51 protein-coding genes (1 of these 51 only partly in view) are annotated in these 56378 nt (G+C 63.3%); 23 read left to right on the top strand and 28 right to left on the bottom strand.

Annotated features, from left to right (window positions below):
• Positions 1 to 236 precede the first annotated feature (236 nt).
• The 6 genes from J2Z17_RS02905 to iolG all read right to left on the bottom strand — a co-directional run bounded on the left by J2Z17_RS02905 (position 237) and on the right by iolG (position 4825).
• Entirely contained in the window at positions 237 to 1028 is a 792-nt protein-coding gene (locus J2Z17_RS02905) for a sulfite exporter TauE/SafE family protein (RefSeq protein WP_209942016.1), read from the bottom strand.
• A gap of 36 nt (positions 1029 to 1064) precedes the next feature.
• Positions 1065 to 1526: a YeeE/YedE family protein gene (locus J2Z17_RS02900; protein ID WP_209942014.1), complete on the bottom strand. Its 462-nt coding sequence runs from the start codon at positions 1524 to 1526 to the stop codon at positions 1065 to 1067.
• A gap of 3 nt (positions 1527 to 1529) precedes the next feature.
• The gene (locus J2Z17_RS02895; RefSeq protein ID WP_209942012.1) at positions 1530 to 1949 is read right to left on the bottom strand and encodes a YeeE/YedE family protein; all 420 of its coding nucleotides are present in this window, start codon (positions 1947 to 1949) and stop codon (positions 1530 to 1532) included.
• Position 1950: 1 nt separating this feature from the next.
• The gene (locus tag J2Z17_RS02890) at positions 1951 to 2889 is read right to left on the bottom strand and encodes an MBL fold metallo-hydrolase (protein WP_209942010.1); all 939 of its coding nucleotides are present in this window, start codon (positions 2887 to 2889) and stop codon (positions 1951 to 1953) included.
• Positions 2890 to 3068: 179 nt separating this feature from the next.
• Positions 3069 to 3680 (bottom strand): DsbA family protein, encoded by a 612-nt coding sequence (locus J2Z17_RS02885; protein ID WP_209942008.1) that lies wholly within the window; start codon positions 3678 to 3680, stop codon positions 3069 to 3071.
• 152 nt (positions 3681 to 3832) lie between these two features.
• Entirely contained in the window at positions 3833 to 4825 is a 993-nt protein-coding gene (iolG, locus tag J2Z17_RS02880) for an inositol 2-dehydrogenase (RefSeq protein ID WP_209942007.1), read from the bottom strand.
• 163 nt (positions 4826 to 4988) lie between these two features.
• Here iolG and J2Z17_RS02875 point away from each other — a divergent pair, with 163 nt between their 5' ends.
• The 5 genes from J2Z17_RS02875 to iolB all read left to right on the top strand — a co-directional run bounded on the left by J2Z17_RS02875 (position 4989) and on the right by iolB (position 11402).
• Positions 4989 to 5822, top strand: a complete 834-nt coding sequence (locus tag J2Z17_RS02875; protein WP_377299957.1) for a MurR/RpiR family transcriptional regulator — start codon at positions 4989 to 4991, stop codon at positions 5820 to 5822.
• A gap of 114 nt (positions 5823 to 5936) precedes the next feature.
• Positions 5937 to 7853 carry a bifunctional 5-dehydro-2-deoxygluconokinase/5-dehydro-2-deoxyphosphogluconate aldolase gene (locus tag J2Z17_RS02870; protein WP_209942005.1) on the top strand — a complete coding sequence of 639 codons (1917 nt, stop codon included), beginning with the start codon at positions 5937 to 5939 and terminating at the stop codon, positions 7851 to 7853.
• Complete coding sequence (gene iolD, locus J2Z17_RS02865) at positions 7850 to 9673, top strand: 3D-(3,5/4)-trihydroxycyclohexane-1,2-dione acylhydrolase (decyclizing) (protein ID WP_209942004.1); 1824 nt, start codon at positions 7850 to 7852, stop codon at positions 9671 to 9673. Before J2Z17_RS02870 ends, iolD begins: the two co-directional genes overlap by 4 nt.
• A gap of 2 nt (positions 9674 to 9675) precedes the next feature.
• Positions 9676 to 10575, top strand: coding sequence for a myo-inosose-2 dehydratase (gene iolE, locus J2Z17_RS02860; protein WP_209942003.1), 900 nt, complete (start codon positions 9676 to 9678; stop codon positions 10573 to 10575).
• 20 nt (positions 10576 to 10595) lie between these two features.
• Positions 10596 to 11402 carry a 5-deoxy-glucuronate isomerase gene (iolB, locus tag J2Z17_RS02855; RefSeq protein ID WP_209942002.1) on the top strand — a complete coding sequence of 269 codons (807 nt, stop codon included), beginning with the start codon at positions 10596 to 10598 and terminating at the stop codon, positions 11400 to 11402.
• Positions 11403 to 11491: 89 nt separating this feature from the next.
• On the opposite strand, the gene J2Z17_RS02850 is transcribed toward iolB, so the two are convergent.
• From J2Z17_RS02850 to J2Z17_RS02805, 10 genes are all read right to left on the bottom strand, one after another.
• Entirely contained in the window at positions 11492 to 12298 is an 807-nt protein-coding gene (locus J2Z17_RS02850; protein WP_209942001.1) for an inositol monophosphatase family protein, read from the bottom strand.
• A gap of 6 nt (positions 12299 to 12304) precedes the next feature.
• The gene (locus J2Z17_RS02845) at positions 12305 to 13345 is read right to left on the bottom strand and encodes a LacI family DNA-binding transcriptional regulator (protein WP_209941999.1); all 1041 of its coding nucleotides are present in this window, start codon (positions 13343 to 13345) and stop codon (positions 12305 to 12307) included.
• 16 nt (positions 13346 to 13361) lie between these two features.
• Positions 13362 to 14819, bottom strand: coding sequence for a glycerophosphodiester phosphodiesterase (locus J2Z17_RS02840; RefSeq protein WP_209941998.1), 1458 nt, complete (start codon positions 14817 to 14819; stop codon positions 13362 to 13364).
• Between the two features lie 13 nt (positions 14820 to 14832).
• The gene (locus J2Z17_RS02835; RefSeq protein ID WP_209941996.1) at positions 14833 to 15891 is read right to left on the bottom strand and encodes an ABC transporter ATP-binding protein; all 1059 of its coding nucleotides are present in this window, start codon (positions 15889 to 15891) and stop codon (positions 14833 to 14835) included.
• Positions 15891 to 16715: a carbohydrate ABC transporter permease gene (locus J2Z17_RS02830; RefSeq protein WP_209941994.1), complete on the bottom strand. Its 825-nt coding sequence runs from the start codon at positions 16713 to 16715 to the stop codon at positions 15891 to 15893. The genes J2Z17_RS02835 and J2Z17_RS02830 overlap by 1 nt, the downstream gene beginning before the upstream one ends.
• Positions 16716 to 16723: 8 nt before the next feature.
• The gene (locus J2Z17_RS02825) at positions 16724 to 18034 is read right to left on the bottom strand and encodes a carbohydrate ABC transporter permease (protein ID WP_209941992.1); all 1311 of its coding nucleotides are present in this window, start codon (positions 18032 to 18034) and stop codon (positions 16724 to 16726) included.
• Between the two features lie 75 nt (positions 18035 to 18109).
• Entirely contained in the window at positions 18110 to 19465 is a 1356-nt protein-coding gene (locus J2Z17_RS02820) for an ABC transporter substrate-binding protein (protein WP_209942217.1), read from the bottom strand.
• 238 nt (positions 19466 to 19703) lie between these two features.
• Positions 19704 to 20927 (bottom strand): c-type cytochrome, encoded by a 1224-nt coding sequence (locus J2Z17_RS02815; protein WP_209941990.1) that lies wholly within the window; start codon positions 20925 to 20927, stop codon positions 19704 to 19706.
• On the bottom strand, positions 20924 to 22690 hold the full coding sequence (locus tag J2Z17_RS02810) for a GMC family oxidoreductase (protein ID WP_209941988.1): 1767 nt from the start codon (positions 22688 to 22690) through the stop codon (positions 20924 to 20926). Before J2Z17_RS02810 ends, J2Z17_RS02815 begins: the two co-directional genes overlap by 4 nt.
• A gap of 10 nt (positions 22691 to 22700) precedes the next feature.
• The gene (locus tag J2Z17_RS02805) at positions 22701 to 23456 is read right to left on the bottom strand and encodes a gluconate 2-dehydrogenase subunit 3 family protein (protein ID WP_209941986.1); all 756 of its coding nucleotides are present in this window, start codon (positions 23454 to 23456) and stop codon (positions 22701 to 22703) included.
• A 363-nt stretch (positions 23457 to 23819) separates the two neighbouring features.
• On the opposite strand from J2Z17_RS02805, the gene J2Z17_RS02800 reads away from it, so the two are divergent.
• The 7 genes from J2Z17_RS02800 (at position 23820) to J2Z17_RS02770 (ending at position 31362) form a co-directional block, all read left to right on the top strand.
• Positions 23820 to 24887: a LacI family DNA-binding transcriptional regulator gene (locus J2Z17_RS02800; RefSeq protein WP_209941984.1), complete on the top strand. Its 1068-nt coding sequence runs from the start codon at positions 23820 to 23822 to the stop codon at positions 24885 to 24887.
• Positions 24884 to 25906 carry an ABC transporter substrate-binding protein gene (locus J2Z17_RS02795; RefSeq protein ID WP_209941982.1) on the top strand — a complete coding sequence of 341 codons (1023 nt, stop codon included), beginning with the start codon at positions 24884 to 24886 and terminating at the stop codon, positions 25904 to 25906. Before J2Z17_RS02800 ends, J2Z17_RS02795 begins: the two co-directional genes overlap by 4 nt.
• A 118-nt stretch (positions 25907 to 26024) precedes the next feature.
• Positions 26025 to 26852 (top strand): ABC transporter permease, encoded by an 828-nt coding sequence (locus tag J2Z17_RS02790; protein ID WP_209941980.1) that lies wholly within the window; start codon positions 26025 to 26027, stop codon positions 26850 to 26852.
• Complete coding sequence (locus J2Z17_RS02785; protein ID WP_209941978.1) at positions 26849 to 27628, top strand: ABC transporter permease; 780 nt, start codon at positions 26849 to 26851, stop codon at positions 27626 to 27628. The genes J2Z17_RS02790 and J2Z17_RS02785 overlap by 4 nt, the downstream gene beginning before the upstream one ends.
• Positions 27621 to 28646 carry an ABC transporter ATP-binding protein gene (locus J2Z17_RS02780; protein WP_209941975.1) on the top strand — a complete coding sequence of 342 codons (1026 nt, stop codon included), beginning with the start codon at positions 27621 to 27623 and terminating at the stop codon, positions 28644 to 28646. Before J2Z17_RS02785 ends, J2Z17_RS02780 begins: the two co-directional genes overlap by 8 nt.
• A 5-nt stretch (positions 28647 to 28651) precedes the next feature.
• On the top strand, positions 28652 to 29575 hold the full coding sequence (locus J2Z17_RS02775; protein WP_209941973.1) for a nucleoside hydrolase: 924 nt from the start codon (positions 28652 to 28654) through the stop codon (positions 29573 to 29575).
• Entirely contained in the window at positions 29572 to 31362 is a 1791-nt protein-coding gene (locus J2Z17_RS02770; protein WP_209941971.1) for an adenine deaminase, read from the top strand. Before J2Z17_RS02775 ends, J2Z17_RS02770 begins: the two co-directional genes overlap by 4 nt.
• A gap of 26 nt (positions 31363 to 31388) precedes the next feature.
• On the opposite strand, the gene J2Z17_RS02765 is transcribed toward J2Z17_RS02770, so the two are convergent.
• Together J2Z17_RS02765 and J2Z17_RS02760 are read right to left on the bottom strand one after the other, a co-directional pair.
• On the bottom strand, positions 31389 to 32561 hold the full coding sequence (locus tag J2Z17_RS02765) for a M20 aminoacylase family protein (protein ID WP_209941969.1): 1173 nt from the start codon (positions 32559 to 32561) through the stop codon (positions 31389 to 31391).
• A gap of 127 nt (positions 32562 to 32688) precedes the next feature.
• Positions 32689 to 32862 (bottom strand): DUF1328 domain-containing protein, encoded by a 174-nt coding sequence (locus J2Z17_RS02760; RefSeq protein WP_209941967.1) that lies wholly within the window; start codon positions 32860 to 32862, stop codon positions 32689 to 32691.
• Positions 32863 to 33022: 160 nt separating this feature from the next.
• On the opposite strand from J2Z17_RS02760, the gene J2Z17_RS02755 reads away from it, so the two are divergent.
• Entirely contained in the window at positions 33023 to 33298 is a 276-nt protein-coding gene (locus tag J2Z17_RS02755) for a hypothetical protein (protein WP_209941965.1), read from the top strand.
• 55 nt (positions 33299 to 33353) lie between these two features.
• Here the strand turns inward: J2Z17_RS02755 and J2Z17_RS02750 are convergent, their stop codons facing one another.
• Complete coding sequence (locus J2Z17_RS02750) at positions 33354 to 34979, bottom strand: AfsR/SARP family transcriptional regulator (RefSeq protein WP_209941963.1); 1626 nt, start codon at positions 34977 to 34979, stop codon at positions 33354 to 33356.
• A gap of 167 nt (positions 34980 to 35146) precedes the next feature.
• Between J2Z17_RS02750 and J2Z17_RS02745 the strand changes: the two genes are divergently transcribed.
• A complete protein-coding gene (locus tag J2Z17_RS02745) occupies positions 35147 to 36265 on the top strand; it encodes a phosphatase PAP2 family protein (protein ID WP_209941961.1) in 1119 nt (372 codons plus the stop codon).
• 81 nt (positions 36266 to 36346) lie between these two features.
• Here J2Z17_RS02745 and J2Z17_RS02740 read toward each other — a convergent pair whose 3' ends face one another.
• Positions 36347 to 38485 carry a S8/S53 family peptidase gene (locus J2Z17_RS02740; RefSeq protein ID WP_209941959.1) on the bottom strand — a complete coding sequence of 713 codons (2139 nt, stop codon included), beginning with the start codon at positions 38483 to 38485 and terminating at the stop codon, positions 36347 to 36349.
• A gap of 516 nt (positions 38486 to 39001) precedes the next feature.
• On the opposite strand from J2Z17_RS02740, the gene J2Z17_RS02735 reads away from it, so the two are divergent.
• A complete protein-coding gene (locus tag J2Z17_RS02735; RefSeq protein ID WP_209941957.1) occupies positions 39002 to 39382 on the top strand; it encodes a hypothetical protein in 381 nt (126 codons plus the stop codon).
• 6 nt (positions 39383 to 39388) lie between these two features.
• Here J2Z17_RS02735 and J2Z17_RS02730 read toward each other — a convergent pair whose 3' ends face one another.
• Positions 39389 to 40639 (bottom strand): D-amino acid dehydrogenase, encoded by a 1251-nt coding sequence (locus tag J2Z17_RS02730; protein WP_209941955.1) that lies wholly within the window; start codon positions 40637 to 40639, stop codon positions 39389 to 39391.
• A gap of 287 nt (positions 40640 to 40926) precedes the next feature.
• Here J2Z17_RS02730 and J2Z17_RS02725 point away from each other — a divergent pair, with 287 nt between their 5' ends.
• Entirely contained in the window at positions 40927 to 41391 is a 465-nt protein-coding gene (locus J2Z17_RS02725) for an Lrp/AsnC family transcriptional regulator (RefSeq protein WP_209941953.1), read from the top strand.
• A gap of 99 nt (positions 41392 to 41490) precedes the next feature.
• Here J2Z17_RS02725 and J2Z17_RS02720 read toward each other — a convergent pair whose 3' ends face one another.
• A complete protein-coding gene (locus J2Z17_RS02720; protein ID WP_245223812.1) occupies positions 41491 to 43773 on the bottom strand; it encodes an FdhF/YdeP family oxidoreductase in 2283 nt (760 codons plus the stop codon).
• 237 nt (positions 43774 to 44010) lie between these two features.
• On the opposite strand from J2Z17_RS02720, the gene J2Z17_RS02715 reads away from it, so the two are divergent.
• The gene (locus J2Z17_RS02715) at positions 44011 to 44343 is read left to right on the top strand and encodes a hypothetical protein (RefSeq protein WP_209941949.1); all 333 of its coding nucleotides are present in this window, start codon (positions 44011 to 44013) and stop codon (positions 44341 to 44343) included.
• A 54-nt stretch (positions 44344 to 44397) separates the two neighbouring features.
• On the opposite strand, the gene J2Z17_RS02710 is transcribed toward J2Z17_RS02715, so the two are convergent.
• Positions 44398 to 45417 carry a DNA topoisomerase IB gene (locus J2Z17_RS02710; protein ID WP_377299956.1) on the bottom strand — a complete coding sequence of 340 codons (1020 nt, stop codon included), beginning with the start codon at positions 45415 to 45417 and terminating at the stop codon, positions 44398 to 44400.
• A 391-nt stretch (positions 45418 to 45808) separates the two neighbouring features.
• Here J2Z17_RS02710 and J2Z17_RS02705 point away from each other — a divergent pair, with 391 nt between their 5' ends.
• Positions 45809 to 47329, top strand: a complete 1521-nt coding sequence (locus J2Z17_RS02705) for an aldehyde dehydrogenase (NADP(+)) (protein ID WP_209941945.1) — start codon at positions 45809 to 45811, stop codon at positions 47327 to 47329.
• A gap of 90 nt (positions 47330 to 47419) precedes the next feature.
• Here the strand turns inward: J2Z17_RS02705 and J2Z17_RS02700 are convergent, their stop codons facing one another.
• The 4 genes from J2Z17_RS02700 to J2Z17_RS02685 form a co-directional block, all read right to left on the bottom strand.
• Positions 47420 to 48724, bottom strand: coding sequence for a TRAP transporter large permease (locus tag J2Z17_RS02700; RefSeq protein ID WP_209941943.1), 1305 nt, complete (start codon positions 48722 to 48724; stop codon positions 47420 to 47422).
• Entirely contained in the window at positions 48721 to 49224 is a 504-nt protein-coding gene (locus tag J2Z17_RS02695; protein ID WP_209941941.1) for a TRAP transporter small permease, read from the bottom strand. The genes J2Z17_RS02700 and J2Z17_RS02695 overlap by 4 nt, the downstream gene beginning before the upstream one ends.
• Positions 49221 to 50213: a TRAP transporter substrate-binding protein gene (locus J2Z17_RS02690; RefSeq protein WP_209941939.1), complete on the bottom strand. Its 993-nt coding sequence runs from the start codon at positions 50211 to 50213 to the stop codon at positions 49221 to 49223. The genes J2Z17_RS02695 and J2Z17_RS02690 overlap by 4 nt, the downstream gene beginning before the upstream one ends.
• A 344-nt stretch (positions 50214 to 50557) precedes the next feature.
• Positions 50558 to 51724 carry a LysR substrate-binding domain-containing protein gene (locus J2Z17_RS02685; protein ID WP_209941937.1) on the bottom strand — a complete coding sequence of 389 codons (1167 nt, stop codon included), beginning with the start codon at positions 51722 to 51724 and terminating at the stop codon, positions 50558 to 50560.
• A gap of 272 nt (positions 51725 to 51996) precedes the next feature.
• Between J2Z17_RS02685 and J2Z17_RS02680 the strand changes: the two genes are divergently transcribed.
• From J2Z17_RS02680 to J2Z17_RS02665, 4 genes are read left to right on the top strand one after another with little or no spacing between them, the layout of a single operon-like run.
• Positions 51997 to 52728, top strand: coding sequence for a PIG-L deacetylase family protein (locus J2Z17_RS02680; RefSeq protein ID WP_209941934.1), 732 nt, complete (start codon positions 51997 to 51999; stop codon positions 52726 to 52728).
• Between the two features lie 27 nt (positions 52729 to 52755).
• Entirely contained in the window at positions 52756 to 53718 is a 963-nt protein-coding gene (locus J2Z17_RS02675; protein ID WP_209941932.1) for a VOC family protein, read from the top strand.
• A 1-nt stretch (position 53719) separates the two neighbouring features.
• The gene (locus J2Z17_RS02670; RefSeq protein ID WP_209941930.1) at positions 53720 to 54391 is read left to right on the top strand and encodes a 4-carboxy-4-hydroxy-2-oxoadipate aldolase/oxaloacetate decarboxylase; all 672 of its coding nucleotides are present in this window, start codon (positions 53720 to 53722) and stop codon (positions 54389 to 54391) included.
• Entirely contained in the window at positions 54384 to 55439 is a 1056-nt protein-coding gene (locus J2Z17_RS02665) for a 4-oxalomesaconate tautomerase (protein WP_209941929.1), read from the top strand. The genes J2Z17_RS02670 and J2Z17_RS02665 overlap by 8 nt, the downstream gene beginning before the upstream one ends.
• A 78-nt stretch (positions 55440 to 55517) precedes the next feature.
• On the opposite strand, the gene J2Z17_RS02660 is transcribed toward J2Z17_RS02665, so the two are convergent.
• A complete protein-coding gene (locus J2Z17_RS02660) occupies positions 55518 to 55985 on the bottom strand; it encodes an Lrp/AsnC family transcriptional regulator (RefSeq protein ID WP_209941928.1) in 468 nt (155 codons plus the stop codon).
• Between the two features lie 257 nt (positions 55986 to 56242).
• On the opposite strand from J2Z17_RS02660, the gene putA reads away from it, so the two are divergent.
• Positions 56243 to 56378: the 5' portion of a trifunctional transcriptional regulator/proline dehydrogenase/L-glutamate gamma-semialdehyde dehydrogenase gene (putA, locus tag J2Z17_RS02655; RefSeq protein WP_377299955.1), read on the top strand. 3545 nt of this gene lie beyond the right edge of the window; 136 of the gene's 3681 nt are visible here — the first part of the coding sequence; the start codon lies at positions 56243 to 56245; its stop codon lies off the right edge, out of view.

Below are 56378 nucleotides of genomic sequence, written 5' to 3'. Positions count from 1 at the left end.
GTCGCGGCGGGGCAACCCTCCGGCACCGCCGCGTTGTTCAGACCAGCATGACCCCAAGGCTCGCTTGCAGGTTTTGCCCATTCTATGTTTCGGGCACCCGCTGCCGCACATGCCCGCCCGCCGGGACCACGCGTTTTTCTAAATGAGATGCATAAACCTTATGCGTGCTGCCGTCAACTTTAAGCAACCATGCGCTGCAGCTGTGTGATCATCTTATCGCTGAGGCGTCGCGCGCCTCAGCCGCTCAACACGGCCGGCAGGCTGCGATAGATCATGTAGCCGGCCACAATGAGAATCATGATGGAAAACAGAATGTTCAACAGGCCCTTGCGGGCCGACAGGTGGCCGGCGAGGCGTGCTCCTCCCAGACTTCCGGCGGCACCGCCGGCGATGAAGATTGCGGCAAGCAGCCAGTCCACATAACCGGACAGGGCATAGGTGGAAGCGGTGGTGAGGCCGAAGGCTGCGACTGCCACCAGTGACGAGCCGACCGCGTTGAGGATCGGCATGCCGGTCGCGGCGATCAGGCCGGGGACGATGAGAAACCCGCCGCCGATACCGAAGAAGCCGGACAACATGCCGGTCAGCCCGCCGAAACCGAGAACCTTCGGTGCATTGGTCCGCGAGCATTGCGCGCCGGGATTGCCCGTGATCTTGCGCTTGCGGAACATCGCCAACCCGACCACCACCATCAGGAAAGCAAACAGCAGCAACAGCCGCTGACCGTCGATCATCTTGCCGACGGTCGAGCCGATCACGGCACCTGCAATTCCGGCCAGGCTATACATCCCGGCGCAGCGCCATTTCACATTGCCGAGCCGCGCATGGCCGACCAGACTGGTCAAGGCATTGGCAGCCACGGCGAAGGCGCTTGTGCCGATCGCCAGATGCGGATTGGGCACGCCGACCACATAGACCATCAGCGGCACGGCAAGGATCGAGCCGCCACCGCCAAACAGGCCGAGGGTCAAGCCGACCAGGCCGCCGGACAGGGCGCCCAGCGCATATTCAAGCGGATCGAGCAGCATGGGATTGCACCTTCTGGCATGGTACGGCGGGACAGTTCAGGTCTGCTGCGATACCGGCGCGCGTGATGCCGTTCCGGCGCTGGAGCCGAATGGCGACAGGCGATACGCAACCATGCCGGCCAGCATGGCGGCGACGAACACCGCAATCTGCCAGCGTCCGGTGACGAGTGCCGCAAAGGCCGGGCCGGGGCAGAGGCCGACAAGACCCCAACCCAGTCCGAACAGCCCCGCGCCGACAACCAGATTGCGGTCGATGCGGCGATTGTCGGGGACCTGGAAACTTGCTTCGAACACCGGCGTCTCGCGCCGGTTGCGGATCAGATAGGCAAGGGAGGACGGGATCAGTGCGCCGCCCATGACGAAGGCGAGCGAAGGGTCCCAAAGGCCTGTCACATCCAGGAAGCCAAGTACGCGTGCCGGGTCGCTCATGCCGGAGACGACCAGGCCGGCACCGAATAGCAGGCCGCAAAGGATGGAGACGATGATCTGGCGATTCATGGTTCAGATGCCTCCGACAAGATGGCGGGTGACGAAAACGGTAAGGGCGGCCACTCCCATGAAGGTGGCGGTCGCCACCATCGAACGGGGCGAAAGCCGCGCAAGGCCGCAAACGCCGTGGCCGCTGGTGCAGCCCGAGCCGAGCCGCGTGCCGAACCCGGTGAGCAGCCCCCCGACCACCAGCAGCGGCAGGGAGGAGGTGATGGTGAGGTTGACGTGCCCCAGTGCCAGATAGGCGAGTGCCGCGCCCGCCAGGATCCCGGCAAGGAAACCGGTGCCGAGACGGCTGATGCCGGCCCCCGTCAGTCCGAGGGCCGATGCCGCAAGGCCCGAGATCCCGGCGATGCGACCGTTCAACAGCAGATAAAGGCCGGCACCGGCACCGATCATGAGCCCGCCGAGAAGCGGAGAGAGATAGGTCATGTTACACCTTGTTGATCGGGATTTTCAGATACTGGACGCCGTTGTCTTCCGCCGGCGGCAGCTTGCCGCCGCGCATGTTCACCTGGACCGAAGGCAGGATCAGCTTTGGCATGGACAGGGTGGCGTCGCGCTCGTTGCGCATCGTGACGAACTCGTCCTCGCTGACGCCCTCGTGCACATGGACATTCTCGGTGCGCTCGGTGCCGACCGTTGTCTCCCACGCGTAGTCGTCGCGGCCGGGCGCCTTGTAGTCGTGGCACATGAACATCCGGGCAGCATCGGGCAGGGCGGTCAACCGCTTGATCGAGCGATAGAGTTGCCGCGCGTCGCCGCCTGGAAAGTCGCAGCGTGCCGTGCCGTAGTCGGGCATGAACAGGGTGTCGCCGGGAAAGACCGCGTCGCCGATGACATAGGCAAGGCAGGCCGGTGTGTGGCCCGGCACATGCAGGACGGTTGCCTCCAGCTCGCCGATCTTGAAGCGATCGCCGTCCTGGAAGAGTTGGTCGAACTGGCTGCCGTCGCGGGCGAATTCGGTGCCGGCATTGAACAGCTTGCCGAATACGTCCTGGACCCGGATGATTTCGCGACCGATCGCAAGCGCCCCGCCCAGTTCCGCCTGCAACAACGGGGCTGCCGACAGGTGGTCGGCATGGGCATGGGTTTCCAGCAGCCACTGGACCTCCAGCCCTTCCGCCCCGACATAGTCGATCAGCGCGCGGGCCGAGACGTTCATCGTCCGACCGGACGCGGCGTCGTAATCGAGCACGCTATCGATGATGGCCGCGGCCCTGGAGCGCGGATCGCGCACCACATGGCTGACGGTGAACGTCTGCTTGTCGAAAAAGGATGTGACGACCGGCCGGCGGGCCGGGTCGGCAAGCGCCGCGTTGATTATGTCGGTGGCATGCCGTTGTGCGTCATCGATGATGGTATCGGACATGATGGCCTCCTGAGATGATATACATATATATGAATAAATATATGTATGCAAGAGGGCGCGTTCAATCGTCGGCCCGCTCCCTGTGGAGTTGCCGGCAAAACGAGGTGGAACGCCGTGCAGAGCCCCGGCGCGAATGCTATCCGCGCCGGGGCGAGAGCCCGGTCAATGAATGGAAATGTTCAGCCGCGAGCCCTGGCGATCGCGGACTTCAGTTCCGCGACGTCCATGGCGCCGGGGTAGAGTTTCGTGCCGATGACGAAAGAGGGGGTGCCGCGAAAATCGAGGCCGACGGCCTGGCGATAGTTCCGGTCGAGCAGGCGGCCGATCTTCTTGCTGTTCTTGTTGACGGCGGCGGTGACCGCCTGCATGTCGACGCCGGCGCGGACCAGCAGCCGCTGCGTTTCCTGCGGGGTCAATTGGCCGCGGGCGCGCATCAGGGCTTCCTGCGCTTCGCGGTATTTGCCGATTTCGGCCGCGCCAAGGACGGCCTGCGCCGCATAGACGGAATTCGCCCCGAACACCGGCCAGTCCTTCATCAGCAGCCGCACATTGCCGTCCGATTCCACGACCTTCATCACGTCGGGATGGGTCTGCTTGCAATAGCCGCACTGGTAGTCGAAATATTCGACCATGGTCACGTCGCCATCCGGATTGCCGAGCACCGGCATGTCCTTGTCGGAAAACACCTCTTCCGGCGAAGGCTGGTCGGCCGCGTTGGCGAGACCGGGGCCGATGAGAGATGTAAGCGCCACTCCCGCGCCGGCCGTCATCAGCGTTCTGCGTGTGATCATGTCGAAACCTTTCTGCGCCTGCGCGATCGTCTAGATCTTTTGCCGACGCTTCTAGGCATGTTGATGGCTCCGGTCGAGTAACCTTTCGGTCATGAAGGCCGGTGGTGCCGATGGATCGGCGCTGGAACAGCGGGGCATCCTTGCCGCGGCTCTCAGTCGACCCGAACCGCGGTCCCGCTCTTGACCGAGCGTAGCGCCGCATCGGCAAGCCTCAACGCGATCAGCCCGTCTTCGGCGCCGGGAGATGGGGCCTTTCCCTGTTCCAGGGCATCGATGAAGGCCGCAATCTCGGCCGCATAGGCCTGCATATAGCGGGTCATGAAGAAGTCGTGCAGCGGCGGGCGGCTATAGCCGGCGCGGGTCGCGACCTCGATCGAGACGGGCCGCTGGTTTTCCGCCGCCACCGAACCGAGCGTGCCGTGCACCTCTATCCGCTGGTCATAGCCGTAGGTTGCCCGGCGGGAATTGGAAATCGTCGCATGGCGCCCGCTTTCCGTCATCAGGATGACGCTGGCACTGTCGAAATCGCCGGCCTCGCCGATCGCGGTGTCGACAAGCACGGAAGCGGTGGCGATCACCTGGACGATCTCCTCGCCGAGCAGAAACCGGGCCATGTCGAAGTCGTGGATGGTCATGTCGCGGAATAGGCCGCCGGAGACTTTGATATAGTCGACAGGCGGCGGTCCCGGATCGCGGCTGATGATGGTGACCATTTCCACATCCCCGATCGTGCCCTTGTCGATCTCGGCGCGTAGCGCCTGGAAATGCGGATCGAAGCGGCGATTGAAGCCGAGCATGACCTTGGCGCCGGTCTGCCTGACCACCTCGAGGCAGGCCTTTGCGCGCTCGACGTCGAGATCGATCGGCTTTTCGCAGAAGATCGCCTTGCCGGCCTTTGCAAAGCGTTCGATGAGATCGGCATGAGTATTGGTCGGCGTGCAGATGACCACGGCGTCGACGCCGGCATCGGCAAGTACCGCATCCATCGTTGTGACAGGGCATCCGGCAACCGTGGCGATCGCCTCGGCGGCGGTCGGCGAAGCATCGACCACCGCAACCAGTTCGGCGCGGGGGTCGGTCGCGATCGCACGCGCATGCACCTTGCCGATACGCCCCGCGCCCAGAAGCGCCAGTTTCGTCACCATGGTCGATCCCTCCCAGAACAGACGTGCTGCCTTTCCGATACGCGTGCCCGGACCTGCGTGACGCCTCCCGACGTCGGGGCTTTCGCACTCGCGCATTTGGAAAATATGTTCTATTTTGCTAGAGAGCGAAGGGATGACTGTCAAGCGGGAAAAGTCGACGGATATGAAGGAAACTCCGATGCAAAGATCCGGTGGGCCGACGACGATCGCCGAATTCGATGCGCGCCTGCTGGCGGTCGCACCGGACTTGCCCAAACGTCTCAGGCAATGTGCCGATCACGTAATGGCCAACCGCGAGCGGATTGCCGTTTCCACCGTTGCGGAGTTGGCGCAGGGTGCCGGCGTCCAGCCCTCGGCAATCATCCGGTTTTGCCAGATCCTCGGATTTTCCGGCTATTCCGACATGCAGAAACTGTTTCGCGATGCGGTCGTCGGATGGCCGGACTACGCCACGCGGCTCGATCGGCTGCGGGGCAAGGGCAGTGACGCCGGCCTGCTGGCCGAATTCGTCGAGGCCGGTCGCCATTCGCTTGAAGGCCTGTTGACCACGGTCGATCAGCAAGAACTTGAAAAGGCGACGGAAATTCTGGCCGACGCGAAACTCATTCATGTCATCGGCTTGCGGCGCTCCTTTCCGGTTGCAAGCTATATCGCCTATGCGCTGGAGAAGATGGCGGTGCCGGCCATGCTGCATTCAGTGACGGGCGGTCTCGACAGTTTTCAGGCGATCCGCCCGGGCGACGCGCTGCTGGCCATCACCTTCGCGCCGTATTCGCAGGAGACGCTGGATTGTGTGGCGCTCGCCCGCAGCCGCGAGGTGCCCGTCGTGGCCCTCAGTGATACGGCCGTCAGTCCGTTGCGCAGGCCGGATGTCACGCTTCTCGCCGTCTCGGAGGTGGATTTCGGCGCCTTCCGGTCGCTGTCGGCGACGCTCTGCCTGGCGATTGCGCTTTCGGTGGCGGTGGGCACCCGCCATCAGGCGGAAGGTTTGCATTGAACTCGGCAAAAATAGAATTTATAGTCCAAAAATGCGACACGGCGTCGGGAGGTCGAATTGCCGAGGAGGGTCGCCAGGCGGCGTTGATGTCGCCGGACAGCGGAGGAGGCAGTCTTGACGTCACTCGATCTGATCACGATCGGACGATCATCCGTCGATCTTTACGGCGCCCAGGTCGGTGGCCGGCTGGAGGACATGGCATCCTTCAATAAGTATATCGGCGGATCGCCCACCAATATCGCTGCCGGTGCCGCCCGGCTTGGCCTGAAAAGCGGGCTCATCACCCGCGTCGGTGCCGAGCATATGGGCCGGTTTATCCGCGAACAATTGCTGCGGGAGGGGGTAGACGTGCGCGGCGTGGCGACCGATCCGGAACGGCTGACGGCGCTCGTGCTGCTCGGTATCCGCGACGAAAGCCAGTTTCCGCTGATCTTCTACCGCGAGAATTGCGCCGACATGGCGCTTTGTGAAGACGATATCGACCCTTTGCTGATCGCCGACACCGGCTGCGTCTGCGTCACCGGTACGCATCTGTCGCATCCGCGCACGGAAGCGGCCGTCCTGAAGGCTTTGAGGCTCGCCCGTTCGAACGGGGCGAAGACCGCGCTCGACATCGACTATCGTCCGAACCTCTGGGGCCTGGCCGGTCACGAGGCCGGTGAGAGCCGGTTCATCGAATCCCGGGCGGTCACCGCCAAGCTGCAATCGACGCTCCCCTTGTTCGACCTGATCGTCGGCACGGAGGAGGAATTCCACATTGCCGGCGGCACGACGGACACCTTGGAAGCGCTTAGGGCTGTGCGCGCGGTCTGCGCCGCGGCGCTGGTGTGCAAGCGCGGACCGATGGGGGCCGTCGTGTTCGAGGGTCCGATCCCCGACAGTCTTGATGAAGGGCAGGCGGGCGAAGGTTTCCCGATCGAGGTGTTCAACGTGCTTGGCGCCGGCGATGGCTTCATGGCTGGCCTGCTGAAAGGCTGGCTGACCGATGCGGACTGGCCGACCGCGCTCAAATACGCCAATGCCTGCGGTGCCTTTGCCGTGTCGCGCCATGGATGCACGCCCGCCTATCCGAGCTGGGAGGAGCTGCAATATTTCTTCCGCACCGGCATTCGCGACAAGGCCCTGCGCAAGGACCAGGCGCTGGAACAGATCCATTGGTCGACCAATCGCAAGGGGGCGTGGCCGGTCATGCGGGTCTTCGCCTTCGATCACCGTATCCAGTTGGAGCAGATGGCGGACGACGCCGGCGTGTCGCCTGAAAAGATTGCCGCCTTCAAACAGCTTTGCCTGAAGGCGGCGCAGTCGGTGGCAGACGGCAAGCCCGGCTACGGCATCCTGTGCGATGGCCGGCTCGGCCGGGAGGCGCTGCATGCGGCCAGCGGGTCCGGGCTCTGGATCGGCCGTCCGGCGGAATGGCCGGGATCGCGGCCGCTGAGCTTCGAGCCGGAACTCGGGCTCGACTGCGGCGGGCTTGCGGAATGGCCGGTCGAAAATGTGGTGAAGGTGCTCTGCTTCTATCACCCGGACGATCCGCCGGAGATGCGCGACCAGCAGGAGATTGCGGTCAAGCGGCTCTATGAGGCGGCGCGGCGCAACCGGCTGGAATTCCTGCTGGAGGTCATCCCTTCCAAGGTCGGTCGTATCGACGACCATACCGTCGCGCGGATCATCGATCACTTCTATGCGATCGGCATCCATCCCGACTGGTGGAAGCTCGAGCCGATGAGGACGCTCGATGCCTGGTCCAATGCCTGTGCCGCGGTCGAGCGCAACGATCCATATTGCCGTGGTATCGTCGTGCTGGGGCTCGACGCGCCGGAACGCGAGCTGGCGGAGAGCTTCGCACTCGCTGCCCGGTTCGATCTGGTCAAAGGCTTTGCCGTCGGGCGCACGATCTTCGGCGATGCGGCGCGCAGCTGGCTTGCGGGCTATCTGACGGATTCCCAGGCGATCGCCGACATGGCAGATCGCTACCGCAGCCTCTGCCGCGTCTGGGACACCGCCAGGGCCAACAGGGGAGAGGCGGCATGAAGACGATCCGATTGACCGCGGCGCAGGCGATGATGCGCTATCTCGCAAATCAGCACAACGAGTACGGCGAGACCTGTATCGCCGGCGTCTGGGCCATCTTCGGCCACGGCAATGTGGCCGGCATCGGCGAGGCGCTATATGGCGTGCGCGACGTGCTGCCGACTTATCGTGGCCAGAACGAGCAGTCGATGGCGCATGCAGCGATTGCCTATGCCAAGCAGCTTCGCCGCCGTCGGGCAATGGCGGTAACATCGTCGATCGGGCCGGGGGCGACCAATATGGTGACGGCTGCGGCCCTTGCCCATGTCAACCGTCTGCCCGTGCTGCTGATCCCCGGCGATGTGTTTGCCGGGCGTGGACCGGACCCCGTGTTGCAGCAGGTCGAAGATTTTTCCGACGGCACGGTGTCTGCCAATGACTGTTTCAGGCCCGTCAGCCGTTATTTCGACCGGATCACGCGGCCGGAACAAGTGCTGACGGCCTTGCCGCGCGCATTGCGCACCCTGACCGATCCTGCCGATTGCGGCCCGGTGACGCTCGCCTTCTGCCAGGATGTGCAAGCCGAGGCCTATGATTATCCGGAGAGCTTCTTCGAGCAACGCGTCTGGCATCAGCGCCGGCCGGAACCCGATGCCGGCGAAATCGCCCGTGCCGTGGAGGCGCTGCTTGCAGCCACGCGCCCGGTGATCGTGGCGGGTGGCGGCGTACACTTCTCCGGCGCGACGGACACCCTGACAGCGTTTGCCGAGAAGCACTGCATTCCCGTCATCGAAACCCAGGCCGGCAAGTCGGCCCTGTCGTGGGATCACGACCTCAATTTCGGGCCCGTCGGCGTCACCGGCGCAAGTTCGGCCAATGCGATTGCCGAGAATGCCGATCTGGTGCTCGGCGTCGGCACGCGCTTTCAGGATTTCACCACCGGCTCCTGGGCGCTTTTCAAGAACCCGAGGCGCCGCATCCTGTCGCTCAACGTGCAAGCCTATGACAGTGCGAAGCATGACGCACTGCCGCTGACGGCCGATGCGAAGGTCGGTCTCGAGCGGCTGTCGCAGGCGCTGGGAAACCAGCGTTTTGAAGCACCGGACGCGGAGCTGAAATCGGCCTGGTTTGCAAGCGCGGACGCGTTGACCGCGCCGCCCGAAGACGCAAACACGCTGCCGACCGACATGCAGGTGATCGGTGCCGTGCAGCGGGCTGCCACCGACGACACCGTCGTCATGTGCGCGGCCGGCACCATGCCGGGCGAGTTGCACCAGTTGTGGAAGGCCGGTCGGCCGCTCTCCTATCATATGGAATACGGCTTCTCCTGCATGGGGTATGAAGTCGCCGGCGGCCTGGGCATCAAGCTTGCCGAGCCCGAGCGCGACGTCATCGTGATGGTTGGCGACGGCTCCTACATGATGATGAATTCGGAACTGGCAACGGCGGTCGCCATGGGCGTCAAGATCACCCTGGTGATCACCGACAACCGCGGCTATGGCTGCATCAACCGGCTGCAGATGGCAACCGGCGGGGCCGAGTTCAACAATCTCTACGCCCATACCAACCTTGCCCATCCCGCTGCGATCGACTTTGCCGCCCACGCGGCGGCCATGGGCGCGAAGGCGTGCAAGGTCGCCTCGATCGCCGAGCTGGAAGACGCCCTCGCCGAAGCCAGGCATGCGACCGTGGCAAGCGTGATCGTCATCGACACCGATCCCTATCCGACCCCGGACAGCGGCGGTTACTGGTGGGATGTCGCCGTGCCCGAGGTGTCTGCGCGCGGTGAAGTCAATGCGGCCCGCGAAGCCTATGAAAAGGCACTGAAGGAAAGACGCTGACGATGATCCTCTACGGCACCAATCCGATCGCCTGGTCGAATGATGACGACCGCTCGCTGGGCGCGCATATCGGCCTCGACCAATGCCTGGACGAGGCAGCCGGGATCGGCTTCGACGGCATCGAGAAGGGGCACAAGTTTCCGCAGGATCCGGCCGGCCTGAAGGCGGTGCTGGAACCGCGCGGGCTGCGCTATGTGTCCGGCTGGCATTCCTTGAACCTGCTGACGAATTCGCTTGAGTCGGAAAAGGCGGCCATGCAGCCGGCGCTGGACCTGCTGAAGGCCATGGGGTCCAGCGTGATCATCGTCTGCGAGACGTCGAACGCCGTCCACGGCCATGACCACGCCGCACTGGCCAGCCGGCCGCATCTGCCGCAAGCCGACTGGCCGGCCTTCGGCGCAGGCGTCGAGGCGCTGGCCGAACATGCCGCACGGCAAGGCATCGCGCTGGTCTATCACCATCACATGGGCACGATCGTCGAAAGTGAAGACGAGATCGAACAGCTGATGGCGCATACGGGGCCGCATGCGAAACTGTTGCTCGATACCGGCCATTGCCTGTTCGGCGGGGGCGATCCCGCCCGCGTCGCGCGCCAATATATGCATCGTGTCGGTCATATCCACGCCAAGAATGTCCGCCCTGTGATCGCCGACCAGGTGCGGGGCGAAAACCTCTCCTTTCTCGAGGGCGTGCGACGCGGCGTCTTTACCGTGCCGGGCGACCAAGAGGGCGGCGTGGACTTTGCGCCGGTGCTGGCAATTGCGGCACAGCATGGCTACCAGGGCTGGCTGGTGATAGAGGCCGAGCAGGACCCGGACAGGCGCAATCCCTTTCAATATCAAAGCCTCGGCCTTGCCTCGCTGAAGGCGATGGCCAGAACCGCCGGGCTCGACACGCAATAGAAGACGCAGGAGACACGACAATGGCCGACCTTCTTCGCAAGCCGACCGGCATGTCCGGCAAGGTCCATGCCATCACGCCCGCCAGTGCCGGCTGGGGCTATGTCGGTTTCGGGCTTTATCGGCTGAAGCCGGGCGAGGCCGCCCAAGAGATGACCGGCGAGACGGAGGTGATCCTGGTGCTGGTCGAAGGCAAGGCCAACATATCCGCGGGCGAGAAGGCGTTCGGCGAACTTGGCGAACGGATGAGCGTCTTCGAGCGCCTGCCGCCGCATTGCGTCTACATTCCGGCCGGGGCCGAGTGGTCGGCGGTAGCGACCACGGATTGCACGCTCGCCGTCTGCACGGCGCCAGCCTTGCCGGGCCGCGAGGCGCAGGTGATCGGGCCTGAAGGCCTTGCGCTGACGCAACGGGGCCGGGGCACCAATACGCGCTACATCTTCCCGATCGCGATGGAAGAGCGGGATGTCGCCGACAGCCTGCTGGTGACCGAGGTCTTCACGCCGTCCGGCCACTGGTCTTCCTATCCGCCGCACAGGCATGACGAGGACCGGTTTCCGGACATGACCTATCTGGAAGAGACCTATTATCATCGCCTCAATCCCGCTCAGGGCTTCGGCGTGCAGCGGGTGTTTACCGAAGACGGCTCGCTGGACGAAACCATGGCGGTCTCGGACGGCGATGTCGTGCTGGTGCCAAGGGGCCACCATCCCTGCGGCGCCCCCTATGGCTACGAGATGTACTATCTCAACGTCATGGCCGGCCCTATGCGTAAATGGCGGTTCGAAAACCACCCCGACCATGACTGGATTGCCAAACGCGACGTCTGAGGCGGCGCGCTGGATTGCCGGCACCGTGCCCGCTATCGCCGATCAAGCCGGCCGATGACCTCCGTGTTTTGCGAGGTGCATGCTTGCCTTCAGGTGCCGCGCAACGTCAGGGCCTTGAACTGGTCATGCACCTGCGGCGCCGCTGCAAAGGCGGGCCCGGAGGCCATGATGTCCCGGCCAGAGAGGAAGTCGTCGGCCAGGCCGCCGGCCTCCCGGACGATCAGCAGGCCGGCCAGGCAATCCCACGACGACAGCCGCGGCTCGTAATAGCCGAGATAGTGACCCGCCGCGACATGCGCGAGCGTCAGGGCGGCTGAGCCATTGCGCATGAAGATGCCGCCGGCGGCCAGGATACCCTCGATCAGCTGGCCGATATGATGGCTCTGTTCGGGCTTGCTGGCGCCGACAACCAGAAAGCCACCATCGAACGGGGTCTGACTGTCGACCGCGATTGGGCGTCCATTGCGTTCGGCGCCGTGCCCGGTCGCTGCCGAAAACAGATCGTCGGCGCAGGGATCGTAGACGAGGCCTGCCACCGGCACGCCTTCCTTGAGGATGGCAATGGCCACGCACCAGGATTTCAGGCCGTGCAGAAAGACCGCGGTGCCGTCGATCGGGTCGATCGTCCAGGTATAGTCCGTCTCGGTGGCATCCGCGCCACGTTCTTCTCCGATCAGGCCGTCGAGCGGGAAGGAGGCGATAATCTCCCTGCGGATGAAATCCTCGACATCACGGTCGGCGACGCTGACGACATCCTGGCGGCCGGATTTCGTCTCGATCTCCAGTTCGTCGTAGCGGTCGAAATAGTCCTTGGCCATCACGCCGGCCTGGCGAATGATGCGCTTGGCGGTTGCGAACCTGGCGGTGGTGCCGGGCTCGATGTCCTGATCCTGCATGTCTGATTACTTTCCGAAAATCTGTGATGGGTGTCCGGTGGAGCCGCGCAGCATGAGTTGCACGTCGATAATAGCGGCGCTCCTGGTTGAAGCCGGGGTTTCGATTCGCGCCAGCAGCGATCGGACGGCGGCGGCGGCGAGATCTGCCGGATCCTGGCGGATGGTGGTGAGGTCATAGCTCAGCCAGGCGGATTCGGCGATGTCATCGCAGGCGATCACCTTCAGGTCTTCGGGCACGCGCAGCTTTGCAAAGCGGCGCAGGTGGTCGAGCAGGCCGAGCGCCATATAGTCGTTGGCGCAGAACATGCCCTCGGCGATCCGTCCGGCCTCGAGATAGGCGATTGCCGCCTCGCGACCGCCGTCATAATCCTGCACCGCGCCCTGAAACGTCCCGACGATTTCCAGGCCGAGTTCGGCGCAGCGGCCGGCAAAGCTCACCAGCCTCTGCTCGATCGTGTGGGACGGGCGCCTCTGGCTGGCGATCGCAACGGTGCGGCACCCGATTTCTCTCAATGTCTCTGCCGCCAGCCGTCCGGCCTTTTTCGCATCCATCGAGACATTGTCGGCATGCGGCCCGATCTCGGGCTTGTTGATCAGCGTCAGCGGCACATGATAGGCGGCGCATTCCTCGGCGATCTCGGCCGGCGACGCGTCACCGGTGACGATCGCGCCGCAGACATTGTAATGCATCATCATGTCGATCAGGTGCCTTGTGTCGCCGCCGGCACCGGTCGGCAGCACGAAGGGGCGGTAGTGCTCCTCGATCAGCCGCCGCGCGATCTGGTCCATCATCGCTGCGCGGAACGGATTGTCGAGTTCGGAGACGACGAGGCCGATCAGGTTGGTGCGCTGCCGCGACAGGCTGCGGGCGAGGAAATTCACCCGGTAGCCAAGGCTGCGGGCCGCGTCGATCACCTTGTCGCGGGTGGCCGGCGCCACGCTGGCGCCCTCGGTAAAGGTGCGCGAAACGGCAGAGCGCGACACACCGGCAAGGGCTGCAACATCATCGGCGGTCGGTACGCGATGGGATCTGTCCTGTTTCGACATCCGGTCTGTCGTCCGATCAAGCCGCTTGGCGTTGGGCGCGTCTCAAGGCTGCCAGCAGCAGATCCGCCCGGTCAAGATTGATCATCACCGGCGCAATGGCAATGATCCTGTCGAAGACTTCGGGGTCATCCCCGAAATATTGCATCATCGGTTTCAGCCCGCGCGCCAGGCAGTCGGGGGCGTGCGCGATATAGTCGTCGATCGTCATCTCGATGATTGACGGCTTCAACGATGGGTCTGCATCGCCCGGCGTTGCCACGGCACGATAGCCGGCCTTGATACTGGCGCGCTGCGACACGGTTCTCATGCCCGATTGCAGGTTCGCATCGCCCGACCAGAAGAAGCAGTCGTCGAGGAAATCCATGTCGTCTACGAGTTCGACGAGCCTGCGCGGCGCGACGGACTTGTTCTCGATATAGAGCTTGCGCCCATAGGACTGGGCAAGGGCAATCATCTCGCTAAGCGTGGGAATGCGCTCGTTCTTGAAATGCGGCGAAAACCATGAGCCCGCATCGAGTGTCTTCAGTTGCGCGAGCGTCCTGTCGGTCACGGCACCTGTGCCATTCGTGGTGCGTTCCAGCGTCGCGTCGTGGATCACCACCAGCGCGCCATCGGCGGTCTCGCGGACATCGAGTTCCACATAGGGTGCGCCCTGCTCGAAGCTCAGCCTTGCGGCGGCCAGCGTATTTTCCGGCGCAAAGTGATTGGCGCCGCGATGGCAGACGAGCCCTATGCCCCGCATGTCGAGACTGTCCGTGCCGGCCATCATCTCGGGATTGTTGGTGCAGATGCCGAGCACCGGCAGTGCCCGAATATCGGAAAGCACACTTCTGCGCTCCTCGTGCCACAGAACGACCCCGAGGCCGCGCTTCTCGGCGTCGGCAAGCAGTTCATCTGTTGCCAGATCCTGCGGACGCTCCCCGCCACGTTCCCAGCAGAGGTGGATGATGTCGGCATCGGATTGTTCGGCGAGTTGGAACGGGTTGGCGTCGAGGGGCACCAGAACGGCCAGCGGATAGGGGCAGTCGACGGCTTTCAGGGCGGCAATCTCTGCATGCTTGAAACTGCCCAATGCTGCCCGCTCGAGCCGCATTTCGTGCAACAGGGCGGCGGCGATCACACCGGACCCGTCGGCCTTGAGCTCGACATAGAGGCTCTGGCCGAGCGCCTTTGCGAGCGCCACGGTCTCGGCAAGGCTCGGAATGTCGGGCGCCAGCGCCTTCATCTCGGGCAAGGTCAGGTCGGCAATGTCGCGGTCGATGCCGACAGCGCGGCCGAGGCCCGCATCATGCGAGACAACCGGAACGCCGTCTTGCGTCAGCTGCACGTCGATCTCCCACATGTCGGCGCCCAGCAGGGCTGCTGTGCGGAAGGCCGCAAGGGTGTTTTCGGCGGCGTGGGCGCTGGCGCCGCGATGGGCGATCGTCAGCGGGCGGTGGTCGGGCCGATGCGGCCAGGCAATCGAATTGCGCATTGTCGTCAGATCCTCAAAGGGCTTTCCCATCGGCGCCGAAGGCGAGCAAACGGTCGCGGTCGATCGACCAGGTCACCGCGTCGCCAAGCCGGATGTCGTCGCGCGCCGGCTGGATCGAGCGCAGGGCCGTGCCCTTGGCGATCTCGATGTCGAACAGCGTTTCGCGTCCCTGCGGTTCGACGAAGACGACCTTGCCGGTGATCTCGGCATCGCCGCCGGCGCCTATATGCTCCGGGCGGATGCCGAGGCTGATCGGCTGTCCCTCTGGCAGGCCTTCGAGCCGCGAGGGCAGGGGAAGTCTAAGCCCACGCTCGGTCTGCAATGTCCTGCCGCCGCCCACCCTGCCGTCGACGAAGACGATCGGCGGATTGCCGAGAAAGCCCGCGACGAAGCGGGTCTCCGGTGCCCGGTACATGTCGGTCGGCGTTGCCACCTGCAGGATCTCACCCCTGCTCATGATGGCGATCCGGTCGCACATCGACATCGCCTCGACCTGGTCGTGGGTGACGAGCACCGCAGTGATACCGGTCTCCAGCTGGATGCGGCGGATTTCCGAGCGCATCTCCAGCCGCAGCTTGGCGTCGAGATTGGCAAGCGGCTCGTCGAGCAGCAGCACATCGGGCTTGCGCACCAGCGCGCGGGCAAGCGCCACCCGTTGTTGCTGGCCGCCGGAGAGCTGGGCCGGCCGGCGCGCCAGCAGTTCCTCGATATGGGTCATTTCGGCGATCTCGCGCACCTGGCGGTCGATCTCCGTCTTGCCGGTGCGTTTGATCGTCAGCGGAAAGGCGATATTATCGTAGACGCTCATATGCGGATAGAGCGCATAGTTCTGGAAAACGACGCCGACATTGCGCTTCTGGCTCGGCAGGTGGCTGACATCGCGGTCGCCGAACAGGATCTGCCCGCCATTGATCCGGTGAATGCCGCATATGGCAAACAGCGTCGTCGACTTGCCGCAGCCCGAGGGCCCGAGCAGGGCCAGCATCTCGCCGTCCTCAATGGTGAGGTTCATGCGATCGATGACGGTATGGCCGTCGAAACTCTTGGTGAAATCCTTGAGTGCGATTTGCATCAGCCTTTCGTGCCTCCGCCGAAAATGGTCATCAGCCGGTCGCGGAAGATCGCGTAGAGCGCCAGGATGGGCAGGGTGTAGAACAGCCCGACCGACTTGAAGAGATTGAAGTTGTAGGTGGTTGAATCGGGATCCGAGACGGTGTTGAGATACATCGACAGGACTTCGAAATTCGAGGACGGCGCGAGGATGCGCGGCAGCATGTATTCGCCCCAGGCATCGATTGCGGCAAACAGCGCCAGGGCGAAGAGACCGGGCTTGACCTGCGGCAGGATCAGCCGGCGCCAGACCGTGAAACGGCTCGCCCCGTCCTGCACGCCGGCCATCTCGATCTCCCAGGGCACGGTGTCGTAGAAGCCCTTCATGATCCAGATGCCGAAGGGCAGCATCAGCCCCGCCTTTACCAGAACGACGCCGGTGAGCGTGTTGTAGAGGCCGATGAACTGCAGCACGAGAAACACGCCGATGATCAGCGTCACCAGTGGAAAGGCATGCATGACGAGCACGCCGGCCAGGAAAAATCGGCGGAAGGGCATGTTCAGCCGCGACAGCGCATAGCCGGCGGTCGAGGCGATGCAGAGCACGATCGCGACGATGCTGGCGGTAAAAAGGATCGTCGTCAGGGTCGGGCCCCAGATGTCGCCGGTGGCGCCGGGATCGTAGAGAAAGCGCCAATGCGACAGGGTGAACGCGTTCGGGATCGCCGAGCCGGGCGGCGAATTGGTCACCGTGTCGATCAGCAGGAAGGCATACATGATGATGATCGGCGCACTCATGATGAGCAGCAACAGGATCAAGGGCAATCTGGAGAAGTTGCGGGTCATGACGGGGCTCAAAACTCGATCTTCGGTCGGCTGAGCAACTCGTCAAAGCGGAACAGCCTGAGGTAGACGATCGACAGCGTCACGCCGACGATCACAAGGACCAGCGCCATGGCGGCTCCCAGCCCGTATTGCAGGTTGCCGGTGTAGTTGTTGAGCGCCGTGTTGAAGGCCTCCAGCGCCCAGACCATGGTGGTGCGCCCGGGTCCGCCATTGGTGGTGAGCCAGATCTGTTCGTAGGACGAGAGCAGCGACAGCGTCTGGTAGCTGGTGACGAACAGGATCGGCCAGCGCAGATGCGGCAGGATGATGTAGCGGATCTGCTGCCAGCGGCTGGCGCCGTCGACTTCGCTGGCCCAGAGCTGTTGCACCGGAATGGCCTTCAGGGCCCCGGAAAACAGGATCATCGAGAAGGCGGCGCCGATAAAGCCGTTGATCAGGATGACAACCGTCCAGGCCGTCGGCACCGACCCCTTCATGTAGTTGAAGGCAGGCAGGCCCAGCGCCTTGGCGGCCGTGTAGACGAAACCGCCATCCCAGGTGAACCACTTCCACATGACCGCGTAGAGCACGATCGGTGTCAGCCGCGGCAGCAGCCAAAGCATGCTGAAGGCTGTTGCCACGCTCGTTGGCAGGTAGAAGGTGGTGATGGCGAGGAAGAGACCGATAAAGACGGTGAAGGACAGGGTGGTTGCGACGTAGAAGATCGTGTTGAGGACGATCCGCCAGGTATCCGGGTTGGCAAACAGCTGGCCGAAATTGGCCGTGGTCCAGCGCCAGCCGGTGTAGCTTGCCTGGACAATCTGATCGACCGTTTCGGCCGGCACCGAGGGCAGGAAGGTGTCGATGGCGTTGCGCGCCTCGGCCGCTGTTGCAAACCGCGCATTGAGGATCGACAGCTCGAACTGGCCGGCGGCAAGCTTGAGGTCGCGGATGGCACGTGGACGGTGGCGCAGCCCCTTCAGTTCGCGCTCAAAGCTGCGGGCATCGTCGAAGGTCCTGCCCGAGAACTGCTTTTCGATTTCCGCCAGAAATTGCGGGTCGGTACCGGCAGCCTTCGCCCTGGCAAGCGTCTCCGGATCGACGCTGAAGCTGGTCTTCGACAGGGCGTCGGCGATCTTCGGCGGGACGCCCTCATCCTTCAGATGGGTCAGCAGATTGCCGGTGATCACATAGGCGCCGCCGCTGATACCGGTCGAGGTGCTCATATTGGTAAAGGCGAAGATCGCCGTCAGCACGACGGGCGTCAAAAAGAAGGCGATCAGCACGACAAGGGCCGGGCTGAGAAAGGCAAAGCCGATCAGATAGGATCGCATGCGCATCGGAATGTCTCGACATTGGCACTGGAAGAAGCGCCGGGCGGAACGATCGTCCCACCCGGTGTCTGAAGCCTGAAATCAGCGAATGACGACCTTGTCGCCGAGCGTCGTCCTGACTTCGGTCTCGACCCCGTCGACGGCATCGGCGACGGAAGACGACTTGGTCCAGGAAGCCTCGAGCCCCTTGTACATCGCCTTCCAGACGACGCCGAAATCGGGATCGTTGGGGATCGAATTGGCGTGCGGCAGGAATTCCTCCGTCGCGATCGTCGTCCAGCGGTCATTGGCATAGAGCGGAACGCCGGCTTCGGCTTCGCCGATTGCCAGGTGGCCAGACTTTACGGCGTGCAGTGCGTTGATGCGCGGCTCGGAAGCAATCGAGATCAGTTCAGCTGCGATTGTCGCATCGTCGTCACTGCCTGTGGTGGACAGCAGGTAGACCAGCGGATGGGTGATCGTATTGGCGCGACCGCGCGCGTTGCCGGCCGGGATCAGGGTCGGCTCGATCTGGCCGAAGAAATCCTTCAGGCCCCATTTGGTTTCCCACTCGGCCTTATGCCAGGTGCCACCATGCCAGGCGCCGGCCTTGTCGTGGGCGACGGCGTCATGCCAGCTGTCCCAGGCGGTTCCGAGATAGGTCGAGGGCACGACACCCTTGTCGACCGCATCGACGAAGAACTGGTACATGTCGGTCAAGGCCTGCTTGTCGAGCAGCAGCTTGCCGGTCTCCTTGTCGGTCATCTCGCCGCCGAAGCTCTGGTAGAACTGCCAGTAATCGGTGCCGTTGACCGGACGCGGCATGAAGCCCATGCCGTTTTCGACAACGCCCTTGTCCTGCATCTTCTTCACGTCGTCGAGCATCGAATACAGCGTGTATTCGCCGCTTTCGACCTTTTCCGGCAGGGCTTCGATCTGTTCGTCGGTATAGCCGATCGCTTTCAGATGCGGCTTGGAGAAGTAGAAGGGACGGGCCTCGGCATCTTCCGGAATGCCCCAGAGCTTGCCATCGAAGGTCGCGACATCCAGCAGGTTAGAATAGATCTGGTTGAGCGGCCAGGCATCGAGGTCGACATAGTCCTCGATCGGACGCAGCAGGCCGGACTTCGACCACGGGCCGATGTCTTCATGGCCCGAGACGATGATGTTCGGCGCGGTGTTGGATTCGGCTGCAAGCGTCACCGCCTGCTTGAAGTCGTCCCAGCCGGTCCATGTCTGCCCTTCGACATTGACCTTCAGGTCGTCACCGCGCACCGCCGCTTCGCGGCTGAGGATATCGGCCGCCATCTTGATGGCGTCGATGCGGTACATGGAGGATTCGCTGGTGCCGCCGGCCCAGACCTTGACGGTTACGTCCCTGGCGAAGGCGCTGCAGGCGGTGCCCGCCAGCAATACGACGGTAAATGCAATCGAAACGGAATTTTTGAGGATGGTCATCATCAGCCCTCTAGAAATGGGTCGTCAGGAGTGTTGCACGCGCGTGCAATCTCTCTAGCCGGAGCAGATGACAGGCAGATGTCAGTCCCGGCAAACGATGCCACAGAGGACCGTTGCGGCAGCAATCCCTGGACGTGCCGAGGGTGGCGTCAGACGCAAACGGGGGCGGAAATCCGCCCCCATTGAAGGTCGAAGATATCTGCCGGAGACCATAGGCGTTCCGGCAGCGCGTGTTGTCTCAGTCCGGCTGGCGCACGTCAGCAACAGTGCTCACATCGACGGCCGGTGCGGCATTACCCCAGCTGTTGCGGATATAGGTGAGCACGTTTGCCACGTCGTCATCCTTCAAGCGCCAGGCCAGCGACGGCATGGCCGGCGTGGTCGGAGCGCCCTTCGTGTGGACGGCCTGGCTGCCGGCCAGCACCAGATGAGCCAGCGTTTCAGCGCTTTTCTGCTGGACGATGGAATTGCCGGCTAGCGACGGGAAGAGCTGGTTGGCACCCTTGCCGTCCGCGCCATGGCAGGCCGAGCAATTGGCCTGATAGATGGCAAGGCCCGCCGTCATGTGGCTGTCGTCGGCCTTGATCGGCTCAGGCTTCTTCGCATCCTTGTTGCCAAGACTCTTCAGGTAGACGGCGATCGCCTTCAGGTCGCCGTCATTCATCAGCGAGGTCGAGTTTTCGACGGCCTCGGCCATCGGGCCTGACGCCATGGTATGGCCGTTGACGCCAGTCTTCAGGTACTGGACCAGATCATCATCACTCCAGCTGCCAATGCCGTCATAGCCGTTGCCGGTGATGTTGGGCGCATACCAGCCCTGCAGCGAAGCACCCTGCAGGAATTCGCTGTCCTTGTCGGCGCCGAGGAAGGACTTCGGCGAGTGACAGGTGGCGCAGTGACCGGCGCCCTGGACGATATAGGCCCCGCGGTTCCATTCGGCTGACTGGTTGGGGTCCGGCTTGAAGCCGCCTTCCTTGAAGTTCAGCATGTTCCAGCCGAGCATGGCCAGACGGATGTTGAACGGGAAGGGCAGCTGGTTGGCCTCGACGTCGTTGTGCACCGGCTCGATCGTGGTCATGTAGCGCCACAGGTGATCGATATCGTCATCCGACATCTTGGTGTAGGCCGGATAGGGCATGGCCGGGTAGAGGCGGATGCCGTCATGACCGATGCCTGTCTTCATCATCTTGTGGAAGTCGGCTTGCGACCAGTTGCCGATGCCGGTCTCGGCATCGGGGGTGATGTTCGGCGGGACCAGCGTGCCGAAAGGCGTTTCCAGCGGCGCGCCGCCGGCAAAGGGCTCGCCGCCCGGCTTGGTGTGGCAGGCCTGACAGTCGCCGAGGACCGCCTGGTAGCGGCCGTCGATGATGTCGTTGCCCTGGTCGGCGTCGCCGGCGTAGGCCGCACCCGTTGCGACGAGAGTAAAGGCGCCAAACGCCAGGAAAGTGCGAAGCGTTTTCATGCGGACACCAGACCTACACCGGGGTTGCGAAGATACTGGTTGCGGATCGCGTCCGCAGCCCAGAAGGCGAGACCGCCGACCGTGCCGGTCGGGTTCTTGCCGGCATTGTGGGCGAAGGCCGACGCACCGACGACGAAGACATTGTGCGCCTCCCAGCTCTGCAGATACTTGTTGAGCGCACTCTTCTTCGGATCCGTGCCCATGATCACGCCACCGGTATTGTGCGTGCTCTGGTAGACGGCCGAGTTCCAGCCCTTCTTGGCGCGGCTGACGGTATGCTCGCGGCCCCCCATGGCCTTGGCGATATCTTCCATGCGGTCGGAGACGAAATGCGACATGCGCAGGTCGTTGTCCGGGAAGTCGAAGGTGATGCGCAGCAGCGGACGCCCGAAGCGGTCCTTGTAGGTCGGATCGAGATCGAGGTGGTTGCCGGCGACCGGATAGCTCGACCCCTGCGAGCCGAAGGCCAGCGAGCTCTTGTAGGTCTCGGCCGTGGCTTTCTTCCAGTCCTTTCCCCAGGCCGGTGTGCCGGGCGGTGTCGGACGAGACTGGATCGGCCGGCCGCTCGAGGGCACGCAGTTGATGCCGGCGCCGCCGACGAAGTCGACATCGCTATGGTCGAAGGCGTCGCCGTTATAGTCATCACAGGTCATGCCGAGCGCACCGGCGGCGATGAACGGGTTGAAGTTCTCGTCGTCGAAATAGACTCGCGCGCCGGCATTGGTCTGGTAGCAGTAGTTGCGGCCGATCGTGCCTTCGCCGGTGTTCGGATCATAAACCTGGCCGATTCCGGAGAGCATCATCAGGCGGGCATTGTGCAGCGCATAGGCGGTGACGACCACCAGGTCCGCCGGCTGGAAACAGACCTCGTCCGAGCTGTCGACATAGGTCACGCCCTTGGCCATCTTGCCGGACGCGTCCTTGTCGATGTGCAGCACTTCGCAAAGCGTGCGCGCCTCGAAGTTCTTTTTCTTCATCAGAACCGGCAGCACGGTCGTCTGGGCGGAGGACTTCGAATAGTTGGCGCAGCCGAAACGCTCGCAGAAGCCACACATGGTGCACTGGCCCATGGCGACACCCAGCGGATTGACATAGTCCTTCGACAGGTTGCCGGAAGGACAGGGGAAGGGGTGCAGGCCCATGCCCTTGGTGACTTCGGCGAACTTGGTCGGGCCGTAGGTCATTTCCATCGGGGGCAGCGGGTAGTCGCGCGAGCGGGGATCCTCGAACGGGTTGCCGCCCTCCTGGATCTGGCCGTTGACATTGCCGGCCTTGCCGGAAATGCCGGCAAGATATTCGAACTTGTCGTAGGATTTTTCCATTTCCTGGGCGGTGACGCCCCAGTCCTGCAGCGTCAGACCGTCGAATTTCTGCGCGCCATAACGTTCCGTCAGGTGCTTGTTGATCTGGAAGTCGCTGTCCCAGAAGCGCCAGGTCTGGCCGTTCCAGTGGACGCCAGCGCCACCGACACCATTGCCCGGCAGGAAGGAGTTGTATTCGCGGATCGGCAGCGCCGACTGTCCGTCATTGTTGCGCATCGTCATGGCTTCGACGCGCGGCTGCAGGAACAGGTCGCGGCGAATGGCGTAGCGCAGTTCGTCCTGGATGTAGCCGATATTGAAATCGGTGCCGGTGTCGCGCCAGGGGCCGCGCTCGATGGCGACGACGTCGAGGCCCTCGTCCGTCAGTTCATTGGCGATGATGGAACCGGACCAGCCGAGACCGATGATCACGACGTCCTTGTGGGGAAGAATTTTTGTCATGGTTTGCTCTTTACTTCGCTTTCCAGTTCATCGCGCCAGCGATCGAAACCGGAGGCAGCGGGAAGGGCTGGTTGTGCTTGGAAACATATTCGCGGTAATCGTACCGAGCTCCGGGGAAGCCCAGCATCTTCCAGGACGCCATGTCCTTGTTGCCGCCATAGACCGGGTCGGCGAAGAAGCCTTCCATGGTGTTGCCGAGGATCAGCGCAAAGAAGGCCTTGGCATCCACGTCATCCGGAAGTTCGACCTTGCCGGCTTCCATGTCCTTGAGGAAGGCATCCTTGTCCTCGTCGGACAGAGAGGCGAAGGTTGCGCCGGACTTGTTGGCGTTCAGATATTTGGCGATGGCGCCGAGACCGCGGCGATAGCGCTCGGCATTGGTCCACTCGCCCTGGTATCCCTGCGTCGGCAGGCCGGGCTTGAACGGTCCCTGCATGTAGAGGCGGTCCGAGCTGCCGTAGAATGTCGTCAGCTGGCGATCGATATAGACCGCACAGCCGGCGTCCTTGCCACCCACCGAAAGATCGTCTTCGGGGATCAGCCGATCGACGATGGCCTCGACGGTCGCGGCCTCGGCGGGGGTGAAGAATTTCCAGCCGCCGGGCACGATCTGGGTTGGTGGCTCGGAGGAATAGGCGTTCCAGGGCAGGGTGCCCCCGGGATAGTCGCGGGCGAGTGCGGGACCCGCAGTGCCGGCCAGCAATGCCGCCGACATCGTGGAGAGGAAGGAGCGCCTGGTTAGGCGCGGTGGACAGTGCTGGGTCATGAAGCCTCCTGACAGGGTCGGGGTGGAGGGGCTGCCGGGGCTCTTTGACGAGGTCGGAAGTCCAACTGCTATGGCGATATAGTGCGCGTTCGCATCGAATAAAGCGAAGCAGGAATTTTAATAGGATGCAATTAATGTTGATTGCAATAACGTTATGCTAGAAAATTATAGATCGGGTGTGCGCCGCCGGTTGCGTGACCGCCCGACGCTTCCCCGCCCGTGCCAATGTGCCCCCATGCCCCTTCACTGCCGGCTGGTATCCGGGCGTGTCGATCGTTGCCGGGCAGGGGCTCGGTAAAACGATTGGACAAAGCCGACGAAAGACGCTAGCGTTGATTAATCGTTTAATCACGCAGGCATCGCATGGCTGCCAACCGGCCCGGTTCGACACTTAGTCAGATTGCAACTTCGCTCGGGGTCTCCTCGGCGACGGTTTCCAATGCGCTGTCGGGCAAGGGACGGGTCTCCGCCGAACTCGCCGACAGGATCAGGGCGAAGGCCGCCGAGATCGGCTACACGCCGAGCCTTGCAGGTCGCGCCCTGCGCACCGGTCGCACCCAGGTCCTGGGCCTCGTTCTGCCGGATATCGCCAATCCGCTTTTCCCGCAGATCGCTCAGGCTATCGAGAATGCCGCGAGCGAAGCCGGATACGGCGTGCTGATCGCCGACAGCCGCGGTGAAACCGCAAGGCAGACCGAGGCGATCAACCGCCTGCTGGAGCGGGATGTGGACGGCATCGTCGTCGTGCCGCGCCTTGGCACCCGCATCGCCGATCTGGGCTGCCCGGTTGCCGTCATTGACAGTCCCTCCACCCCGGGAAACACGGTGTCTGCCGATCACTGGCAGGGCGGCCAGCTGGTTGCCGAACATCTGGCCGGTCTCGGTCATCGCGACATCGTGCTGATCGGTACCAATGCGCGCTCGAACGTGCAGAACGACCGCATCGGCGGCATGAAATCGGGCCTTTCCAGACAGGTGCGCGTCGAGGTGCTCTGGGTCGAGACCATCGAACGCCAGGCAGGGCAGGGATGTCCGCTCGGACTGGAGGCCCTTGTCGATCGCGGCTTTACCGCCTTTGCCGCGGTCTCCGACCTTCAGGCCCTGCGCGCGCTCACCGAACTGCAGCGCGCCGGCATCCGCGTGCCGGAGGATGTGAGCGTGACCGGTTTTGACGATCTCGTCTGGTCGACGGCAGTGACGCCGAGCCTGACGACCGTACGGCAGGACCTGGCGACGATTGCCGAACTGGCTGTGCAGGCGCTGGCCGACATGATCGCCGAAACGGCTCCGCAACAGATCCCTCCGACAGGCCGTGCCGTGGCGGTCGCAGGGGCCGGCCGCGTGCCGATGACCCTGATCGCCCGGCAAACTTCGGCCGCCGTCGCAGCTTCCTCATCGCGCCGCCAACCTTCTGAAAGGAATGCCCCATGAAGACGAAAATGCTGGCCTCGGCTGCCGCCCTGCTGCTGAGCACGGGTCTCGCCCATGCCGACGACAAGACGCTGACGATCTCCGTCTATGCCTTCGCTCAGGACGACTTCAAGACCATCGTCTACGACCCCTTCGAGAAGATGTGCGGCTGCAAGCTCGTCGTCGAGACCGGTAACAGCGTAGAGCGTCTCGCCAAGATGGAAGAGAACAAAGCCAATCCGGTGGTCGACATGGCGGTCGTCTCGATGGCCGACGCGCTTTCTGCGTCGCGCAAGGGGCTGATTGACAAGGTCGACACCTCCAAGCTTTCCAATTTCGACAAGCTCTACGACATCGCCAAGGATCCGAACGGCGACGGCATGAGCGTCGGCTACACCTTCTATTCGACCTCGATCGCCTACCGCTCGGACAAGATGAAGATCGACAGCTGGGCCGATCTGTTGAAGCCGGAATATGTCGGCCATATCGCTTGGCCGAACGTCACCACCAACCAGGGCCCGCCGGCGCTCTACATGCTCGGCAAGGCGCTCGGCTCGGATGCCCCCGACCTGAAGGCGCCGATCGAGGCCATCGGCAAGAACAAGGACGACATCGTCACCTTCTACGTCAAGTCCTCGCAGCTGGTGCAGCTGATGCAGCAGGAAGAGATCTGGGCAGCCCCGATCGGCCGCTTCGCCTGGGCGCCGTTCACCAAGCTCGACATGCCGATCGCCTGGGCCACGCCGAAGGAAGGCCAGACCGGCGGCATGAACGTCATGGTGCTGACCAAGAATTCGAAGAACCAGGACCTGGCGCTGCAGTTCATGGACTTCTGGCTCTCCACCGATGTCCAGACGAAGCTTGCCGATAAGCTGGTCGACAGCCCGGCGAACGCCGAGGTGAAGGTGTCCGATGAGGTCGCCAACAACATCACCTACGGCGAGGACACCGCCAAGAGCCTGACCCTGATCCCGTCCGATGTGGCGCTGGACAAGCGCGACGGATGGCTCACCGAATGGAATTCCAAGGTCGGCCAGTAAGGCCGACCGGTCCCGAAAGCCTCCCAAAGGCTGGGCGGGGCGCGGTCGTACTACCCCCCAACTTGGCGGCCGCGCCTCGTTTTCTTAAACTGCTGCATAGCCACAGGATCCGCCGATCATGTTCCAGAACAGGGCAGAAGCACTCGCCCTTGCTCTCCCGGCTGCGGTGTTCGCCAGCGTCGTCTTTCTGCTGCCGGTCGTTCTGCTGCTGTCGGAGGGCTTTCGTCATGCCGACCAGTGGACGATCTCCGCCTATGTCGATTTCTTCTCGTCCTCGCTGAACCGCACCGTCTTCCTGCGCACGCTGAAGCTCGGGGTGCTCGTGACGGCCAGTGCCGCCGTCATCGGCTATGCGACGGCCTATGCCATCATATCCCTGCCGCCAACGGCCAAGGGCCGGATGATCGGTCTCGTCGTCTTGCCGCTGATGATCTCGCCCGTCGCGCGCACCTATGCCTGGATCGTCATTCTCGGACGCACCGGCATCATCAACCAGGCACTGCAGATGGTCGGCCTGACGGATGAACCCGTGCGCATTCTCTTTTCCGAGACCGCCGTCTTCATCGGCCTCCTGCAGCTGTTTCTGCCGCTGATGGTCATCTCCCTGATCAGTGCGCTGGAAAACCTGCCGAAGGATGCCGTGCCGGCGGCGCGCGTGCTCGGCGCCAACTGGTTCCAGGTGTTCACCAAGGTCATCCTGCCGCTCACCCGCGAGGGACTGGTGGTCGGCGGCACGCTGGTGTTCACCGGTTCGATGACCGCCTATATCACGCCCGCCATTCTCGGCGGTTCCAAGGTTCTGATGCTGGAGACGCTGCTCTACCAGCAGGTCACCGTCACCAACAATTTCGTCTCGGCCAGCGTCATCGCCTTCATCCTGATCGTCATGAGCTTTGCCGCCAACATCCTGCTGCGGCGTCTCGCAACGGCAAGGAGCGCCAAATGACCTCCAGGCTGTTCGCCCCGATCACGCTCGCCCTCGTGCTGCTGTTTCTCATCGGCCCGTTCATCATCATCGTCGCCGCCTCGTTCTCGGCCGGCGATACGCTGGCCTTCCCGCCGCAGGGCTTTTCGTTCAAGTGGATCGTCAAGGTCTTCCAGGTCGAAAGCTTCCGCGCCAGTTTCGCCGTTTCCATGTTCCTGGCGATCGGCGGCACCTTCGCGGCCCTCATCCTCGGCATACCCGCTGCCTATGCCATGTCGCGCTACAGGCTGCCGGGGTCGGAGACGGTGCGCTTCCTCGTCTCCATGCCGATCATCGTGCCGGGCATCATCGTCGGTCTGGCGCTGCTGCGCTATTTTGTCATTCCGGTCGGCCTGTCGATCACGCTCGCGCTGTTCTGTGCCCATACCGCGCTGGTCCTGCCCTATGCGGTGCGCGTGGTGTCGGCGAGCCTTGCCAATCTGCGCTCCGACATGGAGGAGGCCGCGGTTCTGCTTGGCTCGTCGCGGATCGGCGCCTTCTTCCGCGTGGTGCTGCCCAATATCCGCGGCGGCATCCTCTCGGCCTTCATCCTCGGCTTCGTGACGAGCTTCAACCAGGTGCCGGTCTCGCTCTTCCTGTCCGGCCCCGGCGTCCGGACCCTGCCGATCGACATGCTCGGCTATATGGAGATCGTCTTCGATCCCTCGATCGCAGCGCTGTCCTCGCTTCTGGCCTTCCTTTCCATCGGCATCGTCTTTGCTGCCGAACGTTTCCTGGGGTTCTCCCGCTATGTCTGACCAAACCTATCTCACGCTCGACAAGCTGACGCTGGCCTATGGCCGTACCCCGGCGGTGAAGGATCTCGATCTTGCAATCCGCAAGGGCGAGCTTCTGGCACTGCTCGGTCCGTCCGGCTGCGGCAAGACCACGACCATGCGGGCGATTGCCGGCCTGATGTCGGTCGGTGGGGGGCGGATCACCCTCGATGGACGCGACATCACCAAGCTTGCGGCCAACAAGCGCGAAATCGGCCTCGTCTTCCAGTCCTACGCCCTGTTCCCGCACCTGACGGTGTTCGACAATGTCGCCTTTGGCCTGAAGCTGCAGGGCATGCGCGGCGACGAACTGCGCCGCACGGTCGAGGGTGGGTTGAAGACCGTCGGCCTGCTGGAATTTGCCGGTCGCAAAACGCCGGATCTGTCCGGGGGCCAGCAGCAGCGCGTGGCGCTTGCCCGCTCGCTCGTCATGCAGCCGAAGGTGCTGATGCTCGACGAACCGCTCTCCAACCTGGATGCGCGCCTGCGCCTGGAAATGCGCACCGAATTGCAGCGGGTGCAGAAGGAAAGCGGCGTGACGATGATCTTCGTCACCCATGACCAGATCGAGGCGCTGGCACTCGCCGACCGGATCGTCGTCATGCGCGGCGGCGCGATCGAGCAGATCGGTACGCCGGAAGAGATCTACAATCATCCGGTCTCCAGCTTCGTTGCCGATTTCGTCGGCTTCGAAAATATCTTTCCGCTGAAGGACGGTCGGCTGGTTGCCGGAAATACCGCGATCGACGTGTCCGGAACAGTGCCGGACGCCGGAGGTCTTGCCTGGCGGCCGCGTGCCGTTCCGCTCGGATCGGGACCGCTGACGGGCCTCGTGCGCGGCGTCTCGTTTGCCGGCAATTCCCGCGAATATGTGATCGAGGCACCGTTCGGCATGGTCAAGGCAGAAGTCGACGCCGCAGCCCCGGTGCATTCGATTGGCAGCGAGGTCCGCTTCGATCTGCCGGTCGCCGGCGCTGCCGTACTCCACCGGTTCGGGTGACCGGCATGGGTGTCTGGATCGATACCGACATGGGCTTCGACGACATCGCAGCCGTCCTCGTCGTCAGGCAGGCAAGCCTCGAGATCGACGGCCTGTGCCTGGTCTTCGGCAATACGCCGCTCGAGCAGGTGCGGCGCAATGCGGCTGGTGCTGCCCGGGCATTCGGATGGGCTTTCCCGATCCATATCGGTCGCGCGCAACCGGTCATGGGGGCGCTCGAAACAGCGCAGGCGATCCTCGGTGAAACCGGCATTCCGACCACCGGCCTGACCGTGCCGCAGGATCGGGTGCTGGAGGGCAAACCGGCTTTCGCAGCGCTTGTCCACTGGCTGGAGACAGCACCTGCGCCGCGTCGCATCCTGGCGCTCGGGCCGCTTACCAATCTTGCGGCACTGGTGCTGGCACGACCGGATCTGGCAACACGGATCGATGATCTGACCTGGATGGGCGGTGCCCTGACACGTGGCAATCACACGGCATCTGCTGAATTCAATGCGCTGGCGGATCCTGAAGCGGTGGCCATCGTTCTGGCGCATGGTGTGGGGCTGAAGATGGTCGATCTCGACTTCTGCCGAAAGGTTCAGGCGGGCCCTGAGGCGGTCGCGCCAATTCGCGCGGCTGGCGGCGCCAATGCCGCACTTCTGGCCGACATGCTGGCAGGCTTCATCGACATCGCCGTCAGCAGGGGACGACCGACCATGGCACTCTATGATCCTGCGGCCGCCGCCGCCTTCGTGCGCCCCGATCTCGTCACCTTCACCGATGCCCGCATCGACATGGAATGCGGCAGCGCGCTGACCCGCGGCCGCACCGTCGTCGAGACACGCGAAACGCACGGCACCTTCAATGCGGCCTTCGCGTCGGACTGTGACGCGGGCGCGATCAAGGATATCGTCCTGTCCTCGCTCCTGACGGAGGCCGGGCGATGAGCGGGATCGACAGGGCAGCCAAGCCGCATGATCTCGACGATGCCGATCTGCGCAGCCGCGCCGTCGCGGCCGCCCGCGGCGATGCACCGTTCGACCGGCTGATCGTCAACGGTATTTTGGTCGACATGGTGACCGGCGAGCATCGCGACGTCGATATCGGCCTGACCGGCCCGCTGATCGCCAGTGTCCACCCGCGTGGCACGCGCACCGATGCGTCAGAGACCATCGACGCTGCCGGCGCTTTCGTCACGCCGGGCCTGATCGACACGCATATGCATGTCGAAAGCTCTATGGTGACGCCGTTCACCTATGCCGAGGCGGTGTTGGCGCGCGGGGTCACGACCGTGGTCTGGGATCCGCATGAATTCGGCAATGTGCATGGGCTCGACGGCGTGCGCTATGCGCGGGACGCGGCAAGGGCACTGCCGCTGCGCATGATCCTGCTGGCCCCGTCCTGCGTGCCGTCGGCCCCGGGCTATGAGCTGAACGGGGCGGATTTCGATGCCGGCGTGATGGCCGAGATGCTGTCCTGGCCGGAGATCGGCGGCATCGCCGAGGTGATGAACATGCGCGGTGTGATCGACCGCGATCCGCGGATGAGCGCCATCGTGCAGGCGGGTCTTTCCGCCGGCAAGCTGATCTGCGGCCATGCCCGCAGTCTCGATGGCGCCGATCTCACCGCCTTCATGGCTGCAGGAGTGACCTCGGATCATGAACTCGTCTCGGCCGACGATCTGATGGCAAAGCTGCAGGCAGGGCTGACGATCGAATTGCGCGGATCGCATGACTATCTGCTGCCGGAATTCGTCGGAGCGCTGAATACGCTTGGGCATCTGCCCCAGACGGTGACGCTCTGCACCGACGACGTCTTCCCCGACGATCTTTTCAACGGCGGCGGGCTCGATGACGTGGTGCGTCGCCTCGTGCGCTACGGCCTGCCGGCGGAATGGGCCCTGCAGGCGGCGACGTTCAACGCAGCGAGGCGTCTGGGACGCAATGATCTCGGGCTGATCGCGGCGGGACGCAGGGCCGATCTCGTCGTCTTCGACAACCTTACGGATTTTCGCACCCGCCACGTCCTGGTTGGCGGGGAACCGGTCTCGCGCGACGGCGAGATGCTGACGGCGCTTGCGCCGATCGACATGCGCGGCCTCACCGGCTCGATGAAGCTCGGGTCCCTGACCGCCGAGCAGTTTCGTGTTCCCGCTCAAGGCAGCCGCGTCCGCGTTGCCACGATCGACCGGCCAAGGTTCACCGCCTGGGGCGAGGCGGAGAGTGAGGTCGAGGATGGTTTTGTCGTGCCGCCGCCCGGCAGCACGCTGATCGCCGTCATCCACCGCCATGGCCATGCCGAACCTGTGCCGCGGGTCGGCTATCTTCGCGAATGGGGTCGCTGGCGCGGCGCTTTTGCGACCTCCGTGTCCCACGACAGCCATAACCTGACCGTCTTCGGCGGCAATGAAGAGGACATGGCGGTCGCCGCCAACGCGGTTACCGAGGCCGGCGGCGGGATGGCGGTCGTTGTCGATGGCGAGGTCCTGGCATTGCTGCCTTTGCCCCTGTCAGGGCTGGTCTCCGATGTGCCCCTGCGTGATGTCGCGCACGCATTTGCCGAGCTGCGAGCCGCGATGGACCGGGTTGTCGACTGGGAACCACCCTATCTCGCCTTCAAGGCGTGTTTCGGCGCGACGCTTGCCTGCAATGCCGGCCCGCACCAGACGGATAGGGGCATCGCCGATATCGCCGAGGGCAAGCTGCTGGAGACGCCGGTGCTCGGACCGGCCTGACCTGCACACGCCTCCGGAAGGTCGGTTCAGCCGCCCTTCAGCTCCTGTTCAACCAGTTCCACCCAGAAGCGGACGCCCGGGCCGATCGCCGCATCGTTGAAGTCGTATCCGGTATTGTGATGCAGCGCCCCGTCGATCGCGGGACCGTTGCCGAGCCAGACATAGCAGCCGGGAGCCTCGCCGGCGAAAAAGGCAAAGTCGTCGCCGGCCGTCGAGGGTGGGAAGGCGGTGCGTGTCTTTTCACCGAACACGGCCCTGGCGGCGCCAAGCGCGCGGGCAGTGGCGTCGGCGTCGTTGACCACGGGCGGAATGCGGCGAATGAATTCGTAGTACGCCTCGATGCCGTACATCTGTGCCGTGCCCTTCGCCAAGCGGCCGATTTCCTGTTCCAGCTGGTCGCGAACCTGCGGCGTATAGGCCCTGGCCGTGCCGCCGATCTCGACGAAATCGGGGATCACGTTCAACGCCTTCGGATCGCCCGCCTGGACGGAACAGGCGCTGACCACGGCCGGCTGCAGCGGATCGACCACCCGCCCGACGATCGTCTGCAGCGAGGCGAGAAAGGTGCCGGCGGCCGTGACCGGGTCCTTGCCCAGATGCGGTTTGGCGCCATGGGTCCCGACACCGCGAAAGGTCAGTTTCCAGCTGTCGGAAGAGGCAAGCTGCGGGCCCTCGACCACGGCCATCTCGTCCACATCAAGACCCGGCATGTTGTGCAGGCCGTAGACGGCATCGCAAGGGAAACGTTCGAACAGGCCTTCCTCGACCATCCGCTTTGCGCCGCCGCGGCCCTCTTCGGCCGGCTGGAAGATGAAATGCACGGTGCCGGAAAAATTCTTCGTTTGCGCCAGATAGCGGGCGGCACCCAGAAGCAGGGTCGTGTGGCCGTCATGGCCGCAGGCATGCATCTTGCCGGGAACGAGCGACTTGTAGGGGCGATCGGCCGTCTCCGGCATGGCCAGCGCATCCATGTCGGCGCGAAGCCCGATGGTGCGCGTGCCGTTGCCAACCTGCAGCGTACCGACCACGCCGGTACCGGCAAGCTCTTTGATCACCTGAATGCCCGCCTCCTGGAGCACGTTCGCGACGATAGCGCTCGTGCGCTCCTCCTCGAAGCCGAGTTCGGGATGGGCATGCAGGTCGCGGCGCAGTTCTCGAAGAAAATCGAGATCGGCGGCGAGCGGTTGCGGCAGGTTCATGAAGGGCTTCTCCGGACGGCATGAAACGGGCGGCCCGAGCCGCCCATCCACCTGCTATAGCGGATAACCGGCCCGGGCTTAACCCGTTTCATCTATTTCCGTCAGACAGATGCCGACTGTCGATCGATCAGAAGACGACGCTTCCGGCCATCAGGGCCAGCACCAGGAAGATGATGAAGATCGCCAGGGCAATGAAGAACAGGATTCGTGCGATGCCGCCAGCGGCCGCAGAAATACCGGTGAAACCGAAAATACCGGCCACGATCGAGATGACGAAAAATATCAGTGCCCACTTCAGCATGTTGAATTCCTTCCTGTTTGTGTTCCTCAAACCAATTCAGGCCAGGAAAGTTCCGTTCCCCACGGGCTTTCGTCACGGAAAGGTAGCGAGCATACCGTGCGGGTATCCGGGAACCGCCGACCGGTGAATGCGGTTCTACCTGCACAAGAGGAGGCCAGTCATGAAGATCATCACGGACAGCAGCCGGGTTCCGGCCGAAAGCATTATCATCAAGCTCTATCCGGACGGGGATACGGTGCGCGGCTATGTCCGCACCAAGGGCGAAGGCGATCGGGAAGACGCCATCTTTCCGGGCGAGCAGCTGGAGCCGCGCAAGGCCGTCGAAATTGCCGAAAGCCATAATCGCGGCCGTACCACCCCGGTGTATGTCGAGATGGAAAAGGGCATCGTCTGGCAGTCCGCATGGGGTGTCGCCGAACCCGCCGGCCCTCACTGAGGCAGAGGTGCGGTGCCCTTCAAGATTGGGTAGATGGCTCAGAGTACCAAGGGCGTCAGAAGGCTGCAGGCAATTTGCGGCGTGACTGCTCCAGCAGCCCGGCCATGCGCAAGGTGCGGTTCGGGTAATTCTCGTCTTCGAGGAATTGTTCGATCGTGAAGCTGTGCTCTATTGCGCGAAGCCGGGCGGCCACCACCGTCACCTCCTGTTCCATGCCGAAATGCCCGTAGAGCGCCAGGAGGTTGCGAAGCGGCGGGCGGAAATTCGGAGCCTTGCGCGAGGATGCCTGGGCGTGGGTCAGCGCCTCTTCCAGCCGCCCGCTCGCCACGCAGGTCAGACAGTGAAACAGGTCCCACCAGTGGCCGTAGCGCGAACTGCTGGCAATGTGGTGACTGCGCTGCGAGACGAGATAGGCCGACTCGGTGTTGCCCGACAGCATCTGCGCCATGGCGATCGACTGCAGGGCAAAGGCGCTGTTGGGATTTGTCTCCATCGCCGGCCGGGCAAGGTCGAGCGCGCTGCAGGCGTCGTCGAACAGCATCACCTGCACCAGGGCTGCGAGCGACAGCACGAGCGCATTGTCCTGGCCCGCTGCGAGCGCCTGGTCGAGAAACCGCCTGGCCTCGGCCTGCAGATGGCCGATATCGAGGTTGAACATCTCGATCGCCTGGATATTGCGGATCAGCGCCCGCCAGGCGAGAAAGGCGGGGTTGGCATCCAGCTGATAGGCCTGATCGAGCAGCCGGTCGGCTTCGATCAACTCGCCGGCGTGAAACGAGAAGATCTTGCCGACCGCCATCTGCACCAGTCGTGAGGCTTCGATCGTCGGGCTCATCGCATGGACGACGGAAGGCAGCCGGTAGACCGTTCGTTCGGTCGCTTCGAACACCGCCCGTGCCAGGTCGTCGCTGTTGAACAGATCGACCGAGCGCTCGCTGACCTGGAACGCCTTCGAGTAGAGCAGTTGCCGATGGGGGCCGTAGGTGGTCGTGATGAAGGCGGCGGTATGTTCCTGCGCCTCGCAGACGTGGCACTTCACCTCGATATCGCTGGTCTCCGGATCGCGCTCGACCGTTTCGCTGGTGTCGGTGCGGCACCAAGCGCTCAGCTGCTCGCCGAGATTCTGGCCGATCTGGTTGCTCAGCATTTCCCCGATCAGGCCGGCGATCTTGGTTTCCGCGCTGACGCTGACGCATTTGATCGCGATCTTGGTATCGCTGGTCGGCCTTGCCACGCTCGGCATTGCAACCGATGGCGGGGCGGCGAAATGGTTGCGCGTCAGGCGCAGCCATTCCTCGAATTCCGGATCGCGGACATCGAGCCCCTCGAGGAAATCGCGGCCTTCCAGGGCATGGAGTTCGGCATCTTCCAGATCTGTGACGACATGCGCGGCGGAGAGGCGCACCGTGTTGCGGTCGATCGTGATCAGGTGGTCATAGCCCTTCAGCGTGCGACGGATCTCGCTCAGCGTCTGGCGGAGACTGGCACTTGCCTGCTCCGGCCCGCGGTCGCTCCACAGCTTGTCTTCGAGCCATCGCCGGTGGCGCTCGTATCCGGGGGAGGTGGCGAGCAGCGCAATCAGCGCGCGCGCCTTCTTTCCGCAGGGAGTCAGATCTTCCCCATCGGTTGCCATGACCGCCAAAGGACCGAATAGCCTGATCGTCGCATTAATATCGTGCATAGCTCCTGACCCCTAGGAACACAGGGGACTATAAGCTATTTCGGATGGGTCGGCAATCGATGCGTGCTGCCGTGAAAAAAGCGTTATTATTCCGAGCAACCACAATCGGTGTTTGACTTGCCGACGGCGCTTTTGCCACCATCGCCTGCGGCAGAAATCGGGAGGCCATGATGGCGGGTCTGGGCGGCAAGGGTGGTAAAGGCGGCAAGGGAGGCAAGGGCGGAAAAGGGGGGAAAGGCGGGAAGGGCGATGCCGATTTCGAAAGCGGCCTCGACCATGCCGGCAGCAGCTCCTCGCCCTATCTGAGCACGGCGCTGGCCGCCACACGGGACGGAATTCAAAACCGCTGGTCGGGTGACGCGACGCGCACGGCCCCGCATCTGACAGCACCACGCGCGGCGTGGGATGCGTTCAAGCCGCTGGAAGAAGACGTTCGCGAAGTGCTGATCGATCACAATCTGCAGCGCCTGTTCAGCGTCGATCCGGCGGCCGGCACGGTCAGTGCCGGCGGCAAAGTGCTGATCACCCTGACACGGCCGGACTTCACCCACAGCTTCACCCTGCCCGACGGCACGACGAAGACCATGGCGGACATTCAGCTTGGACACATGAAGAAGGCGGCGGATCTGCGGATAGACCGGTTGCCTGAAATCTACATCCAGCAGACCGACATACTCTCCTTCTTCGGCACCATCGCCTATCTGAGCGAAACCACGACAAAATGGACGCTCGATCTGCTGCGCGGGGTGCTGCGGCTTGCGGCCTTTGTCGAGATGCCGATCAAGCACGCCTTCGACATTCCCCGGCCGATCACCATGACCACCGAATTGCAGCCGATCATCCAGACGCCGACGCATGGCAGCTGGCCGAGCGGCCATTCCACCGAATCCTTTGCCGTTGCCACCGTGTTTTCGACTTTGATCGCCGGCGGCAGTGTTCCGGCAAAATCGGGCGAACAGGCCGTGCTCGATGAGACGCTGCCGATGCGGCTTGCGGCAAGGATCGCCACCAACCGGACGGTCGCCGGCGTGCATTTTCCGACCGACAGCATGGTCGGTGCGCTGCTCGGTATCTCGATCGGCGAGTATCTGGTTGCCCATCTGTCCGGCGGCGCTTCGGTCGCGGTCAACCGCAGCTACGGCGCGCCGGATGCCGACAATTTTTCCCTCGGGACGCTCGCCACCAAATTCGGGGCGACATCGACAGACACGGTGGCGACCGTACCGGATCTCTCCATTCTCGCCGAATTGTGGAAAGCTGTCCGTGCGGAGATGAATTCGCCCTGATGCGTTGAGGCCCTTCACCGGGCATAGGGCGGAGAGGAGGGGCGGCATCGGGGGTGCCGCCCCTTCCGTTTCAGCGGAGCGTCAGGACCGGTTACGGCTGCCGACCCTCGGCCAGAGCCCGGCCGAAAGCCGTTCGATCGACAGCGGGTCGGTGATCGGGATTGGTGCTTCGGGCCCAGGCACTGTCGGGTCCAGTTCGCTCTGGGCAGTCTTGGCGAGCGCGCGGCACACCTGCGGCGCGGCGGCACTGGTGCCACTCAGTGCCTCGATCGAGGCGGACGTGGTGGCGCTCGCGAGCACGCCCTCTAAGGCATAACCATCTTCGCTGACCGCACTGTCGGTCGGCGCATAGTTGCTCCAATCGGCTGACAGGGCCGAATAGTCGGCCGCCACCGCTTCGTCTTCGCCGCGCCACACCGCGCCGGCGGCCCGGTGAATGCGTGCCGCAACCTCTGGCGCGACGGAGGGATGGACTGTCGTCAGCGCCGAATGCGTGCCGCGATGGGTGATCGGGCCCGCCCCGAGCGCCGTGTAATCGAGCGTTTCAGGATCGAAGTCATACGCGTTCGGTCCGTCGAAATAGGATTGTCGTCCGAGAGGATCATAGCCCGGGGCCGTGTCCCCCCGCTGGATCTGCAGGATCACGTTTTGCGCTGTCGCAAGACCGTTACGCACCGTTACTGTCCAACTGCCGGATGGCGCCAGGATATCCTGCCGACCATGCCGGGCGGTGGGTGCCAGCGCCAGCACATAGGCGGCACGGGTTCGAAGGTCACTGCCATCCTGCCGCGTCTCCAGAATCCGCGACGGCACGTGGTAGATGCGGGCATAGGCGTGGCCGGCATTATCCACAAGCGAGATGAAGCTGCCGCTTGCTACCGGTGTGGCGGCAAGGCTCTGTCCGGCCGGATCGGTCAAGCCGACGGCAAACTCCGCCGGCAGTTCGTCATGCCCCTCCAGATGGATCTCGACGAAGCTGGCGGTGAAATCGTCGGGTGGTGTCACCCATTCGATCGTTCGCTCGGCCGGCTCTTGCGCGCCGCCGAGCGCTTCGAAAAACGCCACCTGCCGCGACAGGTAATTGTTGCCATAGGCATAGACGACACGCGCCTCGGGATAGCGGGCAAGCTCGCGCGCCACCTGGTATTCGAGAAATTTGGTGCCGTTCTTCGGCCCTGCGAGAATGCCGAGCGAGATATTGATGATCACCGGCGGACGGTTGGCATAGAGCTGTCCGAGCGTCGACAGGATCCACCTTACCCCCATCACCACATGCGTCTCGAACCTTGTACCCGAGGTATCCTCGATCGATTCGGGCGGCAATTGCACAGCGAGCAGCGGCCAGTCGCGCACGCGCCGATCCTCGTCGGTGGCCGTATGAAATGGGTCTGCCCCGGCCGCCACGTCCAGAACATGCGTGCCATGGCTGAACTGAAATTCCGTGCTGCGATGGGCGTCTTCGTCGAGCAGCTGCGCATTCAGTCTGGCATATTCGGCGAATTCGTCGAGGCGTGCGCCTTTGGCCAGCAGGAGATCGATATCGTCCTTGGACAATTCCCGGCCGAGCAGCACCCGCGACGCCGAGGCCGGATCGGCTTTTTCCCGCGCCTGTATCCAGACCCGGTCGAAGCGCGTGACGAACCGGCCCGTCGCGTCGTCGACCCGGGTGAAGCGCTCGTTCAAAAAGCCGATCCCGTCATCGATGATGGCGACAACCGGCTTGTCCAATTCGGGCTTTCCGGCCGGGTTCGTCACGAAGGCGGCTTCGGGCGACTGCACCGCGCTGTCGGCGAGCGCCACAGTGGAGCCGACGTCCAGCAGGTCGAACACCTCGGTCAGCCGATGCCGGAAGCGCGCGTTGAGCAGCCGCTCGCGCGGAATGTAGGCGTAAAACTCCACGACGCCTTGGGAGATGCCTGCTTCCAGCGCTTCCAACTCGTTCGGCTCGATCCGTGCATCGATCCGGGCCCGGCTCCCGGCGATGGTCTCCCCGCCGTCGCCCTGCAGAAAGGCAAGGAGGCTGGCTGCGGCGCCTGATCCATTGCCGTAGCGGGAGGCTCGGTCCTGACGAAGCCTCAGAAAGATCGGCACATAGTCTTTGACGCTGTTGGGAGAGGAGGGCGCCGGGGGCATGTCCTTGTGGGCCGCAAGATAGTCAGCCCAATCGAGGTAGCCATCCCAGAACCAGTGTACGTCGTCTGTCTCCTGCTGACCGGCCATCTCGGCTCCCCCTTCTTGTCTTCGCCTCTGTCGCGGGATGGCACTCCGCCCGGCCTTCCCGGTCAAACGAAGTTTGCGGGCGGGCGCCGAATTTACGTTTTTTTTACGCCAGGGCCGCCGGGCGGTTGGAACTGACAGCCTAAAATCACGGGCGGGTCACGCTCTCAACGCATAGTGGAGACAAATGTCGGGCGAGGGGCCGCATGACATCGATCAACGGCGCCGACCAGCGCAACACTCAATCGAGCCGAATACCTCCCACGGCTCGCATCACAGCGCCGACGACGGCCAGGACCTGGGTTATGTCGGCGCTGTGATGATTTTTTGATGGGAGACGGTCTCTTGTTCAAGGCCTTGCCGCTGCCGGTTTGATCTTCGGTGCGGCTGCCGGACTACGGGCGGAGGGGGAGCGCGGGGAACCGGTGGGGTTCTCTTGGCGTTCGCATGGGGCATGGGGTTGTTCGGTGTTGCAGTCTGCATCACCGCCTGATGGGCGGGAGGCAAGGGTTTGACAATATGCTGATCGCGACGGGTACGTTTTCCGGCCGGGGCGGGCATATCCTGCGTGGTCATTTCACGCTCACCCAGCGCGCCGATGGCGTTCTGATGACCACCAGCGAGGATTTCTTCTTCGACGGTGCGGAAGAACCCGGCTGGGCCCTGTTCGACCGTATTCCCCAGTCGAGTGCCGATCCGAGCCTGGCCGCGGCAGCCGAGACGCTCGGTTTTGGCCGTCTTGCCCCATCCTCGCAATTTCCGCATCGTGAGATCGTGGGGCGCCGGACAGCGCTGATACCGTCACGTCTGTCGGTCGACGCATACGAATGCATCTTTCTCTGGTGCTATGCGACGCAGTTCCTGCTGGGCATCGGTCCCTATGCGCTGCAGAGCGTCTGACGCCGATCAGCCGTAGCGCGCAACGCCCAGGTCCTCGGCCGATATGTCGGGCGTGCGCCCGCTGACGATGTCGGCGATCAGTTTGGCCGAGCCGGAACTCATCGTCCAGCCGAGCGTGCCATGGCCGGTGTTGAGGTAGAGGCCGTCGATCCTGGTGGCTCCGATGACCGGCGTGCCATCCGGCGTCATTGGCCGGAGTCCCGACCAGAAGCTTGCCTGGTGGAGATCGCCGCCGGGGAAGAGATCGGTGACGGAGTGTTCCAGCGTGCGGCGACGCTTCAGCCCGAGATCATTGGTATAGCCGGATATCTCGGCCATGCCGCCAACCCGGATGCGCTCGCCGAGCCGCGTCAGGGCGATCTTGTAGCTCTCGTCCATTACGGTGGAGACAGGCGCGCGGGTCTCGTCGATGATCGGGATGGTCAGTGAATATCCCTTCACAGGATAGACCGGCAGGGCGATTCCGAGCGGCTTCAGCATCAGCGGCGAATAGCTGCCCAGCGCCACGACCACCGCATCTGCGGGGCTATGCGCCCTGTCGGTCACGACCCCGCGCACCCGGCCGGCCTCGACGTCGAGCCGCTCGATCGTCTCGCCCCAGCGAAAGGTGACGCCCATAGCGGCAGCCTTCTCGGCCAGCGCATTGGTGAACTTGAAACAATCGCCGGTCTCGTCCTTCGGTGTCAGCAGGCCGCCGACGATCTTTCCGCGGGCAGCGGCGAGCGCCGGTTCCTGCGCAATGCAGCCATCGACATCCAGCAATTCATAGGCAATGCCGTCGGCGGCCAGTGCCTTGACGTCCTTGGCCGAGGCTTCCAGCTGATGGTGGTTGCGAAACAGCTGCAGGGTGCCCTGCATGCGTTCGTCATAGGCAATTCCCGTCTCGGCGCGCAGTTCGGCCAGAGACAGCCGGCTGTAATCGGCAAGCCGCAGCATCCGGCTCTTGTTCAGCGCATAGCGCTCTGCCGTGCAGTTGCGCAGCATCCGGACCAGCCAGGACAGCATGGCAATGTCGAGCTTGGGGCGCAGGATCAGCGGCGCATGCTCCATCATCAGCCATTTCATCGCCTTGACCGGAATGCCCGGTGCCGCCCAGGGCGAGCAGTAGCCGAAGGAGACTTCGCCCGCATTGGCGAAACTGGTTTCCAGCGCCGGCCCCGGTTGCCGGTCGATCACGGTCACCTGATGGCCGGCTTTGGCCAGCTGATAGGCGGTGGTCACGCCGATAATGCCTGCGCCGAGAATGGTGATGTTCATGAAAACCCCAGGATTGCGCGCGGCATGCAGGATGGCATGCATCGGGTGACAATGAAATGCCGGCGGACATGCCGGAAACGTCGAATGCGCTTTTGACGTCGGGGTGGAAGATGGACCGCACTGAAAACCAGGTGGTGGTGCGCCAGCTTCGACAATCCCGCAAAAGTCGAAGACGAACATCATCGAGACTATTGACATGATCAGGCAATATCTCGCCATTGCTGCAAGGATTGTTGTCTCTTGCGCAATTTTAAGCAATTTTATGCGATGAAATGGAGGGAATGTGCATGGATGCCATTGACGGGATCGACCGCCAGTTGATCCGCCTGCTGCGCACCAATGCGCGGACCAGCAATGCAGCTCTCGCAGCCGAGGTCGGCTTGTCGCCCTCCGCCTGCCTGCGCCGCGTCCGTGCGCTTGAGGAGGGGGGTGTGATCCGCGGTTATACCGCGCTGATCGACAGCGGCGCGGGTGAAGCGTCGATCGCGGTGATGATCAACATCACGCTGGAGCGGCAGACGGAGGAGCATCTCAACCGCTTCGAGGCCGCCGTGCGGAAATATCCCGAGATTCGGGAGTGCTACCTGATGACCGGCGGCTCGGACTATTTTCTGCGGGTGGAAACAGCCAGCGCCGGCGAGTTCGAGCGGATCCACAAGGAAGTGCTTTCCACGCTGCCCGGCGTGCTGCGGATCCATTCGAGCTTTTCGATCCGCAACGTGCTCGCCACCCGGCCCAAGCGGCGGCGGTAGAGCATTGCCGGTGAAAGCAGGCCACCTGCAATGCTCAATCTTCTTGTTATTGCTTAATTTCAGCGGCGAACCCGGGTTCCCACTTTCGCAACGACCGGGCTAGCCATCCGCCTCGATCGTCACCGGAATCGACTTCGATGCCGGGGTTTTCGACAGCTGGTCGTGATGATCGATGGCGATCAGCACATTGCATTCCGGGTAATAGGAACAGATCGTGCCCCTGGGCAGCGTGTGCGGCCTGACCGTCAGGCCGCCAAGCACGCGGCGCGTGCCGTCGTCGAAATCGCTGACGAGGCGCACGGTCTGCCCGGCCTTTAGGCCGGCGGCTGCGATGTCTTCCTCGCACATCAGAACCACGTCGCGCGTGCCCTCGATCCCGCGAAAGCGGTCGGAATATCCATAGATCGTGGTGTTGAACTGATCGTTCGACCGCATGGTCAGCAGCCGGTAGCGGCCCGGGCGATCCGCAAACGACAGCGAGTTCAGCTGCTCCGGCGTCGTGAAGATCGCCTTCTTTTCCGGTGTTTCCCAGATCCGCTCATGCGCGCCATTGCCGCGGTAGAAGCCACCCGGTGTAAAAAGCCTCTCGTTGTAGTCCTTGAAGTCCTCCGGATAGGTCTTTTCGATCAGGTCGCGCACCAGCCCGTAATCGCCGGTCCACTCATCCCATTTGAGCTTCGGGCTGGGGGCAAGGGCTGCCTTGGCGATGCCGGTGACGATCGCCAGCTCACTCTTGAGGGTTTGTGCCGCCGGCGTGCGTTTGCCGATGGAGCCGTGGATATGGGAGAAGCTGTCCTCGATCGAAACCGCCTGGTTGCCGGTTGCTTGTTCGTCGATCTCCGAACGTGACAGGCAAGGCAGGATATAGGCGTTCTTCGCCGGGAAGAGATGGCTGCGGTTGAGCTTGGTCGAGACCATGACCGCGAGCTCCTGGGCGGCCCAGGCTTTTTCCGCTGCTTTCTGGTCGGGCACGGCCCTGAGCAGATTGCCGCCAAGCGAGATGAAGGCCTTGATCTCGCCGCGCATCAGGCCCTTTATGGCATCGACGATATGGGTGCCGTCGTCTGTCGGCGGGTCGAAGTCGAACAGTGCCTTGAGCTTGTCCATCGGCACCAGCTTGGTCTTTTCGGCAACGCCGACGGTGCGTTGACCCTGGACGTTGGAATGGCCGCGCACCGGACAGCAGCCGGCACCTTCGCGGCCGATATTGCCGCGCAGCAGCAGCAGGTTGACCAGCATGGCAATGTTGAGCGCGCCGTGCGAGTGCTGGGTCAGCCCCATGCCGTAGACCCCGATGACCCGCTCGGCCTTGACATAGACGTCGCCGGCCTCGCGCAGCGCAGCCTCGGTGAGGCCGCTCTCCCGTTCGATATCGGCCCAGTCGGCTTCGCGCACGCAGTGGATGAAGCTGTCGAAGCCGGTGGTGTGCTGGTCGATGAATTCCACGTCGAGCACGCGCTTCTCGCCGCGTGCTCTTGCGATGTCATCGGCCTCGACGACCACCTTGCAGAGCCCGAGAATGGCAGCGACGTCACCGCCGCTCTGCACCTGCAGGTAATGGTCGGAAATCTGTGTTTCGTGGCCAGATATCATGTCCAGCGGGTTCTGCGGATTGACGAAGGAGACGAGCCCCTGTTCCAGCACGGGATTGAAGGTGACAATCTTGGCCCCGCGTTGCTTGGCCTCCTGCAGTGGATGCAGGAAACGGGGGCTGTTGGTACCCGGGTTCTGGCCGAAGAAGAAGAAGCAGTCGGTCTTGGCAAGGTCTTCCCACACGATGGTGCCGACCGGCGAACCGATCACCTTTGTAAGGCCGACCGAAGTCGTCTCGTGGCACATGTTGGAGCTTTGCGGCAGGTTGTTGTTGCCATAGGCGCGGGCAAGCAATGCGTAGAGATAGGACGCCTCGAGCCCCGCATGGCCGGAGGAATAAAAAACTACGCTTTTCGGATCGAGCGTCTTCAGCACGGAACCGATGCCGGCAAAGGCCTCGTCCCAGGAGACTTCGACATAGCGATCGCTTGCCGCGTCATAGCGCATCGGCTGGGTCAACCGCCCTGTCTTTTCCAGGTCGTGGTCCTTCCATTCGCGCAATTCGGTGACGGTGTGGTCCTTCCAGAAATCCGGGGTGCAGCGGGCAGTGGTCATTTCCCAGAGCGTCGCCTTGGCACCGTTTTCGCAGAATTCGAAGGCGTGGTAATTGGCCGGCTTCGGCCACGCGCAGGAGACGCACATGAAGCCGCCCGGCTTGTTCTGCCGCCGCAAGGTCTCCAGCACCGCAGGGGTCGGCCAGGTTTCGCCGTAGATCCTGGCGATCGATTTCAACGATCCCCAGCCACCGGCAGGCCCCTCGGATTCGGCGTCCTTGATGCGTTCATTCATGGCAATTCTCCACATGGCTGTTGCAGGTCGCAACGCCTGCAAACCGGGGAAGTTGCCAGATGATCAATATTTAATGTTTGCGAGGACGCGATCGCGCGGAACCGGAGCGACGCTCATGCGTTCGCGCCTCATTGAGATTGTGTCCCCGTCTTCCTCGCGCAGACCGAAGCCTGCTGTCGATGGAGGACGTTCTGCCCGATTTGCAAAGAATGAATTTTCGACAGGAGCATTGCCTGCATGAGCGACCAACAGTTTTATCCGAAGACGAAAGAGAAACCTCGCTTCGATGTTTCCCAGTATCTTGCGGGTGGACTGACGGCCTTGGGCCTTGTGCTCGTCGCTTTTGCGGTGCCGGTGCTCGGCCTGCCTTTCGGGCCGATCATCGCCACGGGCGTTCTTGCCCTCTTGGCCATCATTCAGCTTGCCGTCGATTTCACCAGTGCCGTCAAGCGCGGCCGCAGCCGATCGCGGCGGCAGGATCTGCGGCTGGTGCTGGCGATCACGCTCAGCGTCATCCTGATGATAGCAGGCCTGGCCTGGCTTCTCTACGGACAGCATGGCGGTCTGTGACAAGAGCTGACGGCCTGTCAGCTCGAGGCCATCAGCGTTTCTTTCCAGCAACGTTTACCGCTTTGCCGGCCTCAGATAGCTGCGCAGATAGGCCAGCAGCCGCTGCTCCGACACACGCATCCCGTCGCGCGTCCTGACCGGACGGCCTAGCTGCCGCTTGAGCCTGAGGCACAGGAGGTCATCCGTCGCAAGCGCCAGCACGCCCGGATGCACATAGCTCTTGCGGCAGACGGCCGGCGTGTTCGACAACTCGTCTGCGGCCGCTTCGCACAGGCTGCGGATGGTCGGTTTTTCGCCCGCGTTCAAGAGCGAGCAGGCCTTTTCGAAGGCGGCGACCGTGCCGCCCCAGGTGCGAAATGTCTTGGCCGAAATCGGTACGCCGGCGGTTGCACTCAGATAGCGGTTCAGCTGTCCGGAATCGACCGGGTGCACCACGCCGTCCTTGTCCTGCCAGACGAACAGCTTGCGCCCGGGAAGATCGGCGATCCGCTCAAGGATCTTTTGCAGGCGCGGTGCACGTAGTTTCTGCTTGATCTTCTTGCCACCCTTGGCGGCGAAGGCAAGTTCAACGACCTCGCCGAAGCGGATGTGCTTTTTCAGAAGTGTTGTTGCGCCATAGGTGCCGTTGGTCTGCAGATAGCACTGGTTGCCGACCCTCAGATGCGCCGCGTCGAGTAGCAGTGTCAGGGCGCCGAGGGTCGAGCGCTCGGTCCCGTCGATGGTCTCGGCATCGATACGGGCCCGGCGGCGCAGTTTCGGCAAGGCCGTTCCGAAGCGCGGCAGCTCGCTGTATTTCTTCTCGTCGCGCAGCGCATGCCATTCCTCGTGGTAGCGATATTGCTTGCGTCCGCGATCATCGAGACCCGTCGCCTGCAGGTGGCCATTGGCCATCATGCAGATCCAGACGTCCTTGTAGGCCGGCGGTAGTCCGAGCGCCCTTATACGTTCCATCTGCTCGATATCGTTCAGCAGTTCGCCGTTCGGCAGGCGGTAGCTGAAACCGCGGCCTCGCCTTTCACGGCGAATACCGGGTTCCTGATCGTTGACGTAAATGAGGCCGGGGGGCAGCGGCACGGGATTTCTGACAAGCTCGTTCATCGAACACTCAACACCGTTTTGTCTTGTCAGCGAAAACTCGCAAGCGGCGATCCGGGTTCCAACGCAAATCATGCGGGCGCCGCCGCGGGCTCGCCGGTCGGCCGCCCATTGTCACCATGCGGCATGCCCGTTAAAAGGGTGGCGACCTGCTGGCGACCGTGTTCTGGGGAACGCATAGGTTGCCTGCGTCCGGCGCATCGGGAGGAGCGCCGACAAGGAAGAGATCTTCACTCTCCACCCAAAAGATCTTTCACCGGGTTGCCATTGCGGCGACATGGTCGGTATCTACATAAAGTATGACTTTTTGTCCCGGCCGACGGATCGCTGCCCGAAGGCAAAAACTGAGACACGATCGAAAGGATTTCCAATGACATTCGCACCGCACGGCAAGCACCTGATCGCAGGTGAATGGGTTGCCGGCAAGGACATGTTCCAGTCGTCGCCAGCGCATGGCCCGGCCCACAGCTTCTCCAACGGCACGGCGGACGATGTCGCCCGGGCCTGCGAGGCGGCCGAGGCAGCCTTTTCCGCCTATGCTGCGACTACCCGCGAGGAGCGTGCCGCCTTCCTGAACAAGATTGCCGACGAAATCGAAGCCCGCGGCGAGGACATCACCGAGATCGGCACGCAGGAATCCGGCCTGCCGGCCGCGCGGCTGAACGGCGAGCGCGGCCGCACCACCGGCCAGCTGCGCCTGTTCGCCGAGCATATCCTGAAGGGCGAATATCTCGACCGTCGCCACGATGCGGCCCTGCCGGATCGCCAGCCGGCGGCGCGTCCGGAGATCTTCATGATGCAGCGGCCTATCGGCCCGGTCGGCGTGTTCGGCGCATCGAACTTCCCGCTCGCCTTCTCGACCGCTGGCGGTGACACCGCGTCGGCTCTGGCTGCCGGCTGCCCGGTGGTCGTCAAGGGGCATCCGGCCCATCCCGGCACCGGCGAGATCGTCGCCGAAGCGATCGCTGCTGCGGTCAAGGCCTGCGGCATGCCGGCCGGCGTCTTCTCGCTCGTTCAGGGCAATACCCGCGTCACCGGCGAGAGCCTTGTCAAGCATCCGCTGATCAAGGCGGTTGGTTTCACCGGTTCATTGGCCGGCGGGCGTGCACTCTTCGATCTCTGCGCCCAGCGCCCCGAGCCGATTCCGTTCTTCGGGGAGCTCGGTTCTGTCAACCCGATGTTCATGCTGCCTTCGGCGCTGTCCGCACGCGGCGAAAGCCTCGGTGCCGGCTGGGCCGGTTCGCTCAGCATGGGTGCCGGCCAGTTCTGCACCAATCCGGGCATCAGCGTTGCGATCGAGGGCGGCGATGCCGACGCCTTTGCCGATGCTGCCGTCAAGGGGCTGGAAAAGGTCGATGCGCAGGTCATGCTGACCGACGGTATCGCCGACGCCTACCGCAAGGGCGCCGAGCGCGTCTCCGGTACCACCGGGGTCCAGGCGTTGATGACGTCCACCTGCGACCTGCGCAATGCCAAGCCTTATCTCTTCCGTACGACCGGTGACGAATGGCTCGCCAATCACGAACTCGGCGAGGAAGTCTTCGGTCCGCTCGGCATCATGGTCACCGTCAAGGACGAGGACCAGATGCTCGAGGTCGCCAAGAGCCTGGAGGGTCAGCTGACCTGCACCCTGCACATGGATGACGGCGACGTGGCGCTCGGCCAGAAGCTGGTTCCGGTGCTGGAGCGCAAGGCCGGCCGCATTCTCGCCAACGGCTTCCCGACCGGTGTCGAGGTGGTCGACAGCATGGTGCACGGCGGGCCTTACCCGGCTTCGACCAATTTCGGCGCCACCAGCGTCGGCACGCTGGCGATCCGCCGCTTCCTGCGCCCGGTTTCCTACCAGAACCTGCCGAAGGCCCTGCTGCCGGCCGATCTCGCCAACGCCTGATCTCCTGCCGCATCACTATTGAAAAAAAGCCCGGGCGGAGATGTCTCTGCCCGGGCTTTTTTTTGGCCGAGACCGGCAATGGTCCGCCTGCTATCCGAACATCGAGTTCGGGATCAGAAGAGCGATCTGCGGGAAGGCGATGATCAGCAGCAGGCCGATGATCATTGCCATGAGGAAGGGCATGACGCCCCTGAAGATCGCGGACATCGGCACGTCTTCCGCCACCCCCTTGACGACGAAGACGTTAAGGCCGACCGGCGGGGTGATCATCCCCATTTCGATGACGATCACCGCCACGACGCCGAACCAGATCGGGTCGAATCCCGCAGCCTTGATGATCGGGAAGACGATCGGGATCGTCACCACAAGCATCGACAGGCCGTCGAGGAACATGCCGAGCGCCACATAGGCCAGGATGATCACCGCCAGGCTGCCATAGGGGCCGAGGCCGAGCGTCGTCAGCGCGGTGCCAAGCGTCTCCGGAATATGGGTCATCGCCAGGAAGGGGTTCAGCACATTGGCGCCGATGACGATGGTAAACAGCATTGCCGTCGTCTTTACCGTATCCAGCAAGGCCTCGTAGAAGGCGGACAAGGTAAGCGCGCGCATGGCAAGGGCAATGAGGATGACGAGTGCCGCGCCGATGCCCGAGGCTTCGACGGGGGTAAATGCGCCGACATAGATGCCGCCGATCGACAGCACCATGACCGCCAGCAGTGGGGCTGCCTTGCCCAGCAGCTTCAGTTTCTGCAGGAAACGGACATGGTCGCCATGCGGACCGGCTTTCGGGTCGAGCCAGGTAACGATCGAGATCGCGGCCATGAACAGGCCCATCATCAGAATGCCCGGCAGGATGCCGGCCATGAACAGGCGGCCGATCGATTCCTCGGTCAGTACCGCATAAAGGGCAAAGCCGGTCGAGGGCGGGATGAGGAAGCCGAGCGTACCGCCGGCGGCGATCGAACCGGTAGACAGGCTTGCCGAATAGCCGAGGCGCTTCATCTCCGGCAGCGCCACCTTGCCGATGGTGACGGCGGTTGCGACAGAGGAACCGGAGACGGCGGAAAAGGCGGCACAGCCGATCACCGATGCCGAGGCCAGCCCGCCGCGAAAGCCGCCGACCCAGGCATAGGCCGCATCGTAGAGGCTGCGGCTGAACCCGGCGGCCGAAGCGATGTTGCCCAGCAGGATGAACATCGGCACGACGACCAGCGAATAGTTGGACACCGCGCCATAGGTTTCGGTGATCAGCACCGCGCCCGACGAGCGGAAGCCGCCGAGAATCCAGGTGCCGAAAAAGCCGACCAGAAGCATTGCGAATGCCACCGGCGTGCGAAACGCCATCAGCGCGAACAAAGCCGCGATGCCGATGATACCGACAGTCTCAACACTCATTTGGCAAGCTTTCCATGGACGAGCAGCATGATCTGCAGGAGCAGTGCGAGCACCGCGACGGCGGTTCCGGCGGCGATCAGTCCGTAGAACGGCCAGATCGGCAGGCCGAGCATGTTCGTCGCATCGCCATATTCCTGCGCATCGAGGGCCTTCAGCGCCGCGCGCCAGACAAGGACGCCAAGCACGAAAGAGGTCGCCATTCGCGAGAACACATCGCCGACAAAGCGGCCGGCAGCGCCGATCGCATTGTCGAGAATGTCGACGCGCACATGGCCGTCGCTGGCCGTGCAATAGGGCAGGGCCATCATCACGGCGGCGACGGTCACTAGCTGCACGATCTCGTTGGTGCCGAGCATTGGAATGGAGAAAACATAGCGGCGGATCACGTCGGTCGCGATCAGGACCACCATGCCGAGCAGAAAGAGACCCGACACCGTTGCCAGCACCTTTGTGGTGCTGGCAAACAGGCGCGAGACGGCGATGTCGTCCCTGTTCTTCATTTCGCGGCAGTCAACCCGTCAACGATGGCCTTGGCGTCGATGCCCTTGGTAGCCGTCTCTTCGACCACCGTGTCGACGACCGGCGCCGAGAGATCGTTGAACGCCTTGGCTTCTTCCGGCGTGAGCCGGATCAGTTCCTTGCCGTCCATCTTGCCGAAGTCGTCGATACCCTTGTTCGCCTCGGTGACCTGCACCTTGCTGCCGAGATCGGAGGCTTCGCGACCGGCCTTTTCGACCGCTGCCTTCTGATCGTCCGTCAGACCTTCGAAGGCGTCGCGATTCATCAGGATGAAGAAGGGCGAGTTCGTCGAGTTCATTCCGACCGTCAGGTATTTGGCGACCTCACCGAGCTTGAACGACTTGGTGGCCGTGCCATCGATCAGCGCGCCGTCGATGACGCCGGTCTGCATCGCGTTATAGATGTCCGACACCGGCATCGACACGGGCAGGGCGCCCCAGGCGGCAGCGACCAGACCGGCATTGCGCGAGGGCACGCGGATCTTCAGGCCCTTGATGTCGGCGGGGCTGTGAACGGCCTTGTCGCGCATGTAGAGAATGTTATCGGCGCTCGACCACAGGCTGATCAGCTTGACACGCTTGTATTCCGGCATCAGGAGGTCGATGTTCTTCCAGAGGGCGGCCGTACCCGTCTCCTCGGACACGACGCCCGGCAGTTCCGCCAGCAGCGTGCGGGGAAAGTTGGATGCCGTATAGCCGGGCAGGCCGATGGCAAATTCGGTAACGCCTTCGACCGCGCGGTTATATTGATCGACCGGCCCGCCGCCGAGTTCGCCGCCATTGTAGAGCTTGACGGTCACGGCGCCGTCGGTCTCCTTCGCCACCATGTCGGCAAAGGGCTGGAAAGCGCCCGCGACATAAGGATGGGTCGGCGCCATGAAGTTGGCGAATTTCATCTCGTCCGCCTGGGCCGCGCCGATGGCGAGGCCGGTCAGCGCGACGGCTGTCAGAATCGTCCTTGAAAAGGTCATTGTGTTCTCCTCCATGGGCGGATCCGCTGTATCGGATCCTTATAAGTGTTCGTCTTATCGGAGCTTTGCGCGGTAGGCGGCATGCAGGCCTTGCCCTTCGCTCTGCGTAACCAAACAGCCAGCTGCCGCTCATGCGGTCACCTGTGGAAACGCCGGACAAAACGACGATAGTTCGCGGGTGTTTTGGTTGTGCCTCGCCCTCCGATGCAGCCTGTTTTTGCGCGGAAGGGGCGCGTGATGCCATTTCGAACAGGGGCGATCCCTATAAGATTCTGCTATAGCGGTTCAGATTTGTTATTGCAGGTGGCAGACTTGCGATCGTTAGAAAGAACCACGTTTTCTCGTCAGTCCGTGCCGGTGCCGAGCATATCCAGGAATTCCGCCTGGGCTGCGGTCGGTAGCCAACCTTTTCGCAAGGTCAGCCCGATCGGCCTCTCCGTATCAACCAGCGAATAGGCAAGCGGGTTCATCAATCCATGGCTGATCTCGGCCTCGGCCTGCAGTCGCGATATGCAGCCGAGGTGGTCGCTGGCATTCAGCAGTTCACGCATCAGGATCAGCGAGCGTGATTCCACCAGTTGGCCCGGCACGGCCAGCCCCTCCTGGGTGAAGATTGCCTCGAAATGGCCGCGGATCGGCGCGCCCTTCGGGGCGACCACCCAGGGATAGCGGGCGAGATCTGCCGTCGAAATGGTTTGCTGCGTCGTCAGCGGGTGATCGGCACCGGCGACCAGTACGATCGTGTCGTGAAACAGAACGCGCTGGTCGACATCACCGATCGGTGCCGGTTCGCGCAGGGCGCCGATGAGAAAATCGATCTCGCCCCTGCGCAATCCCGCCAGCAGGTCGTCATAGGTGCCCTCGACGACATCGATCGGCAGCCTTCGTCCGGCGGCGCGAAAGCGGACGATCGCCTGGGGCAGTGCATAGGCGCGCGACAGCGGCATGGCGCCGATGACGATCCGGCCGGCTTCCGTTGCGCGGATTTCACCGAGATCGGCTTCGGCCTGCGCCAGTTCGGCAAAGGCCAGCCGCGCCGCCAGTGCCAGATTCTGTGCTGCCTTCGTGCCGATCATGCCATAGGCGGTGCGTTCGAACAGCGGCCGCCGCGCCTCCTGTTCCAGCTGGGTGATCGCGCGGTGGACCGTTGCCTGGGCGAGGTCGAGCCGGCGGGCGGCGAGCGTGAAGTTCTCCGCCTCGCGCATGGCGATCAGCGATTGCAGTTGCGCGGTGGTGGCCGTCACCTGCAGTCTTGGCGAAATGTCGACCAGCGCCGGATCGAGGAATTCGAGCGCACGCCTGACGCGCGTCAGCAGGACCTCGCCGGCCTTGTTGAGAAACAGGCCTTGCGTCGTCCGCTCGAACAGCGGCTGGCCGGCAATGCGCTCGACCCGGGCGATCGCCTGGGTCACTGCCGGCTGGGAGACATGGCGCAATTCACCGGCGCGTGAGACGGACCCTGTCTCGGCAACCGCGACGAAGACCCGCAGATGGCGCAGATTATGGCGCATGCTGGCCTGCACCGGCTGCGGCAAAGGTCTCGATTGCAATTCCTGCAGGTTCGCGGAGGTTCATGATTGCACTTTCGGCGGTGTCGCGGCTGTCGGACTAGCGGTCAATGAAACGCCCGCATTTCCAGTCGTGCGAGCGTGGTGCGCGGCAATCGCGCCAGCTGGTTTCGGTCTTCGTTATAGCAATAACTTATGACCGTGCCAGCAATCCAAATTGAAAAATCTGGTAGAACCTGACCAATTGGTGAAAACGAAAATTCAGGAGGATACCCATGGCTGACAAGAAAACCGCGCTGGTGATCAGCGCCCACGCTGCCGATTTCGTCTGGCGCTGTGGTGGTGCGATCGCCGCCCATGCCGAGCTGGGCTATGATGTGACCGTGGCCTGCCTGTCCTTCGGCGAACGCGGCGAAAGTGCCCGTCTGTGGAAGGAAGGCAAGGGGCTCGACGAGGTCAAGGCGATCCGCCGCGAGGAAGCCGAAAAGGCAGCCGAGGTGCTTGGCGTCAAGGAACTCGTCTGCTTCGATCTCGGCGACTATCCGCTGGTTCTCGAAAAGGAAGACAAGTTCAAGCTGGTCGACCTGATCCGCAAGGTCCAGCCGCGCTTCATGCTCAGCCACAGCCAGTACGATCCCTACAACACCGACCACATGTACACGACGCAGATCGCGCTCGAAGCACGCATGGTGGCGCAGGCCTGGGGGCATAACCCCGGCGAGAAGGTGCTCGGTGCACCGCAGCTCTACCTGTTCGAGCCGCACCAGACCGAGCAGATGGGCTGGAAGCCGGACAGTTTCCTCGACATCACCCCGGTATGGGACAAGAAGCGCGCCGCGATGGAATGCATGAACGGCCAGGTGCATCTGTGGGAATACTACGAGCGTGTCGCCCAGCAGCGCGCCAACCACTTCAAGCGCAATTCCGGTGGCCAGTCCGGCGGGCGCGATTGCAAATATGCCGAGGGCTTCCAGTCGATCTTCCCGCGGACCCTCGACGAGCTGTAAACTCGCGGGGAGGGAGGAGAGACGAACATGGAACCCTGTTTCGATATCGGGCATCTCGGCCATGTCGAGGTGTACACGGACAAGTTCGAGGAGAGCCTGGATTTCTTCACCCGCGTCTACGGGCTGAAGCTGTCCGGGCAGGATGAGACATCTGCCTATCTGCGGGCCTGGGACGACTACGAGTTCCACACGCTGAAGCTGACGCGTCACCACACGACGGGCGTCGGGCACATCGCCTATCGTGCCTCGTCGGAGGCAGCGCTGATGCGGCGGGTGGCGGCGATCGAAGCGAGCTCCTACACGGTGATCGGCTGGGTCGAGGGCGATCTCGGCCATGGCCGGGCGTTCCGCTTCGAGGATCCGTTCGGCCATGTCTTCGAGATCTACTGGGACACCGTTCGCTATACGCCCGATGACCGGGATCGGTCGGCATTGAAGAACAATGCCAGCCGTTACCACGGCCAGGGCGCCAGCCCCCGCCGGATCGATCACCTGAACCTGCTGTCTTCCGATGTCAGCGTCTTTCGCGACTTCATGCAGACCTGCCTTGGCAGTCGCGTGACCGAACAGATCCGGCTCGACAACGGGCGGCTCGGCGGCTGCTGGTTCACCATCAACAACAAGACCTATGACCTGGCCTGCACCGAGGAGCACGGCGGCGGGCATGGTCGCTTCCATCACGTGACCTATGCCTGCGACCAGCGCGAGGACATTTTGCGCGCGGCCGATATCTTCCTGGAAAACGGCGTGCATATCGAGACCGGGCCGCACAAGCATGCGGTGCAGGGCACCTTCTTCCTCTATGTCTGGGAGCCTGCCGGCAACCGCGTCGAGCTTGCCAATTCCGGCGCGCGGCTGATCCTCGCACCGGACTGGGAGACGGTCACCTGGACCGAAACCGAGAGAAAGAGGGGGCAGGCCTGGGGCCTGAAGACCATCGAGTCGTTCCACACCCACGGCACGCCCCCCGTTGCAAAGAAGGAGCATTGATATGCCAGTCGTCGTCCAGAACATTCCGCGTGCCGACAAGGGCTTGATCGAGCGGCTGGCAAAGGCCGGCGTCGCCACCGTCCACGAGGCGCAGGGGCGCACCGGCCTGCTGCAGAGCTATATGCGACCGATCTATACCGGTGCCCAGATTGCCGGGTCCGCCGTGACCATCTCGGCAGCACCCGGCGACAACTGGATGGTGCATGTGGCAATCGAGCAGTTGCAGGATGGCGACATTCTCGTGCTGTCGCCGACCAGCCCGTCGGACAATGGCTATTTCGGCGATCTGCTGGCCACTTCCGCGCAGGCGCGCGGTTGCCGTGGCCTCGTCATCGACGCAGGCGTGCGCGATATCCGCGACCTGACGGCAATGAATTTCCCCGTCTGGTCCCGGGCGATCTCGGCGCAGGGCACGATCAAGGAAACGCTGGGTTCGGTCAATGTGCCGATCGTCTGCGCCGGCGCCGCAATCGAGGCCGGCGACGTGATCGTCGCCGATGACGACGGTGTCTGCGTGGTCAAGCGCGCCGATGTCGAGACGGTGGTGGCCGCCGCCGAGAAACGTCTGGCGGCAGAGGAAGCCAAGCGCGTGCGGCTCGCCGCCGGCGAGCTCGGCCTCGATATTTACGACATGCGGCTAAGGCTCGCAGAGAAGGGGCTGAAATATGTCTGAGGATGGTGTCCGCTGCCTCTGGATGCGCGGCGGCACATCCAAGGGCGCCTATTTCCTGGCAGGAGACCTGCCATCGGACGAGGCGGCGCGGGACGACCTGCTGCTACGGATCATGGGCTCGCCCGATCCGCGCCAGATCGACGGCATCGGTGGCGCGGACCCGCTGACATCCAAGGTCGCGGTCCTTTCCGCATCGACCCGGGACGATGCCGACGTCGACTATCTCTTCCTGCAGGTCTTCGTCGACCAGGCGCTCGTCAGCGGGGCGCAGGGCTGCGGCAATATCTTGGCCGGCGTCGGCCCGGCCGCCATCGAGCGCGGTCTCGTTGCAGTGGCGGGCGAAGAGACGGATGTGCGCATCCACATGGTCAATACCGGCGAGATCGCGCTTGCCAAGATCCAGACGCCCGGCGGCAAGGTATCCTATGCCGGCAGCACCGAGATTGCCGGCGTGCCGGGCGCCCACGCGTCCGTGCCCTTGACCTTCATGAACATTGCGGGATCGATGTGCGGTCAGCTTCTGCCGACCGGCAATGCGGTCGACGTCATCGACGGCGTCGAGGCGACGCTGATCGACAACGGCATGCCCTGCATCGTCATGCGCGCCTCCGACTTCGGTCTGACGGGCGATGAAAGCCGCGAGGATCTGGAGGGCAACGCCGCGCTGAAGGAGAAGGTCGAGGCGATCAGGCTGAAGGCCGGACCGATGATGAATCTCGGCGACGTGAAGGAAGCCTCGGTCCCGAAGATGTTCCTGGTCTCGGCGCCGAAGAACGGCGGGGCAATCTCGACCCGCAGCTTCATCCCGCACCGCGTGCACGCATCCGTCGGCGTCTTTGCCGCCATCACGGTTGCAACCGCAACCCGAATCGACGGCAGTCCGGCAGCAGCTCTTGCGGTGCAGCCGGCGGATGGACGCTATCAGGTCGAGCACCCGACCGGCATGATGGAGGTTTTCGTCGACATGGGCGACGACGGCACGGTGAAGGGTGCGGGCAATGTCCGCACCGCCCGCAAACTGTTCGACGGCCTGGTCTTCCCGAGGTGAAGCGTTGTCTCTGACCTGGCCGTGATGACAGGCGGCCGTGCGTGCCCGAAGGCCCGTGCGACCGCCTGAGCACTCGCCTCAGGCGAAGTTCTCCTTGATCGACTGCATCACCACATTGGTCGAGGTATTGGCCACATAGGGCAGGCTGGAGATCTTCTCGCCCAGCACGTGCCGATAGCGCCGGATATTCGTGGTTCTCACCTTCAGCAGATAGTCGAAACGGCCCGCGATCATGTGGCACTCCTCGATCTCGGGGATCTTCTTGACTGCCGCATCGAAGGCGCGCAGCGCCTCCTCGCGCGTATCCGACAGTTTCACCTCGGCGAAGGCGACGTGATCGAGGCCCAAGCGTTCCGGATTGACCACCGCCTTGAAGCCCTCGATGAAGCCGCTGTCGATCAGCCGCTTCAACCGGACTTGGCAGGGCGTCTTCGAAAGTCCGATCCGCGCCGCCAGATCGGTGATCGAGATGCGTCCGTCGTCGCGCAGGATCTCGATGATCTTTCTGTCGAAGGCGTCTATTTCACTGACGGAGGGGGGTGACATAGGCGGTTTCTCTTCCTGGAGTCCAAACAAAGGTATTAAAGTCTTTCTACGGGCGAAAACAAGTCCATCCCGACCTCAAGAGTTGCGCTAGATTGCCGGGCGATTGTGTCGGGCGGCGCAAAGCGCAACAATGGCCCCGACCGGCAACGTTGAAGCAAAGGGGCCAAGAGCTCCGGCCGCAGGATAGGTTCGTGCCACCCGCGGCTTCGAAGTGTGAAGGTGCCATGATGACCGCGAATGCCCTTTCGAATGCCCCCATTACCGATCCTTCGACCTCCGATGGCGCGCCGTTTGCCCGCTTCACCTCGACACCGCATGAGCGCACCAGCCTGCGCGCGGCGATCACCGCGGCCTATCGCCGTCCGGAAGAGGCATGCATCGCGCCGCTTCTGA

The sequence above is a fragment of the Heterorhizobium halophytocola genome, assembly GCF_017873095.1.
In the GTDB taxonomy this organism is placed as follows: Bacteria; Pseudomonadota; Alphaproteobacteria; order Rhizobiales; family Rhizobiaceae; genus Allorhizobium; species Allorhizobium halophytocola.
Note: the sequence above shows the minus strand (reverse complement) of the source record. Positions and strands in the feature narration are given on the sequence as shown.

Bases quoted from the DNA above. Each gene is read 5' to 3' on its own strand.
- J2Z17_RS02905 (WP_209942016.1), bottom strand. From the start codon at position 1,028: ATGCTGCTCGATCCGCTTGAATATGCGCTGGGCGCCCTGTCCGGCGGC.
- J2Z17_RS02900 (WP_209942014.1), bottom strand. From the start codon at position 1,526: ATGAATCGCCAGATCATCGTCTCCATCCTTTGCGGCCTGCTATTCGGT.
- J2Z17_RS02895 (WP_209942012.1), bottom strand. From the start codon at position 1,949: ATGACCTATCTCTCTCCGCTTCTCGGCGGGCTCATGATCGGTGCCGGT.
- J2Z17_RS02890 (WP_209942010.1), bottom strand. From the start codon at position 2,889: ATGTCCGATACCATCATCGATGACGCACAACGGCATGCCACCGACATA.
- J2Z17_RS02885 (WP_209942008.1), bottom strand. From the start codon at position 3,680: ATGATCACACGCAGAACGCTGATGACGGCCGGCGCGGGAGTGGCGCTT.
- iolG (WP_209942007.1), bottom strand. From the start codon at position 4,825: ATGGTGACGAAACTGGCGCTTCTGGGCGCGGGGCGTATCGGCAAGGTG.
- J2Z17_RS02875 (WP_377299957.1), top strand. From the start codon at position 4,989: ATGAAGGAAACTCCGATGCAAAGATCCGGTGGGCCGACGACGATCGCC.
- iolD (WP_209942004.1), top strand. From the start codon at position 7,850: ATGAAGACGATCCGATTGACCGCGGCGCAGGCGATGATGCGCTATCTC.
- iolE (WP_209942003.1), top strand. From the start codon at position 9,676: ATGATCCTCTACGGCACCAATCCGATCGCCTGGTCGAATGATGACGAC.
- iolB (WP_209942002.1), top strand. From the start codon at position 10,596: ATGGCCGACCTTCTTCGCAAGCCGACCGGCATGTCCGGCAAGGTCCAT.
- J2Z17_RS02850 (WP_209942001.1), bottom strand. From the start codon at position 12,298: ATGCAGGATCAGGACATCGAGCCCGGCACCACCGCCAGGTTCGCAACC.
- J2Z17_RS02845 (WP_209941999.1), bottom strand. From the start codon at position 13,345: ATGTCGAAACAGGACAGATCCCATCGCGTACCGACCGCCGATGATGTT.
- J2Z17_RS02840 (WP_209941998.1), bottom strand. From the start codon at position 14,819: ATGCGCAATTCGATTGCCTGGCCGCATCGGCCCGACCACCGCCCGCTG.
- J2Z17_RS02835 (WP_209941996.1), bottom strand. From the start codon at position 15,891: ATGCAAATCGCACTCAAGGATTTCACCAAGAGTTTCGACGGCCATACC.
- J2Z17_RS02830 (WP_209941994.1), bottom strand. From the start codon at position 16,715: ATGACCCGCAACTTCTCCAGATTGCCCTTGATCCTGTTGCTGCTCATC.
- J2Z17_RS02825 (WP_209941992.1), bottom strand. From the start codon at position 18,034: ATGCGCATGCGATCCTATCTGATCGGCTTTGCCTTTCTCAGCCCGGCC.
- J2Z17_RS02820 (WP_209942217.1), bottom strand. From the start codon at position 19,465: ATGACCATCCTCAAAAATTCCGTTTCGATTGCATTTACCGTCGTATTG.
- J2Z17_RS02815 (WP_209941990.1), bottom strand. From the start codon at position 20,927: ATGAAAACGCTTCGCACTTTCCTGGCGTTTGGCGCCTTTACTCTCGTC.
- J2Z17_RS02810 (WP_209941988.1), bottom strand. From the start codon at position 22,690: ATGACAAAAATTCTTCCCCACAAGGACGTCGTGATCATCGGTCTCGGC.
- J2Z17_RS02805 (WP_209941986.1), bottom strand. From the start codon at position 23,456: ATGACCCAGCACTGTCCACCGCGCCTAACCAGGCGCTCCTTCCTCTCC.
- J2Z17_RS02800 (WP_209941984.1), top strand. From the start codon at position 23,820: ATGGCTGCCAACCGGCCCGGTTCGACACTTAGTCAGATTGCAACTTCG.
- J2Z17_RS02795 (WP_209941982.1), top strand. From the start codon at position 24,884: ATGAAGACGAAAATGCTGGCCTCGGCTGCCGCCCTGCTGCTGAGCACG.
- J2Z17_RS02790 (WP_209941980.1), top strand. From the start codon at position 26,025: ATGTTCCAGAACAGGGCAGAAGCACTCGCCCTTGCTCTCCCGGCTGCG.
- J2Z17_RS02785 (WP_209941978.1), top strand. From the start codon at position 26,849: ATGACCTCCAGGCTGTTCGCCCCGATCACGCTCGCCCTCGTGCTGCTG.
- J2Z17_RS02780 (WP_209941975.1), top strand. From the start codon at position 27,621: ATGTCTGACCAAACCTATCTCACGCTCGACAAGCTGACGCTGGCCTAT.
- J2Z17_RS02775 (WP_209941973.1), top strand. From the start codon at position 28,652: ATGGGTGTCTGGATCGATACCGACATGGGCTTCGACGACATCGCAGCC.
- J2Z17_RS02770 (WP_209941971.1), top strand. From the start codon at position 29,572: ATGAGCGGGATCGACAGGGCAGCCAAGCCGCATGATCTCGACGATGCC.
- J2Z17_RS02765 (WP_209941969.1), bottom strand. From the start codon at position 32,561: ATGAACCTGCCGCAACCGCTCGCCGCCGATCTCGATTTTCTTCGAGAA.
- J2Z17_RS02760 (WP_209941967.1), bottom strand. From the start codon at position 32,862: ATGCTGAAGTGGGCACTGATATTTTTCGTCATCTCGATCGTGGCCGGT.
- J2Z17_RS02755 (WP_209941965.1), top strand. From the start codon at position 33,023: ATGAAGATCATCACGGACAGCAGCCGGGTTCCGGCCGAAAGCATTATC.
- J2Z17_RS02750 (WP_209941963.1), bottom strand. From the start codon at position 34,979: ATGCACGATATTAATGCGACGATCAGGCTATTCGGTCCTTTGGCGGTC.
- J2Z17_RS02745 (WP_209941961.1), top strand. From the start codon at position 35,147: ATGATGGCGGGTCTGGGCGGCAAGGGTGGTAAAGGCGGCAAGGGAGGC.
- J2Z17_RS02740 (WP_209941959.1), bottom strand. From the start codon at position 38,485: ATGGCCGGTCAGCAGGAGACAGACGACGTACACTGGTTCTGGGATGGC.
- J2Z17_RS02735 (WP_209941957.1), top strand. From the start codon at position 39,002: ATGCTGATCGCGACGGGTACGTTTTCCGGCCGGGGCGGGCATATCCTG.
- J2Z17_RS02730 (WP_209941955.1), bottom strand. From the start codon at position 40,639: ATGAACATCACCATTCTCGGCGCAGGCATTATCGGCGTGACCACCGCC.
- J2Z17_RS02725 (WP_209941953.1), top strand. From the start codon at position 40,927: ATGGATGCCATTGACGGGATCGACCGCCAGTTGATCCGCCTGCTGCGC.
- J2Z17_RS02720 (WP_245223812.1), bottom strand. From the start codon at position 43,773: ATGAATGAACGCATCAAGGACGCCGAATCCGAGGGGCCTGCCGGTGGC.
- J2Z17_RS02715 (WP_209941949.1), top strand. From the start codon at position 44,011: ATGAGCGACCAACAGTTTTATCCGAAGACGAAAGAGAAACCTCGCTTC.
- J2Z17_RS02705 (WP_209941945.1), top strand. From the start codon at position 45,809: ATGACATTCGCACCGCACGGCAAGCACCTGATCGCAGGTGAATGGGTT.
- J2Z17_RS02700 (WP_209941943.1), bottom strand. From the start codon at position 48,724: ATGAGTGTTGAGACTGTCGGTATCATCGGCATCGCGGCTTTGTTCGCG.
- J2Z17_RS02695 (WP_209941941.1), bottom strand. From the start codon at position 49,224: ATGAAGAACAGGGACGACATCGCCGTCTCGCGCCTGTTTGCCAGCACC.
- J2Z17_RS02690 (WP_209941939.1), bottom strand. From the start codon at position 50,213: ATGACCTTTTCAAGGACGATTCTGACAGCCGTCGCGCTGACCGGCCTC.
- J2Z17_RS02685 (WP_209941937.1), bottom strand. From the start codon at position 51,724: ATGCGCCATAATCTGCGCCATCTGCGGGTCTTCGTCGCGGTTGCCGAG.
- J2Z17_RS02680 (WP_209941934.1), top strand. From the start codon at position 51,997: ATGGCTGACAAGAAAACCGCGCTGGTGATCAGCGCCCACGCTGCCGAT.
- J2Z17_RS02675 (WP_209941932.1), top strand. From the start codon at position 52,756: ATGGAACCCTGTTTCGATATCGGGCATCTCGGCCATGTCGAGGTGTAC.
- J2Z17_RS02670 (WP_209941930.1), top strand. From the start codon at position 53,720: ATGCCAGTCGTCGTCCAGAACATTCCGCGTGCCGACAAGGGCTTGATC.
- J2Z17_RS02665 (WP_209941929.1), top strand. From the start codon at position 54,384: ATGTCTGAGGATGGTGTCCGCTGCCTCTGGATGCGCGGCGGCACATCC.
- J2Z17_RS02660 (WP_209941928.1), bottom strand. From the start codon at position 55,985: ATGTCACCCCCCTCCGTCAGTGAAATAGACGCCTTCGACAGAAAGATC.